Annotated in this window: 38 protein-coding genes, 4 pseudogenes and 1 riboswitch; of the genes and pseudogenes, 27 read left to right on the top strand and 15 right to left on the bottom strand. The window is 72.8% G+C overall.

Annotated features, from left to right (window positions below; translation table 11 throughout):
- A complete protein-coding gene (locus ACH4VX_RS18855; RefSeq protein ID WP_398368521.1) occupies positions 1–741 on the top strand; it encodes a class I SAM-dependent methyltransferase in 741 nt (246 codons plus the stop codon).
- A gap of 73 nt (positions 742–814) precedes the next feature.
- Here ACH4VX_RS18855 and istB read toward each other — a convergent pair whose 3' ends face one another.
- Together istB and istA are read right to left on the bottom strand one after the other, a co-directional pair.
- On the bottom strand, positions 815–1,612 hold the full coding sequence (istB, locus tag ACH4VX_RS18860; RefSeq protein ID WP_398368522.1) for an IS21-like element helper ATPase IstB: 798 nt from the start codon (positions 1,610–1,612) through the stop codon (positions 815–817).
- The gene (istA, locus tag ACH4VX_RS18865; RefSeq protein WP_398368523.1) at positions 1,609–3,246 is read right to left on the bottom strand and encodes an IS21 family transposase; all 1,638 of its coding nucleotides are present in this window, start codon (positions 3,244–3,246) and stop codon (positions 1,609–1,611) included. Before istA ends, istB begins: the two co-directional genes overlap by 4 nt.
- Before the next feature lie 145 nt (positions 3,247–3,391).
- On the opposite strand from istA, the pseudogene ACH4VX_RS18870 reads away from it, so the two are divergent.
- From ACH4VX_RS18870 to ACH4VX_RS18905, 8 genes and pseudogenes are all read left to right on the top strand, one after another.
- A pseudogene (locus tag ACH4VX_RS18870) lies at positions 3,392–3,505 on the top strand (DUF397 domain-containing protein); the annotation flags it as partial.
- Positions 3,506–3,597: 92 nt separating this feature from the next.
- Positions 3,598–4,065 (top strand): hypothetical protein, encoded by a 468-nt coding sequence (locus tag ACH4VX_RS18875; protein ID WP_398368524.1) that lies wholly within the window; start codon positions 3,598–3,600, stop codon positions 4,063–4,065.
- A gap of 130 nt (positions 4,066–4,195) precedes the next feature.
- Positions 4,196–5,191, top strand: a complete 996-nt coding sequence (locus ACH4VX_RS18880; RefSeq protein WP_398368525.1) for a hypothetical protein — start codon at positions 4,196–4,198, stop codon at positions 5,189–5,191.
- A 310-nt stretch (positions 5,192–5,501) separates the two neighbouring features.
- A pseudogene (locus ACH4VX_RS18885) lies at positions 5,502–5,942 on the top strand (ATP-binding protein); the annotation flags it as partial.
- A gap of 453 nt (positions 5,943–6,395) precedes the next feature.
- Entirely contained in the window at positions 6,396–7,661 is a 1,266-nt protein-coding gene (locus tag ACH4VX_RS18890) for an McrC family protein (protein ID WP_398368526.1), read from the top strand.
- Between the two features lie 196 nt (positions 7,662–7,857).
- Positions 7,858–8,106, top strand: a pseudogene (locus tag ACH4VX_RS18895) (DUF475 domain-containing protein); the annotation flags it as partial.
- 136 nt (positions 8,107–8,242) lie between these two features.
- Positions 8,243–10,144 (top strand): SMI1/KNR4 family protein, encoded by a 1,902-nt coding sequence (locus ACH4VX_RS18900; RefSeq protein ID WP_398368527.1) that lies wholly within the window; start codon positions 8,243–8,245, stop codon positions 10,142–10,144.
- 156 nt (positions 10,145–10,300) lie between these two features.
- Positions 10,301–10,696, top strand: coding sequence for a hypothetical protein (locus tag ACH4VX_RS18905; protein WP_398368528.1), 396 nt, complete (start codon positions 10,301–10,303; stop codon positions 10,694–10,696).
- A 182-nt stretch (positions 10,697–10,878) separates the two neighbouring features.
- On the opposite strand, the gene ACH4VX_RS18910 is transcribed toward ACH4VX_RS18905, so the two are convergent.
- On the bottom strand, positions 10,879–11,781 hold the full coding sequence (locus ACH4VX_RS18910) for an SDR family NAD(P)-dependent oxidoreductase (RefSeq protein ID WP_398368529.1): 903 nt from the start codon (positions 11,779–11,781) through the stop codon (positions 10,879–10,881).
- A gap of 100 nt (positions 11,782–11,881) precedes the next feature.
- Between ACH4VX_RS18910 and ACH4VX_RS18915 the strand changes: the two genes are divergently transcribed.
- Together ACH4VX_RS18915 and ACH4VX_RS18920 are read left to right on the top strand one after the other, a co-directional pair.
- A complete protein-coding gene (locus ACH4VX_RS18915; RefSeq protein ID WP_398368530.1) occupies positions 11,882–12,547 on the top strand; it encodes a TetR/AcrR family transcriptional regulator in 666 nt (221 codons plus the stop codon).
- A gap of 318 nt (positions 12,548–12,865) precedes the next feature.
- Positions 12,866–13,243 (top strand): hypothetical protein, encoded by a 378-nt coding sequence (locus ACH4VX_RS18920; protein WP_398368531.1) that lies wholly within the window; start codon positions 12,866–12,868, stop codon positions 13,241–13,243.
- A gap of 113 nt (positions 13,244–13,356) precedes the next feature.
- On the opposite strand, the gene ACH4VX_RS18925 is transcribed toward ACH4VX_RS18920, so the two are convergent.
- From ACH4VX_RS18925 to ACH4VX_RS18935, 3 genes are all read right to left on the bottom strand, one after another.
- The gene (locus ACH4VX_RS18925) at positions 13,357–14,904 is read right to left on the bottom strand and encodes a serine/threonine-protein kinase (RefSeq protein ID WP_398368532.1); all 1,548 of its coding nucleotides are present in this window, start codon (positions 14,902–14,904) and stop codon (positions 13,357–13,359) included.
- The gene (locus tag ACH4VX_RS18930; RefSeq protein ID WP_398368533.1) at positions 14,901–15,698 is read right to left on the bottom strand and encodes a serine/threonine protein kinase; all 798 of its coding nucleotides are present in this window, start codon (positions 15,696–15,698) and stop codon (positions 14,901–14,903) included. The genes ACH4VX_RS18925 and ACH4VX_RS18930 overlap by 4 nt, the downstream gene beginning before the upstream one ends.
- Before the next feature lie 235 nt (positions 15,699–15,933).
- Positions 15,934–16,080 carry a hypothetical protein gene (locus tag ACH4VX_RS18935; protein WP_398368646.1) on the bottom strand — a complete coding sequence of 49 codons (147 nt, stop codon included), beginning with the start codon at positions 16,078–16,080 and terminating at the stop codon, positions 15,934–15,936.
- On the opposite strand from ACH4VX_RS18935, the pseudogene ACH4VX_RS18940 reads away from it, so the two are divergent.
- A pseudogene (locus ACH4VX_RS18940) lies at positions 16,061–16,135 on the top strand (SAM-dependent methyltransferase); the annotation flags it as partial. The gene ACH4VX_RS18935 and the pseudogene ACH4VX_RS18940 sit on opposite strands and share 20 nt — an antisense overlap.
- A 207-nt stretch (positions 16,136–16,342) precedes the next feature.
- Here ACH4VX_RS18940 and ACH4VX_RS18945 read toward each other — a convergent pair.
- On the bottom strand, positions 16,343–17,230 hold the full coding sequence (locus ACH4VX_RS18945; RefSeq protein ID WP_398368534.1) for an SDR family oxidoreductase: 888 nt from the start codon (positions 17,228–17,230) through the stop codon (positions 16,343–16,345).
- 63 nt (positions 17,231–17,293) lie between these two features.
- Here ACH4VX_RS18945 and ACH4VX_RS18950 point away from each other — a divergent pair, with 63 nt between their 5' ends.
- Complete coding sequence (locus ACH4VX_RS18950; protein WP_398368535.1) at positions 17,294–17,890, top strand: TetR/AcrR family transcriptional regulator; 597 nt, start codon at positions 17,294–17,296, stop codon at positions 17,888–17,890.
- Positions 17,891–18,436: 546 nt separating this feature from the next.
- On the opposite strand, the gene ACH4VX_RS18955 is transcribed toward ACH4VX_RS18950, so the two are convergent.
- Complete coding sequence (locus ACH4VX_RS18955; protein WP_398368536.1) at positions 18,437–18,739, bottom strand: trypco2 family protein; 303 nt, start codon at positions 18,737–18,739, stop codon at positions 18,437–18,439.
- 91 nt (positions 18,740–18,830) lie between these two features.
- On the opposite strand from ACH4VX_RS18955, the gene ACH4VX_RS18960 reads away from it, so the two are divergent.
- From ACH4VX_RS18960 to ACH4VX_RS19005, 10 genes are all read left to right on the top strand, one after another.
- Complete coding sequence (locus ACH4VX_RS18960; protein WP_398368537.1) at positions 18,831–20,153, top strand: serine protease; 1,323 nt, start codon at positions 18,831–18,833, stop codon at positions 20,151–20,153.
- Positions 20,154–20,200: 47 nt separating this feature from the next.
- Complete coding sequence (locus tag ACH4VX_RS18965) at positions 20,201–22,510, top strand: tetratricopeptide repeat protein (protein WP_398368538.1); 2,310 nt, start codon at positions 20,201–20,203, stop codon at positions 22,508–22,510.
- Positions 22,511–22,574: 64 nt separating this feature from the next.
- Positions 22,575–23,963 carry a hypothetical protein gene (locus ACH4VX_RS18970; protein ID WP_398368539.1) on the top strand — a complete coding sequence of 463 codons (1,389 nt, stop codon included), beginning with the start codon at positions 22,575–22,577 and terminating at the stop codon, positions 23,961–23,963.
- Positions 23,960–24,979 (top strand): hypothetical protein, encoded by a 1,020-nt coding sequence (locus ACH4VX_RS18975; protein WP_398368540.1) that lies wholly within the window; start codon positions 23,960–23,962, stop codon positions 24,977–24,979. The genes ACH4VX_RS18970 and ACH4VX_RS18975 overlap by 4 nt, the downstream gene beginning before the upstream one ends.
- Positions 24,976–26,247 (top strand): ABC transporter substrate-binding protein, encoded by a 1,272-nt coding sequence (locus ACH4VX_RS18980; protein ID WP_398368541.1) that lies wholly within the window; start codon positions 24,976–24,978, stop codon positions 26,245–26,247. The genes ACH4VX_RS18975 and ACH4VX_RS18980 overlap by 4 nt, the downstream gene beginning before the upstream one ends.
- Before the next feature lie 40 nt (positions 26,248–26,287).
- The gene (locus ACH4VX_RS18985) at positions 26,288–27,415 is read left to right on the top strand and encodes a hypothetical protein (RefSeq protein ID WP_398368542.1); all 1,128 of its coding nucleotides are present in this window, start codon (positions 26,288–26,290) and stop codon (positions 27,413–27,415) included.
- Positions 27,416–27,585: 170 nt separating this feature from the next.
- Complete coding sequence (locus ACH4VX_RS18990; RefSeq protein ID WP_398368543.1) at positions 27,586–29,802, top strand: MMPL family transporter; 2,217 nt, start codon at positions 27,586–27,588, stop codon at positions 29,800–29,802.
- A gap of 104 nt (positions 29,803–29,906) precedes the next feature.
- A complete protein-coding gene (locus ACH4VX_RS18995) occupies positions 29,907–31,106 on the top strand; it encodes a sensor histidine kinase (protein WP_398368544.1) in 1,200 nt (399 codons plus the stop codon).
- The gene (locus tag ACH4VX_RS19000) at positions 31,103–31,786 is read left to right on the top strand and encodes a response regulator (protein ID WP_398368545.1); all 684 of its coding nucleotides are present in this window, start codon (positions 31,103–31,105) and stop codon (positions 31,784–31,786) included. The genes ACH4VX_RS18995 and ACH4VX_RS19000 overlap by 4 nt, the downstream gene beginning before the upstream one ends.
- Before the next feature lie 154 nt (positions 31,787–31,940).
- Positions 31,941–32,672 carry an SAM-dependent methyltransferase gene (locus ACH4VX_RS19005; RefSeq protein ID WP_398368546.1) on the top strand — a complete coding sequence of 244 codons (732 nt, stop codon included), beginning with the start codon at positions 31,941–31,943 and terminating at the stop codon, positions 32,670–32,672.
- Between the two features lie 55 nt (positions 32,673–32,727).
- Here the strand turns inward: ACH4VX_RS19005 and ACH4VX_RS19010 are convergent, their stop codons facing one another.
- The 6 genes from ACH4VX_RS19010 to ACH4VX_RS19035 are packed head-to-tail and all read right to left on the bottom strand — an operon-like array spanning position 32,728 to position 38,213.
- Positions 32,728–33,060: a hypothetical protein gene (locus ACH4VX_RS19010; RefSeq protein ID WP_398368547.1), complete on the bottom strand. Its 333-nt coding sequence runs from the start codon at positions 33,058–33,060 to the stop codon at positions 32,728–32,730.
- Positions 33,061–33,070: 10 nt separating this feature from the next.
- A complete protein-coding gene (locus ACH4VX_RS19015; RefSeq protein WP_398368548.1) occupies positions 33,071–33,778 on the bottom strand; it encodes an ABC transporter ATP-binding protein in 708 nt (235 codons plus the stop codon).
- Entirely contained in the window at positions 33,771–34,748 is a 978-nt protein-coding gene (locus ACH4VX_RS19020; RefSeq protein ID WP_398368549.1) for an ABC transporter ATP-binding protein, read from the bottom strand. Before ACH4VX_RS19020 ends, ACH4VX_RS19015 begins: the two co-directional genes overlap by 8 nt.
- Positions 34,745–35,629 (bottom strand): ABC transporter permease, encoded by an 885-nt coding sequence (locus ACH4VX_RS19025; RefSeq protein ID WP_398368550.1) that lies wholly within the window; start codon positions 35,627–35,629, stop codon positions 34,745–34,747. Before ACH4VX_RS19025 ends, ACH4VX_RS19020 begins: the two co-directional genes overlap by 4 nt.
- Positions 35,630–35,634: 5 nt before the next feature.
- The gene (locus ACH4VX_RS19030; protein WP_398368643.1) at positions 35,635–36,603 is read right to left on the bottom strand and encodes an ABC transporter permease; all 969 of its coding nucleotides are present in this window, start codon (positions 36,601–36,603) and stop codon (positions 35,635–35,637) included.
- A 20-nt stretch (positions 36,604–36,623) separates the two neighbouring features.
- The gene (locus tag ACH4VX_RS19035) at positions 36,624–38,213 is read right to left on the bottom strand and encodes an ABC transporter substrate-binding protein (RefSeq protein ID WP_398368551.1); all 1,590 of its coding nucleotides are present in this window, start codon (positions 38,211–38,213) and stop codon (positions 36,624–36,626) included.
- Positions 38,214–38,421: 208 nt separating this feature from the next.
- Positions 38,422–38,605, top strand: a riboswitch (cobalamin riboswitch).
- Between the two features lie 29 nt (positions 38,606–38,634).
- Here ACH4VX_RS19035 and ACH4VX_RS19040 point away from each other — a divergent pair.
- Genes ACH4VX_RS19040 through ACH4VX_RS19055 form a run of 4 tightly spaced genes read left to right on the top strand, consistent with a single transcriptional unit; the run spans position 38,635 to position 41,326 of the window.
- Entirely contained in the window at positions 38,635–39,345 is a 711-nt protein-coding gene (locus ACH4VX_RS19040; RefSeq protein WP_398368552.1) for an energy-coupling factor ABC transporter permease, read from the top strand.
- Positions 39,342–39,710 (top strand): energy-coupling factor ABC transporter substrate-binding protein, encoded by a 369-nt coding sequence (locus ACH4VX_RS19045; RefSeq protein ID WP_398368553.1) that lies wholly within the window; start codon positions 39,342–39,344, stop codon positions 39,708–39,710. Before ACH4VX_RS19040 ends, ACH4VX_RS19045 begins: the two co-directional genes overlap by 4 nt.
- A 6-nt stretch (positions 39,711–39,716) precedes the next feature.
- Positions 39,717–40,466, top strand: coding sequence for a cobalt ECF transporter T component CbiQ (gene cbiQ, locus ACH4VX_RS19050; protein WP_398368554.1), 750 nt, complete (start codon positions 39,717–39,719; stop codon positions 40,464–40,466).
- Positions 40,463–41,326: an energy-coupling factor ABC transporter ATP-binding protein gene (locus ACH4VX_RS19055; RefSeq protein ID WP_398368555.1), complete on the top strand. Its 864-nt coding sequence runs from the start codon at positions 40,463–40,465 to the stop codon at positions 41,324–41,326. The genes cbiQ and ACH4VX_RS19055 overlap by 4 nt, the downstream gene beginning before the upstream one ends.
- Before the next feature lie 54 nt (positions 41,327–41,380).
- Here ACH4VX_RS19055 and ACH4VX_RS19060 read toward each other — a convergent pair whose 3' ends face one another.
- Positions 41,381–46,354 carry a DNA repair ATPase gene (locus ACH4VX_RS19060; RefSeq protein ID WP_398368556.1) on the bottom strand — a complete coding sequence of 1,658 codons (4,974 nt, stop codon included), beginning with the start codon at positions 46,352–46,354 and terminating at the stop codon, positions 41,381–41,383.
- Positions 46,355–46,502 lie beyond the last annotated feature (148 nt).

Consider the following 46,502-nt stretch of genomic DNA (forward strand, 5'->3'; position numbering starts at 1 on the left):
GTGGCGACTTACAACAGCATCGGTGCGACCTACGCTGACACCCGGCGACCGGACCCCCGAATCGCCGCCAGGATCCATCAAGCCCTCGATGGTGCCACCACTGTGATCAACGTAGGATCCGGCACCGGCTCCTACGAACCGTCACACACGGTGCTGGCTGTTGAACCCAGCTCAGTGATGATCGCCCAGCGCCCAGCCGGATCCGCACCGGCCCTGGAAGCATCCGCGGAGTCGATCCCTCTCGCTGACGACTCGGCCGATGCGGCGATGGCCCTCCTGACCGTGCACCACTGGAGCGACCTGGAAGCCGGCATCGGCGAACTCCTCCGCATCGCCCGGCAGCGGATCGTCGTCCTCACCTTCGACCCCGACATCAACCACAGGTTCTGGCTGCTGGAGGAGTACCTGCCCGAAGCAGCCGCGTTCGACAACACACGAGCCGTCGCGGTCGACCGCTTGGCCAGGCTCCTGGGAGGCGCCCGCATCGAAACCGTCCCCATCCCGCACGACTGCACCGACGGATTCCTCGCCGCCTTCTGGCGCCGGCCCGAGGCATACCTCGACCCGGAAGTGCGGGCCGGTATCTCGCTGTTCGCCCAAACCAGCGACGAAGTCCTCCAGCCGGGCTTGGCCCGGCTGTCAGACGACCTGTCCTCCGGCCGGTGGCACCAACGCCATGCCGACCTGCTCGACCACGAAGCCCTCGATGCCGGCTACCGGCTTCTCGTGGCCGACCTGTAGAACCAGGCGTGCCGTCTGACTGCACACTCAAGCCTGCGAGAAAGGGCCGGTCACGGCGGTGCGCCAGAAGTGATCAGCTCGCGGCGACGTCCTGCCCTCGGGCCGCCCTGGTGCTGGCGAGTCGGTAGGATTCGGTGCCGGTCTCGATGATGTTCCCGCCGAAGGTGAGACGGTCGACGATGGCCGCGCAGAGCCGCGGATCCGTGAACGTCCTGGTCCAGCCGCCGAAAGACTCGTTGGAGGCGATGGCGACGCTGTTCTTTTCCTCGCGTTCGGTGAGCACCTGGAACAGCAGCTCAGCGCCCCTGCGGTCCAGCTCCATGTAGCCGAGTTCGTCTATGCAGAGGAGATCGACGCGTCCGTAGCGGGCGATGGTCTTGGTCAGGACTTTCTCGTCCGCCGCCTCGACCAACTCGTTGACCAGCTTGGTGGCGAGTGTGTAGCGGACCCGGAAGCCGGCCATGGCGGCCTCGGTGCCGAGCGCGATCAACAGGTGGGACTTGCCGGTGCCCGAGTCGCCGATCAGGCAGAGCGGCAGGCCCTTCTTGACCCACTCGCAGGTCGCCAGAGTGTGAATGACGGCTGCGTCGACGTTCCCGTTGGCCTCGAAGTCGAAGGCCCGCAGCGACTTCTCTCGCGGGAACTGCGCCGCCTTGATACGCCGTTCGGAGCGGCGGCGGGCCCGGTCGTCGCACTCGGCCATCAGTAGTTCGGTGAGGAAGCCGCGATAGGACATCTGGTCGCGGGCGGCGGCTTCGGCCAGGTCGGGGAACTGGGCCCGGATAGTGGGCAGCCGGAGCATGCGGCATGCCTGGTCGACGGCGGCGGTCGCGGCCTGTTCGGTCAGCCCACGGTGGCGTTTGAGTGTCACGGCATCTCTTTCTGGATGGCGGGGCGGTCGGCCGGCTGCCGGGCTCGCAGCAGCTGGTCGTAGGCCTCGACCGAGGGCAGCGGCCGGGTGTCGGGCGGCAGCTGGGCCAGCCGCCGTTCGGTCAACGAGGTCATGTTCGTCCGTTCCGGCTCCGCAGGGACAACCGGAGCCGCGACCTCGTCGGCTTCGGCAGCCTTCCGTGCCTCCAGGGCGACGGCGTCCGCGGTCAGGGCGCCGGCCCTGAGCGCGGAGGCAAGCCCGGCGACCAGGTGCTCGTGGGGAACGTGGCGGCCCATCAGCAGGACCTCGATCAGGGCCCGGGTGCCGTCCCGCTCGCCGTGTGAAGCCTTCGCCGCCTCCCACCAGGCGTCATGGACGGGCGTGAACTTCCCTGCGGAACGCGCCTGTTCGAGGGCGGTGGCCCCGGGAAACGCTCCGGGCTTGCGGACCAGGGCTTCCAGGTAGTGGTCCAGATCCAGCCGGGCCTTCCCCTTGGCGATCAGCCGTTCATGACGGGCGACCTCCCGCTGGCCGTCGTAGACCACCAGCTCGGACGCGTGCAGTATCGCTCTCACCGTCCGCCCGATCAGCCGCACCGGCACCGAGTAGCGATTGGTGCGGACACTGACTTGGCTGAAGCGGTCCACCCGCAGGCTGAACAGCCGTCCCGTCTCAAAGGGTTCGTCCGGTAACGGCTGCAGCAGCGGCCGTTCGACGGCGAAGTACTCGCTCACCGGCCGTGGCCGGGAGCCGATCCGGCGCCATTCGTCCTCCTCGTCCCACTGCTCGATCATCGCGTTGAGCTCGGCGAGGGAGGCGACCTCGGGGACGGGGACCATGTGATTGCGGCGGAACCAGCCGATCTGCCCCTCCACCCCACCCTTCTCATGGGCGCCCTCGATGCCGGGCAGGCAATACGCAGCATCGATGCCGAAGTGCGACCGGAACGCGGTCCACCGCTCGTTCTCCACGCGGGAGCGCGAGCTCAGCACCCGGGAGACCGCGGAGCGGAGGTTGTCGTAGCGGACCTTGCCGGTGGGGACGCCGCCCAGCACGCTGAGAGCGTGGACGTGGCCCTCGAGGAACGCCTCCTGGCCGCAGGAGGCGAAGACGCGGTGCACGGCCTTGCCCGAATACGACAGGCGCATCGCGAACACGAAGCAGGTGACCTGCTCACCGGCCAGGCGTACCTTCACGTCGCCGAAGTCCACCTCCGCCTCGGCCCCCGGCCGGTGGGACTGCGGAATGAACGCGTGTACCACCCCGCGGCCGGCCTCAACAGCGATCTGGGGCCGCCGGTCGGCGACATAGGCCCGCACCATCGGATAGGTCACCGCCTCCGCCCCGTGCTCGTCCAGGAGCCGGTCGAAGATCCGCTTGACCGTGTGACGCTGCTTGCGCGGCGCATCCAGATCCGCTCGGAGCATCTCATCGATCAACGGCTTGTAGGCATCCAGGCGGGTCCCGCGCGGCCGCGGCTTCTTCCGCGGCTCCGGCCAGACCGACTCCAACGCGGCCTTCACCGTGCGAAATCCGACTCCGTACTCACGCATCAAGGCCCGGTACGACATCCCTGCCCGAGCGTCACGGCGGATCGCCGCGTACAAGTCGACCTTGGATTTCGGTGGCGCCATCGCAGCCTCATCCCGCAGAGCACGTCAATGCTCCCACCGCAACCCCTCAAGCGTTGCCAGAACTCACAGACATCGCCCTCCGACGAAACACGGCGTTCTCGGCCCTGAGCGACAAGTGGTGTCGGATTCCGTCAACAGAACCAAGGACGCCTGGGCCCTGGGTGACAGCAAGCGGCCGGACGCGCAGCCGCTGCGCTTCACCACGGAGGAGCTGGACGCGGCCGGTATCGACCCGGCGCGCTTCGGCCTCGGCGTCTGACCCTCCCCTTCCCCTCCCGCCGGCCGGGCCGGGCCCACCTCCCGCTGCCCACGTCCGCGCCCGGCCGGCGCTTCTCGAAACGGGAACAGCTCGTGCACCACCACGCCTACCTGTGGACCGGCCCGAAGGCGCGCTTCGACGACGAGGCCCTGCGGCGGCCCCCGCACCCCGATCCGCCCCCGGCCGGAAGCAGGCCGGAACTGGTCGAGCGCTACCGCTTGGTGGCCGCGGAGTTCCGCACGTCGGACCTCCCGCCCCTGGAGACGGCGTACTGGCTCGTCAAGCCCCGCTCACTGGTCCGGGGGACGTGGGACGAGGCGAAGGAGGCGGCGGCCTGGCTCGGTGAGCAACTGGCGCAGTACACCCCCCGGTTCGCGTCGGAGGCCGACCGGGACACCGCGCGCCTGGCCCGGTTGGTGGACGCCGCCGCCGAACGACTGCGCTCGGGCGCCGACGTCTCGTACGGCTGCTACCTGGACCGCCCCTCGTACCTCTCCCTGGCCCTGGTGACGTGCTCCCCGAACCTCGCCCTTCCCGAGCCGGTCTGCCCATGCGCGTAATGCAAGCCCGGCACTCGCCCCCGCCCTGACCGCACACCTCGGCGTCAATCAACCTCGGGAGAATCCCACAAACAGGTGATCACATCCCAAATACCAACGAATGTTCCCGCCTCGCGCATAGTTTCACGTCATGCCCAACGTCAGTCACGACACCCTGCACGGCTTCCTGCCGGGACGTCCGAAAGCGCTGAACCGTGCGCTGGACCTCCTGGATCTCGGAATCCCGCCCGGTGTCACCACCGAGACCCTCCCGACGGACGCGTCCGGCGCTCCGAAGATGTTCACCCGGCAGATGGGCTCCGTACTGCGGGTGGTCCGTCCCGACGGGCGCGATCCGTTCATCCTGCTGGTCGAGGCGCAGACCCGCATCGAGACCAAGAAGGAGACCTCGTGGCCGTACTACATCGCCTACTTGCGTGACCGGTACAGACTCGAGGTCGTCCTGCTGGTCCTGTGCGTGGACACGGCGACGGCGGCATGGGCGGCCAGACCTCTGCGCACCGGCGTGGGACGCCCCACCCAGGTGACAGTGCCTCACGTACTGGGGCCCTCCAACGTTCCGCGTATGAACCGGGTTCAGGACGCCTCGGCCGACCTGGACTTCGCCGCGTTCTGTCTGTGGATCCACAGCAACGACCCGGACATCGAGGGCATACTGACGGTAGTGGGCGAGGCATTGGCCCAGGACACGGACCGCGACGCGCAGGACGACCTGGCGGGACTGATCGAGGACGGCTTGGGCAGCGAACACGCCCGGAAAATCTGGAGGAATCTGATGGAAACCCTCTTCACCCCCAGGCGAGGCACCATCGTGGGCGACGCCCGCCTCGCAGGACGGGAGGAAGGACGGGAGGAAGGACGCGTGACCGGAACGGCCGAGCTACTACTGCGCTTGGTGGAGCGTCGCGGCTTCTCGATGACGGAAGAGACCCGACAGCGCGTCACCACCTGCACGGACATGCCGCTCCTGGATCTCTGGTTCGACCGCGCCATCGACGCCACCACCCTCGACGAGATCTTCGCCACGCCCTCCGCCACGGACCGCGTCCCCGCCCCCGCCCAGAGCCCGGAGCACAACGCAGTCCCGGGCCAAGGCCTGCGGACCCCCGGCTCCTCGACCAACTGACCACAAGGGCGCACACGCGGACGGCCGGGTGATACCGCACCGGCCGATGGGCCGCCCCCGTACAACGCCCGTCACGGAACGCCGGCCCGACGCCCACGCGCACACCGCGCGCAGCGCCGGGCCGGTTTCGGCAGGGGCCAGGCGGTGCCGCACGGGTGACGTCACGGGCGGCAGACCCATCAACACGCCACGGTGCCGCGAGACCCTTTTCACCGGCCACCGTACCGCGCACATTTCGCGCTCGTACGCTCACTATCCGTACGTCGCGCCGCACTCGCCCTCACCCGCATGCGACCGCCACTCTGGCGTCATGAACCACGCGACACCGCACCACGTCACCTCCCCCACCGGCACCTTCACCCAGCTGCTGTCGTCCACGCGGCGCGGCGCCCGGCTCGCCCGGCTCCTCGCGGTGGCCGAACTGCACGCGCGGGGCGCCTCGCACGAGCTGACGGAGCGTGCCGAACTCGTCGTCGCGGAGCTGGCGGCCAACGCCGTCCTGCACGGCCTCGTGCCCGGCCGCTGCTTCCGGCTGACCCTCGTCCTCGACCCGTCCGCCGGCCGCCTCCGCGTCGAGGTCAGCGACGCCCGCGGAGACCTGCGCCCGCAACCTCTCCCCACGGGGACCGCGCCCGATCCGCTCTCCCCCGGCGGACGCGGCCTGGCCCTCGTCACCGCCCTCGCCGACCACTGGGACTGCGTCCCCTACCCGCCCAGCGGCAAAACCGTCCGGGCAGTGCTCTCGTGCCCGCAGGCCAAGTCACCCCGAACGCCGCAACCACCTCTCCGCGGCGGGAGTGAAGTACCGCTTCGGGCACCGGCCACCTCTGGACTGCCGCTGCGCAGAGATCTGCGAGGACAGCATCGATCACCTTTATGACGGGCAGGCCGTCGCCGGCCCACTGAATCGGCAGGGGCCGCGACGCGCGGAGTTCCACAACGAGGGAGCACCTGCCACCGGCCTGGCTCGAACGCCCGGACTGGGCAAGGCGCTGAGTTCGTACGGGTATTGGACAGACGCCCCCCACGTAGCCGGCTTCGCCATCGGCCCCTCATACCTGATGAAGCCGGGCGTGTACCGCGACGGCGGTCTCGGACGGACCTGACGCACGAAGATCCTGCCGTTGCTGGAGGAACACCACTACGGCGAGGAAATCGACGTCGCCGCCCGCTACGGCCTCGACGCGCTGCGCGGACGGCAGCCGTGACCGTGCCCCCGCCCGTGTCCGAGGTGGTGCTGCACGAGTACGGGCCCGCCGTCTCCGCCCCGCTGGACACCGCGGTCGGGCGGGCGCTGGCCGCCTCCGGCATCCTACGGAGCGCGACTCCCGATCCCGGCCGGGACGGGCACTGGCTGCTGCGGGCGGGCAGCCGGGTCGGCGCCGTCCGCACGCCCGGCGGTACGGTCGTGCGGATCATGCCCACGACCCCGATGAGCCGGCTGTTCTTCCTGCTCGGGTTCAGCCTCGACCCGGCCCGCGCCTGGCGCGACGGCCGGGAAGGCACCGTCGACACCGGCGCGTACGACGACGGCGTGCCCGCGCTCGCGCACGCCGTGGAGCGGCAGATCGACGCGGCGCTGCGGCAGGGAGTTCTCCAGGGCTACCGGGAGGTGGAGGAGTCCGCGCTGGTGGTACGCCGGCGGCTGCGCGAGGCCGAGCAGATCCGGCGGCACTTCGGCCGCACCCCGCCCGTGGAGATCGCCTACGACGCGTACACCGCGGACACCGCCGAGAACCGCATCCTGCGCGCCGCCGCCGAGCGGCTGCTACGGCTGCCGGGCGTCCCCGGTCCCGTCCGGCGGCGCCTGGCCCACCAGCGGGTCCGGCTCGCCGACGCCCTGCCGCTGGTGCGGGGGCAGGAGCTGCCACGCTGGGGGCCCTCGCGGCTCAACTCCCGCTACCAGCCCGCGCTGCGGCTCGCCGAGGCCGTCCTGCGCGGTTCCTCGCCGGAGCACCGGCCGCCACCGCCAGGAAGCGAACCGCTCGCCGTGGACGGTTTCCTGTTCGACATGAACAGGCTGTTCGAGGACTTCGTCACCGTCGCCCTGCGCGAGGCCCTGAAGGAGCACGGCCTGACCGCGCGCCTCCAGGACCCCCACCACCTCGGCACCTCGGGTCTCGTGCGGATCCGCCCCGACCTCGTCGTCCGCACCGGCGACAGCCGGGGCCCGCTCGCCGTCGTCGACGCCAAGTACAAGGTCGAGAAGGCCGACGGACTCCTCAACGCCGACCTGCACCAGGCGCTCGCGTACGCCACCGTGCTCGGCCTGCGCGAGGCGCACCTGGTGTACGCGGCCGGACGGCGGCCCGAGCGCTTCCACGAGGTGCGCGGGACGGCGGCGGGGCCGGACGGACGGGACGTGCGGCTGTACCGGCACAGCCTCGTCCTCTCCCGCGCACCGGAACAGCTCCTGTCGTCCCTCCGGGACGTCGCCGGACGGCTGGCCGGAACCACCGCGCCCCCGTGACCACGCAACGCCTCCAGGCACGGCACGCCCGGACTGCCGCCGCCCAGGTGCCTACGACGTGATCGACCCATCATCGCGCGGCCGAGCCGCCCGGCCGACCGGGTCCTGATCATGTAGTGCTCGTTCACTGTCCGCGCGGCTCCGGATGGGGCGCGGGAACAGATCTGCGCCCGGGGTGGGCGGGTGCGCGCGTGTGTCTGACACGGTCCACCTGGTCCGCCAGGGCACCCTGGACGACTACGTCTACCTGGAGCACGGCGCGCACTACGCGATCGGCGCCCTGGCGATGATCCTGCTCGTCACCACCCAGTACGAGATCGTCACCGGCCTCGTCGGCGTCGTCCTGATCGGCGCCTCCTTCTGGTCCTCCGTACGCCGCAACAAGCGGCTGGCGGCGGCCGGGGGAAACGCCGGCGACAAGACTGAGGTCCCCTCCGCGGTCTGACCGATCCGGACAGCCGGCGCCGTCCGTACGTGCAGTGCGGGCGGTGCTCCCGGCGCCGGTCGTCCGGTGACCGGGCCACGGCCACCGGGACCTGGGCACCGGCGTCGTTGTCAGTGGCGGCTGCCACAATCGGCCCGTGATCGAGGAGACCGAGAACGGCTTCGACTGGCAGCAGTTCCTCCGTCGTTGGCAGGAGGAATGGGTCCCGGACGAGGACGACATGGAGGACCTGGCGGAGGGTGGCATGACCCTCGCCGACCTGGCGCTCGCCGCCCCGCCCGCGGCCGAGGCGGAGACAGCCGCGGCCGAGGAGCGCCTGGGGGTCCGGCTCCCTCCGTCCTACCGGCGGTTCCTCGGTGCCAGCAACGGCTGGCGGCTCGACGGGGGATCCGTCCACCGGCTGGGCGCGGCCCACGAGATCGGCTGGTTCGGGGATCCGTTCGACATGACCCCGGCCTACCAGCAGGGACTGACCGAGCGCTCGACCGAGCAGGAGGTGCTGCTGGCCGGGATGTGGCAGCGGGCACTGCAGCTGGAGACCGAATCGGACATGTCCTACGCCCTGCTGGACCCGGGGGACACCGACGAGGACGGCGAGTGGGCCCTGTACGTCTACAAGGGGTGGAGCGGCGAATTCCCGGACCGGTATCCGTCGTTCCGCGCCTACATGCAGCGGATGTACCAGGACTTCCACTCCGGCCGGGCGCGCGTTCCCGGCTTCGTCAACGACACCACCCGGGCCCTGGACGCCGACGTGGAGCGTGCGCGGGAGGAGGCCCTGAGCGGGAGGTGGGAGGCCGCCCGGGAACTGCTCACCGAGGCGGAGCGCTACGGACGGCCCCGCGCCCGGGGCATGCTGCAACAGCTGGCGGCGTTGTCGCACGGCGGCGGGCACTACGGATTCGGTGAACTCGTCGCCGATCCGCGCTGCACGGGCGAGCTGGTGCCCGTGATGGCCGCCGCGCACCTGCGGGACCGTCGCCCCGGCTCCGTTCCCCACCGCTTCGTGCTGGGCACCGAGACCGACGACGGCGTCACCGCTGCCGCGGACGTGATCCTCGCCCAAGTACGCGACCGCACCTACCGCTACGCGCCGGGCGGTGCCTTCGGTCGGGCGGTGGCCGAGGCGTGGGAGTCGGCGAGGTGGGGGGACACGGACGCGGCGTGGCGGGTGATCCGTGCCGCGCTGCCGTCGTGGTCACCGCCGGGGCCGGACCTGCTGGCACCGCTCGGTCTGTTGGGGGACCCCGTCCTGGGTCCGGTGGTGACGCGGGAGCGCGGACTGGAGCTGCTGGCCACGCCTCGGGCCGGCCGGCCGGGCCCGGTGCCCGATCCGGTGCCGGACCTGGATCCGCCGGGACTGTGCTGGCTGACGGAGACCCTGCGGTGGAACGCCCCGTACGACTCCTACCGTTGCCTGTGGGTGGAGGGCGCGGGACCGGAGGCGCTGCCCGGTCTGATCGGGGAGGACGGGGGCGCGGGCCTGACCGCGCCGCCCATCCGCCCTGCCGGATGGTTCCCCTACGACTCCAGGCAGCAGGACGACTCGGCGCCGTGGGAGGACCGGGCCGTGGTGGCGGTGGGCCGGACGGGCACCGGGTGGGCGTTCGGCTACGACGCGGCCCCGCGGACGTCGGGGCCCGGGAACTTCTTCGTCTCCCCGGCCACCGCCGCCTCGCGCGACGGACGCGCGGTGGTGCTGTGGGTGCGCCGCACCCGCGACGGCGGCCTCGCGGTGTTCCACCTGTCGGTCGCCGGGCGGGGCGGGGAGCCGTACGCGTACACGCTGCGCGGCACGGACGTCGAACGCTCGGGGCCGGTGCCCGAGGCCCTCGATCCGGAACGGGTCCTGCGCGGCGTCGGTGAGGCGGACCGCGAGCGGTGTCTGCTGGCCGCCGTACAGGACGAGTTCGGTCTGTCCCTGCCCCGGCACGCCCTGGCCGAGGGCGTGCTGCCGCAACTGACCACACGGTCCTGGAACCGCGCGCCGCGGGAGGGCGAGTCCTACGCGTACGTCACGGTCCGCTCCGGGCGGTGACGCAGCCGCATGCCACCGGTCCCATCCCCGGAAACCCCGTCCTTCGAGGGCGAGTCCGGTACCTGCCGCTCAACCAAGGAACCAACGCACGTGGTACGTCGAAGCCGGAGCAGCAATCCCCTCGCCCCGTAGACCAGTTGGGAAAGGCCGACCACGATGAGGACACGGATCAAGCTGACCAGGGCCGGTGAGGCGTTCCGGGGACGGCTCACGGCGACGCAGACGGACCTGATGTGCGAGGCGCTGCGGACGCTCGACGGCTGGGCCTCCACGGACGAGGCCCTGGTCGTGCAGCTCGGCGCAGGCCGTGAAGAGGTCCGCCGGCTGTGCGACAGGCTCCAGGGCGACCACAGAACCTCCCGGGAGTTCACCCTGACCACCCGCGAACTGCACGTCGTCCATGCGGCGATCACGGCCACAGCCCCGATGTTCCTGTCGAACAGGGGGTTCTCGGAGGAAGGGTTCTACAACAGGACCGGCTTCTTCCGGGAGAACTTCGACGCCATGGCGTCGAACATCGTCAACGCCGTGTCCGAGGCCACCGCGCCGTAGGCGACCCGGCCGTCCCACCCGGCGTCACGCCCGTGAGAGCACCCGCCCGCCGGCGCTGCTCGGCGTCACCTGACGACTCGGCCCTGCCGGGCCCTGCGTCCCCACCGGTCTCATACGCAGGGGATCGCGGGTTCGCATCCGGTCGCGGCCTCGGGAGACCCCTCCGCTGTGGGGTCACCGCTTCACCGCACGGGAAACGTCACCCCGGTGAGCTCCTCGGAGACGGTCCACAGGCGCTGCTGAGTGGCCTGGTCATGGGAGTCGGGGCTGGAAGTGACCAGCTTGGGGTGGCCCCGGGTCTCGCTCCGGTTGCCGGGGCCGTAGTACTGCCCGCCGACGACCGCGGGATCGGTGGCGGCGCGCAGCGTGGGCAGGGCGCCCATCTCCGCCTTCTGGGTGAGCAGCGGCGCGAGCCAGGTGACGGGCGCACGAAGCGGGGCGGGCATGTTGCGGGCGAGCTCGGTGTTGGACACGCCGGGATGGGCGGCCACCGCGACCGTGGTTCCGTGTGGTGCGAGCCGGCGCTGCAGTTCGTACGTGAACATCAGGTTGGCGAGTTTGGCCTGGCCGTAGGCGGCGACACGGCTGTAGGAACGCTCCCACTGCAGGTCGTCGAAGTGGATGGCGGCCTTGATCCGGTGGCCGGTGCTGCTGACCGTCACGACGCGGGATCCGGGGACGGGCAGCAGCCGGTCCAGCAGCAGGCCGGTCAGGGCGAAGTGGCCGAGATGGTTGGTGCCGAACTGCAGCTCGAAGCCGTCGGCGGTGGTCTGCCTCGGGGTGTACATCACACCCGCGTTGTTGATCAGAAGGTCGATACGCGGGTGTGCCGCGCGCAGGTCGGCCGCCGCGGACCGGATCGACTCCAGGGAGGTCAGGTCGAGGGCCTGGACGGTGACGTCGCCGGCGATGCGGGCGGCTGCCTGCTTGCCCTTCTCGACGTTGCGGACGGCCAGCACCACCGCCGCCCCGCGCGCGGCGAGCAGCCGGGCGGTCTCGAAGCCCAGCCCGGTGTTGGCGCCGGTCACGACCGCCACCCGGCCGTGCTGATCGGGGATGTGCTGTTCGGTCCAGTCACTGCTCATGACGCCCTCCTAAAGAACCACTGGTCTGTTACAAGGGCCAACGTAAGAGACCGCCGGTCCCTTGTCAAGGAACCGGCGGTCTTTAAGCTAGGCTGAGGGGGTGACATTTCAGCGGGCGCGAAGCGAGGAGCAGCGGGAGATCCGCCGCCGGGCGATCCTGGACACCGCGGCGGCGATGCTCGACGAGATGCCCGTGGCCGAGGTGAGCCTCAACGAGCTCAGCCGGCGGGTGGGCCTGGCCAAGTCGAACGTCCTGCGGTACTTCGAGTCACGCGAGGCGGTCCTGCTCGAACTGCTGGACGTCTTCCTGGGGAACTGGCTCGACGAGCTGGCGGAGGAACTGGCCGCGGGCATCGAGGCGGATGCCGCACCGGACGTGCGGGCGGGCCAACTGGCCGAGATCCTCAGCCGCTCGCTGGCGAGCCGGGTGGTGCTGTGCGACCTCTTCGGCGCGCAGGGCGGCGTCCTCGAGCACAACGTCTCGGTCGAGGTGGTCAAGCGGCACAAGCGTTCCTCCCTCACGCGGCTCGCGGACATGGTCGAGCTCGTACGCCGCCACGTGCCCGAGCTCGGCGACGACGCGCAGCTGTTCTGCCTGATGTGCCTCGTCTCGGCGGGCGCCCTGTCGTCCTACGTCCCGCCGCCGCCCAGCCTCCTCGCCGCCTATGCGGAGGAGCCCGCCCTCGGCGTGCTCCACATGGAGCTGCGTGACGCCCTGCGGGTCTCCTTCACCTCGATGCTCCTGGGCATACTGCCGCGCGCCTGAACATCTCCATGACCGGCACTTCCGTGCCCGTCCGTCCGGAACGGACGTCACCACGCCTTTGCCGTCGCCCTGGGCCGCACCCGACTCCGGGTGCGGCCCGTTCGGTTCACGTCCCTGTCCCCGGCGCCTCGGGAATCCCCTTCCCGGCGCGGCCCGCTGTCGGAGCGGCCGGGACGAGCCGGTCTCCACGGGTGCGGCGAGGCGGACCCCGGCGCCGCCCGCCCCTGACATCCGTCAGGACCGCTCCCGCCGCTCGCCCTCCTACTGTGTCGGCGCAGCCACCGGGCTGCCGCAACGACAGGGCGACTCTCGAAAGGCATGACCGTGCGCAAACTCCTCCGCGGGGCCGCCGCGCTGGCTCTCGCGACCGCCGCCATGACGGCGGGCGGTACGACCCAGGCCCATGCCGCCGCCGCCTCGTGGGCCAACTGCCCGTACGGCGCGGTGTGCATCTACCCGCAGAACCAGAACCCCGCCGTCAGCCCCAGCCATGTGTTCTGGGCGTACGGGCCGCACCGCATCTACAACCAGTTCGGCTACCACTGGGTGCTCAACAACCAGTCCGACTACGCGCTCGCCCACCTGTGCAAGAGCGTCGGCACGGACTGCCACGACAGCATCAACTCCCAGGAAGGCCTGTACTTCAACCTCGACCCCATCAACTCGGTCACGCTCTCCGAGTGGCGCCCGACCTGAGAAGACCCCGCACGGCGGCCGTAGCCGCCGTGCCGCCGGTCCGAACCGGGCCGGGGCCTCCGGCGAGAGGCGCCGGCGAGGACGACGGCGGGTGAGCCGGCACGGGGGCCGGCTCACCCGCCGTACGCGGCGAGGTGGCGCAGCACCTCGTCGACATGCGGCCGGACCTGCTCGGGCACGCCGCCCTGTTCGATGACGGCGCGGTCGCTCGTGCGGTAGCCGGCCGCGACCAGTGCGGGCAGGTCCTTCTTCGGCATCCCCGCCTCCTTGAACCGCTGGTCGAGCCAGCACACGTACCCGCTCATGGTGGCGATCGCGTCCGGCGGCGACATGTGGTCCTTGTCCCCGTCGCCGTCCCCGTCCACCGCCCAGGCCCGGAACACCGACGGCGTCCACATGGCGATGCCGTACTCGTCGGTGGCCGGGCGGGCGGCGTCCTCGTCGAAGCCGCTCTCGGCCTTGAGCATGGCGGCGAGCAGGGCGGGCGTGATCTCCTCGTCGGTGCAGCGGTGGGCGGCCTTGGTGATGACCGTGCGCAGTGCCTCGGGCACGTCGGAGTCCGCGGGGATCCCACCGGGCACCTCGACGTGCGCGTCGGTGACGACGGCGGGGGCGCCGCGGCCGTCGTCGTCCTCGGAGTCACCGCCGCCGAGCACGACCGTCCCGGTGACCGCCGCGGCGGCCAGGGCCGCCAGCGTGGCGGCGACGGCCGGGGCCAGGCGTCCGCGCCGGCGGCGCGTCCCGCCCGCCAGCTGCTCGGCCCGCGTCGCGAGAGCTTCCGCCGTGTGCGGGAGGCGGGAGGCGTGGTCCGGGGCCAGGCAGTCGGCGACGAGCCGGCGCCAGCCCTCGCCGAGGCCGGCGTCCAGACGCAGTGGCGCGGTGCCGCGCGCGTAGGCCTGAGCGGCCAGCGAGCGCGCCCGGGCGTTGGCACCGGGGAACGGGTGGAGGCCGCCGGTGAGCACCTGGTGGGCGAGGACGCCGAAGGCCCAGACGTCGGCGGTCGGCCGGATGACGGAGCCGCGGGTGCCGGTGCGCTGGGACCACCACTCGGGCGGCAGGTGGTCGAGGGTGCCGAGGGGCGGCAGGTGGGCGTGACTGCCGTCGAGTTCCGCGGCCAGCCCGAAGTCCGCGAGCCACACCTGCCCGTCCGCACCCAGCAGGACGTTGGCGGGCTTGAGGTCGCCGTGCACCCAGCCGGCGCCGTGCATGTGGGCGAGCCCGGCGGCGACCCCGCGCAGGACACGGCCCGCGCCGACGATCGGACGACCGGTCCCGGCGGCGTCCAGGACGTCCTTCAGGCTGGCCTCTGCCCGGTCCATGACCAGCGCGACGGCTCCGTCCAGGGCGGGCAGGTCCGGGGCGTCGACGGTGCACACGGCACGGGTACGGACCAGGTGGGGGTGGTCGGCCTCGGAACTGAACCGCACCTCCCGGTCGATGAGTTCGCCCAGCGCGGTGCTCTGGCCGGGTGCCAGGGCGCCGGTCGACAGCACCTTCACCGCCGCCCGGGTGCCGTCGGCGACCGCACGGGCCTCGTACACGGTGCCCCAGCCACCGGAGCCGATGACCGCCCCGATCTCCCAGCCGTCGATGCGGAAGCCTTCCGGCAGGCGGGGCGACCGCGGTGTTCCCAGGGGTTCCCGGGCGTCGGACCTCGTCATGCGCGGGCCTCCCGCTGGGTGGGGCGCCCGGCGCCGCGGGGCGGCAGCAGGGCGAGGTGTTCCTCGCGGACCAGACCGAAGCGGAGCGCCACGGAGGCCAGTCGGGCACGTTTGGCTCCGGTGCGGGCGCCGTCGGCCGTGACCTCGTCGCCGAGGTCCAGGCGCAGCTTGACGGAGGCCAGGTAGTCGATGTGGTAATTGACCGCCGAGCGCGTCAGATCGCGGCAGGACTCCAGCGGACGCAGTCGCTCCACGATGTCCCCGACGCCGGGCAGGGCGGTCTCCGAGGCGTCACGCAGCCGTTGTTCGCACAAGGCGACCAGGACGAGGAAGTACTTGGACGTGGAGTCCAGGGCGAAGGGGTGGACGGTCTGTTCCCCGGCGCCGTCGGCGGCCTCGTGGCCGAGGTAGGCGTGTTGCGGGGCGAACACCTTGAAGGCGGCGGTCCCCGACAGCGCGGGCAGCACCACCCTGGAGAACTCGAACGGCACGGGCGCGCCGAGGCGCCCCGGGGCCACGGTGATGTACTCGCCGGCGCCCTCCAGGTTCTCCACCACGTAGGAGACGCTCCGGCTGAAGTTGGACAGCCGCCAGTAGTCCCCGGCCGCCTCCAACCGCCCCGCCCGGCGTGAGATGCCGGGATCGGTCAGGGGGATGGCCACTCCCCCTCCGCCGGGCAGACCGCGTCCGAAGTCGACGACGTCCCCCGGCCCCAGGTGCAGCAGCTCGGGCCTGCCGGCCCCGTTTCCGGCCGGCTGCGTGGAGCCCGGTAACTGGACGATGATCGTTTCCATGTCTGCCCCCGATGTGGTCGCGTGGATTTTACGCACGGATTCCGCATGCCGCCGCCCCACGGACACCGCACCCGACCCCCTCCCGCCGGCGGACGTGGCCCGACCCTCGTCACCGCCCTCGCCGACCACGGGGGCTGCGTCCCCCACCCGCCCGGCGGCAAGGCCGTCCGGGCGGTGCTGTCGGCACCGGCCGATGTGTGACGGCGTCGGCCGAGGAGAGCCGGAGCTCACGCGCCTACGCCTCCGCGGGCAGCGCGGGGAACACGACCACCGGGCCGTCCCCGTCGCGGGCGATCCCGATCGCCACGTCTGTCGGGCGGCCGTTGACCGTGACGCCGTCGCCCAACCGGTGGAGCCGGTGTGCCGGGGCCGGGCTCGTCACGTTCGCCCGGCTGCTCCACGGCCCGGCCTCCGAGCGAGGCTTCCTCGACGCCCACTCGCCGGTCCACCGCCCCGAGGACACCTGCGGGCGACGTGCACACCTTCCGCGTGTGATTCCCCACCGGCATCGCGCACTCGGACCGTGGGCTGCGCGTCCTGTCGGTACGCACGATGCCCCTGGCCACCGAGCCTCCCGGAGGCGGGGGCCGGGACGACGGCGGACCGAGGGCTGCGGCCAGGGGCGCAGATCGCGGTCGACGAGGTCACGGCCCCTCTGAACCCTCCGTGAACGCGGTGGCGTTGTCGGCGGCCCACTGGCGGAACGTTCGCGGCGCCGTCCCGAGAATGTCGGCCACCGCAGTGGTGATGTACGCGGGCTGTCCGACTGCCGCGCTCCACGCGGCGAGCAGCATGTCGACGACCGAGCCGGGCGCCGTGCCCTCCGACAGGCTCCGGAACTCGTCCGGCGTCATCTCCTCGAATGCGATCCGGTGCCCCAGGGCGTCACCGATGACGCCCACCTGCGCGGCCTGGGTCAGCGACTCGGGGCCCGTGAGCACGTAGTCGCCTCCGACGTATCCGTCCGGATGGAGCGTCCGCGCCGCGACGGCTGCGACGTCGCGGTCGTCGACCGGTGCCGTCTCGGCAGCGCCGTAGGGCCACCGGACGGCCTCGCCGGCCCGGATCGCGGGCGCCCACCAGGCCAGCGAGTTCGACGCGAGCATCCCCGGCCGGATGATCGTCGACTCGAGTCCGGTGGTTGCGATGAGCCGCTCGATGTCGGCGTGCAGCACCGCCATGGGATTGGGCTGCTGGAAGAAGGGGTGCGGCGTCCGGTGCGGGGAGGAGAGGAAGACGACCCGCCGCACGTGGGCCGCCAGCCGCTCGACGACTGCCGCGGCGGTCCGAGGCGGGGCGGTCCAGACGAGGAAGACCGCACCGGCGCCGTTCAACGCCGGGTCGAGCGACTCGGGCACGGTGAGGTCGCCGGTGAAGACCTCGACCTTCGCCGGCAGTGTCGCCACTGCCTCGGAGCGATGGGTGAGGGCACGGACCGGCACGCCCGCGTCGAGGAGCCGGTCGATGACGACGCGGCCGACCCGGCCCGTCGCTCCGGTCACGAGCACGGGAGGAATGTCCGTCTGATTCATGCCGCCCATGGAAACGTTACTCGGTTAAAAAAGCAACTCGGTAATGACTGTTACAGTGGTCGGATGAGCGAGCCGACGGGGCTGCGGGCCCGCAAGAAGGAGCGGACGCGCGACGCCATCGGCGACGCGGCCGTCTCGCTGTTCCTGGAGCGCGGCTTCGACCGCGTCTCGGTCAACGACGTCGCCGCGGCGGCCGAGGTCTCCAAGCCGACCCTCTTCCGGTACTTCCCCACCAAGGAGGACCTGGTGCTGCACCGGTTTGCGGACCACCAGGGCGAGGCGGCACGCGTCGTACGTGACCGCAGGCCCGGTATCAAGCCGGTGACGGCGCTGCACCGGCACTTCCGGTCCTGCCTCGATCGGTACGACCCCGTCACCGGCCTCAACGATCATCCCGAGGTGGTGGCGTTCCACCGGCTGGTGTTCACCACACCGAGCCTGGCGGCACGGCTCACGCGGTACCGACTCGAGGACGAGGAGGCGCTGGCGGACGCCCTCGGCGAAGACATCCGGGCGCGCCTGCGAGCCGCCCAGGTACTCGCGGTCCAACGGGTGCTCGCCCGGACCAACTGGCAGAAGATCGCCGACGGTCGAGCCGCCCACGACGTGCACCCCGAGGCCGTGGCCGATGCCGACCAGGCGTTCAACCAGCTGCGGTGACAGACGACGCTTCGAGACGCAGGTTCAGCCCTTCATGGAGCAAGAACGGGCGAGCGATCGATGGCGCGCGCACGGCAAATGCTCCATGGGTTGCCCGCCTGCCTCGTGGGGCGACACAGCGGACGAGGTACGGCCGATTCTCCGTGTGCCGTGAAGCGTCAATGCCGGCACCTCGTCGTCCACTTCGGTGGCGCAGTTCCTGACCACGTCGTCAGGCGCCCCCCGACTCGTCGACCGCACCCCTCCGCCATCGCAACGTCGTACGCCTCCTGCTCCCCGGCAGCCGGGTGGTACCCGCGCTCAGCCGCGAGTTCGGCGCCGTGAATGCCATAGCGCCGGTCGGGCGGCGTCCTGCCGCCGATCCCGGGCAAGTCGGGGGCGGGCTCCCAGGCGGGGCAGCCGGCTTCGGCCGGCAGCAGTTCCTCCGTCGCCGGCAGGAGGAACGGGTCCCGGACGAGGACGACGCAGAGGACCTGGCGGAGGACGGCGTGCCCCTCACCGACCTGGCGCTCGCCACCTCGCGCCCCGTGTGAACAGCACTGGGGGTCAGTACACCTCGCGGCCGACCTCGTGGTGGCGGCCGTCGGGGCGGGGAAGGGGTTTGAGGGCGACCTCGATGCGGTGCGTGGAGTCGTGGCTCACCGAGCCGCCCAGGCGGGCCTCCACCACGCCCAGGCGCAGGCCCGCCCCGCCCTCGCCGGCCCGGTGGAACTGGACCGAGAACTCCAGGCTGACCTGCTCCACGTGGAACCGCCAGTCGCTCTCCGCTCCCTCGGCCTGGGCCCGCGCCAGTTCCGCGCGCACCGTGCCGATGGCCTCCGCCAGACCGATCGGTTCCGCACTCGTCATATCAACACACCGCCACTTTCGACTGATTGAGCGGTCCACCCTCCTCACAAGTCTAGGGACGCCCCACGCTTTGCACGTAATGTGAGACGGCATGGGGGAACTGCGTGCGGACTGGAGACTCAGGCTGCGGCGCGAGGACGCGCACGGCCCCATTTGCGGCGCCGGCGTGCTCGTCGACCAGTCCACGGCACTGACCTGCGCGCACGTGGTGCGCCGGCCGGACGCCGTGATGTGGCTGGAGTTCGCCGAGAACGGCGGGCTGGAACCGGTCGCCGCGCGGGTCGCGCCCGGCGGCTGGCTAGCGGAGGGCGCCGACGGTGAGGACGTCGCCGTGCTGCGGCTGGACAGCCCCCGCCCGCAGGCGCGCCGCGCTCCGCTGGACAGCGGGCTGCGGGGCGGCATGGAGGTGTACGCGACCGGTTACGCGGAGGGCTTTGACGACGGCATGAGCCTGTGGGGGCGGATCGGCGGCGCCAGCGGTGAGCGGGTGCAGCTCGACGCCGTCACCCGGTCGGAGGTGGTGCGCGCGGGCTTCAGCGGCGCCGCCGTGTGCACCCGGCCCGAGGAGGGCCGGCCCACCCGGGTGGTGGGCCTCGTCGTCAGCTGGCGCGGGGACCTGGGCGCGAGTCTGCCCGAGGACAACCGGCTCTCCTTCTCGTACCTGATCCCTGTCGACCGCATCGCCGAACTCTCGCCGGTCGTCAAGGAGCTGAGCGGTCCCGGTGCCTGGGACCATGGCTTCGAGGAGCGGCTCGGCCGGTGGTTCGACGACCCGGACGAGGACCCGGTGAAGATCACCGTGGTGGCCCCGGGCAGCGGCAAGGACCGCTCCCTGCGCCATCTGCTGCACCGCGCCCATGTCGTCCACCGCGGCGGCGCCAGCAGACCCGATCTCATCGACCACGCGCTGGACCAGGTGACCTTCCCGGCCGGTGAGTACCTGGCGTACTGGGACTGGCTGCGCGGCGCCAAGGCCCGGCCCGTACGGGCCGCCGACCGTGCGCCGGTACGGCCGGTCACGGTCCTCGTCGACGGGCTCGATGAGGAGACCCGGCCGGGCCCCCTCATCGAAATCCTCGCCAGGTTACGGACGTTCGGATTCCGGCTGCTGCTCGTCTTCCGCCACGAGGGCGGGCCCGGCTGGACCGCGTCCCGCGACCTCCTCCTGCGGCCCGCGCTCCTGCACCACGCGGACACCCTGCTCGACCGTCTGCAGCGCGCGGAGTTCAGCCGGGCGATACGCCGCGACATCGTCGACAGCGCCTCCCTCGGCTCCGTGACCGAGACCGCCGACCGGCACCGCGCCACACGCCGCCTGCTCGACGACGTACGGGACCCGCAGCAACAACTCAACCGGCTGCGCGCCCTGATCAGGACCCTGCGCGCCGACCTGGGCCGCTGCGGGGACCGGTGACGCCGCGCACCGTCCGGAGCGGGCGGGGAAAGGGGGAGCACGAGAGGATGACGACCTGCCCGCACCGTCGCTTCACCGGGGCCCCCTGCGGCGGCACCGTACTGCCCACCGGCCACTGCGCCACCTGCGGCCGCGCGGCGGACGGCCCCGGGCTGCCCGAACTGCCCCGGGACCCACGAGCACTCGGCCCCCGCGAACTCCTCGCCCTCCCCGCGCGCGAACCGCGCCCCGCCGAGGAACGCCTCATCCGCCCCGAGGCACCGCTGCGCATCCGCATGAGCTGCTCGTCCGCCGACTGCGGCATCACCTTCGCCCCGCCCTACACCGAGGGCCCGGTACCGGTCGAGGGATTCTGCCCGGCGTGCGGCGAGCGCTACTCCTACCGGCCCGAACTCGTCGAGGGCGACCTGCTGCGCGACCAGTACCGGGTCATGGGACCCATCGCGCACGGCGGCCAGGGCTGGGTCTACCTCGCCGAGGACACCCATCTCGGTGACATCGTCGCCGTCAAGGGACTGCTCAACCGGTACGAGCACGACGGCGCCCGCCTCGCCGACGTCGAACGCCGCAACCTCGTCGCCATCCGCCACCCCCGCATCGTCCAGATCCGCGACTTCGTCGCCCGGCGGAACGACAACGGCCGGATCACCGGCGGCTACATCGTCATGGACGACGTCGGTGACGGCACCCTCGCGAAGGTCGCCGAGGAGGTCCGGCGCGGGGAGTCCGTCCTCGACATCGAGCACGTCGCGGCGTACGGCTGCCAGATCCTCGAAGCCTTCGTCCATCTGCACGCCGACGGCGAACGGGTCTTCGTGTACGGGGACATGAAGCCCTCCAACGTGGTGCACCACCGGGACGGCGTCAAGGTCATCGATCTCGGCGGCATGCGCGAACAGGGCCAGAGCCTGCCGCCCGCCCACGTCACGACCGACTACATGGCGCCCGAGACCGGCACGTCGGCCGTGCCCACCGTCGCCCACGACCTGCACACCGTCGGCGCCACCCTGCGCGAACTCGCCCGCTGGGCCGTCACCGAGGTGCCCGGCCTCGGCACCGCCTCCTTCGACCGCGTCGTCGACCGTGCCGTACGGACCGACCCGGGCCGCCGCTTCGCCGACGCCCGTGAGATGGTCGGCCAACTGCGCGGCGCCCTGCGGGAGATCCGCGCGCTGCGCGGCAAGAGCGACCCGCCGGAGCCCTCCGACCACTTCCGGCCGTCCACCCGGCTGCCCGGCGCCCGGCTCGGCACGGTGCCGGACATCGGGCACTGGCTGGACCGGCCCCACCGCGACCGGTACCAGCCACCCGTGGCACCGGTCCTCGACCTCGGCACGCCCACCCCCACCGAGATCGCCGCCTGTCTGCCGGTGCCCAGGCCCTATCCGGGCGATCCGCAGGCCACGCGGTTCGAGGTGAGCAGCGGCTACGACCCGGGCCGGCTCCTCGACCAGGAGGACGAGAAACCGCGCTCGGTGGAGATCAGTCTGCACAACGTGCGCGTCCTGCTGGGCCGGAACACCCGCGGCGACCTGCGGCGGGCCCAGGAGGAGCTCGACACGGCCGACTCCATCCCCGGGCCGTCCGCCGTGCGCCGGTGGCGGCTGGAGTGGCACCGCGCCCTGCTCGCGCTGCGCAGCGCCGACCTCGACGACGACCCCCGGCAGGTCGCCGAGGCCCGGCACCACTTCACCCAGGTCCACCTCGAACTGCCCGGCGAGTACGCGCCCAAACTGGCCCTCGCGCACTGCGCGGAACGGCTCGGCGACGACACCGCCGAGCCCACGGCCAAGGAACTGTACGAGGCCGTGTTCGCCCGCAACCCCGCACACGGCGGCGCCGCCCTCGGCCTGGCCAGGCTCGCGCTGCGGGCGCGCGACCGGCGGACGGCGATCGACGCGCTCGGCCGGGTCCGGCAGGGCACGCTGGACCACACCGTCGCCCGGATCGCCGCCCTGCGCATCCGCGCGGCCCGGCTGCCCGGGGACGGTGATCCGCTGCCCCTGCCCACCGAGGTCGACGCGGCACTGGCCGAACTGCACGGCCTGGTGGGCCGGCGTCCGGGCGACGGGGAGCCGGGTCTGTCCGAGGACGAGGCGCTGCGGCTGAGCACCGAACTCCACGAGTGGAAGCTGGACGCGGTGCACAGCCTCAGCGACCGTCCCGGCTCCCCGGGGAGCGGTGCCGGACGGCTCACCGCCCGCGCCCTGCGCCGTCTGAGCGCGCCGGAGCGCGCGCTGCGCGAGCGGCTGGAGTCGCACTACCGGCGGCTGGCGGCACACCACCAGGAACCGGCCGCCGCCCACGAGCACCTCGTGGACCTCATGCACGCGGTACGGCCGCAGACCGTGTTCTGAGCGCACGGGACGACAGCACGGAACAGCACCCGGCGACGAAGGGGAAGGAGCGGTGACGTACGACATGAGCAGCCCCACCCGGCCGCCGCAGCCGGGCATCCGACTGCACGTCGACCTCGGCGGCGATCCGCGCCCGCACCGCAGCGCGAAGATCGAGGCGCATCTGCGGGTCGACGTGGCCGCCGACGGCGCCCCCACCGACCTGCCCGCCGTCCAGCTCGCGGTGATCATCGCGGTGGACGTCGCCGAATCCCACCGGGCGGCCGTCCGGCACGCCCTGCCGGCGGCGCTGCGCGCCCTGCCCGACCGCATCTCCTTCGCCGTGCTCGGCAGCGGCCCCGAACCGGTCCGGTGCTATCCGCGGGGCGACGACGAGTGGGCCGTCGCCGACCAGGACGTAAGACGCCGGGCCGCCTTCGTCGCGGGCTCGCTCCCGCTGCACCGGGAGGGGCCGCGGCCCGCCGGGTACGCCGCCTGGGTGGCCGGGGCGCGCGCCCTGCTCGCCGGCCGGCCGGTGTCCGTACGCCATCTGGTGCTGATCACCGACGGCAGCAGCGCCGCCGCCGACAACCGCCTGGAGGAGGAACTGGACGCCTGTGCCGGGCAGTTCACCTGCGATGTGTTCGCCGTGGGCGCGGACTGGGCGCCCGACCCCCTGCTGACCCTCGCCGAACGGCTGCACGGCACGGCCGAGTTCGTGGACGACGGGCTCGGCCGTGCTATCACCGGCGCCATCCAGCGGCTGCGCCGGGTGCACACCCCCCAGCTGCCGATCGAGGTGACCGTACGGCCCTCCGTGCGGCAGGTCTCGCTCAGCGAGAAGGCGCCCCGGCCGCACCGGCTCGGCGGGCTCCCCCAGCCCGGCCGGCCGCACTGCTGGAGCTTCCCCACCTACCAGTGGGAGCAGGGCCGGCGCGACTACCTGCTCACCCTGGTCGCCGACTCCGACGCCGACCCGCTGGAGACCGACCTGCAGTTCGCCATGGTCTCCATCGGCGACGTCCACGCGCCCGTCGTCGCCCGCTGGCACCATCCCGAGCAGTCCCCGCCGCACGCCCCGGCGGGCGCCGACAGCGTGCGGACCCTCAACGCCACCGCCCGGATGCGCAGCGCCCTGCGCCAGGGGCTCGTCGCCCTGCGGGAACACCGGCGCGACACCGCGGAGGACCGCTTGGGGCAGGCCGCCCGGCTGGCGGTGCGCTTCGGCACCGACTGGGTGCTGGACGAGATCCGCGCGGTCGCCCACATCGAGGACGCGGCCGAGGGGCGGGTCCGGCTGCGCACCGTCGACGCCGGCACCCTCGGCCCGATGATCCTGCGCGCCGGCTCCCGTCCCGGCGGACCCCTGGCCGACCCCGTCGCCGTCCGGCCGGGTCCGCGCTGCGCCGGCTGCGGCACCCCGGCGGGGAGCGAGGCCCGTTACTGCATCGCCTGCGGGGAGAAGCTGCTGTGACGGCCGGACGCACCGCCTTCCGGCGCCGGTACTCCCCCGCCGCGTTCTGGCGCGGGCGCCTGGGCTCCTGGCGGACCCGTCGGCTGCTGGAGGTGCACCTGGTGGTGCTGTTGCTGCTCACCGCCGTCGCGTCGACCGCCCTGTTCCTCTCCAGCCGCCAGGTCCAGCACGGCTCCGAAGCCCTCGCGTCCCGTGAGGCGCCGGCCGTGCAGGGGCTCGCCGCCGCCCGGCTCGCGGCCCTGCGCGCCCAGGAGGAGGCCGACAACCTGGTGGAGCGGAACCTCATCGGCGTCGCGGGCTCGGGCGAGGCCTACCGGTCCCAGCTCTCGGCCGCCGACCAGGGCCTGTCCCGGATCGCCGACCGTACGGACCAGGACCTCGGCACGGTCAAGGGGCTGCTCGCCACCTACAGCGACTCACTCGCCCTGGGCACGTCCCTCTACCGTGACCAGCCCCTCATGCCGAAGCAGAAGCTCCAGGAGGCCCGTTCGCTGCTCACCCGCGAGAAGGTGGGGATCGCACCGCGCCTGCAGGCCCTGCAGCGAACCCAGTTGGAGCACGCCGAGGCCACGGCCACCATGGGACGGTGGCAGCACGCCGGGTGGTGGGTCGCCGAACTCGCCCTGGTCGCGGTGGCGCTGCTCCTGGTCTCGGCGCTGTTCGTGCTGCGCGACCGCTGCGGCCGGGACTGGAATCCGTACCTGCTCGCGGCGTTCGTCCTCACCGTGCTGCTCGCGGTGGTCCCGGTGATGACGGCGTACTCCACCCAGGGCGAGCTCGACGGGGCGCTCGGGGAGCTGCGGCGGATCACCGTCACGTCCTGGCAGGGCGGCCCGCCGGCCGTGGTGCAACAGGAGGTCACGGAGATGTCGGAGCACGTCCGGCAGCAGTCGGCCGACGGCGCGTGGACCGAATCGGTGTACCGGGGCGCCCTCGTCGGCAGCCTGCTCGCCGTCGTCCTGCCCGCGCTGGGGCTCGGCCTGCGGCTCGACCACGACTACTGGAGGCGACGGTGACCCGGCGGTTCAGGATGCTGGTGTTCGGCGTGGTCATGCTGCTGATCGCGGCCGGCGGCATGGTGGTGGTCTGGGCGCAGCACGACGACGAGGAGCCGGTGACCATCCTCGGGACGTGGACGGCCGAGCAGGCGGAGCAGTTCGAGACCGTGCTGCGGGGTTTCGGCATCCCCTTCCGCTACCAGGGCACCGCGGCCCAGCGGGAGGTGCTGCTCTCCAAGGTGCAGGCGGGTGATCCCCCGGACATCGTGATCATGCCGGGCCTCGGTGAACTCGCCGAGTACGCCGAGAGCGACCTCCTGGAGCCGCTGGAAGAGCTCTACGATCCCCGGGAGTACGGCGCCCCCTGGATGCCGGCCGGCCCGTCCTCGGGGCACGTGTACTGGGTCCCGGTCAAGGCGGACCTGAAGAGCATCGTCTGGTACCGCGAGGGTGAGGAGCCGGGCACTTCACCGGCACCGCTGGGGCGTTGGTGCGTCGGCATGGGGGACGACGGCGCCTCCGGCTGGCCCGGCACCGACTGGATCGAGGACCTGGTGCTGCAACGGGCGGGCCCGGAGGACTACGGGAAGTGGGCGCTGGGCACGGACGACGAGGTGGAGTGGTGGCGAAGTGATCCGGTGCGCACCGCCTGGGAGGCCTGGGACGGTCTGCTCCGGCAGGACGAGGAGGCGGCCGAGTGGGCGCTGCTCACCGACCACCGCGGCGAACCGGACGGCAACGGGCTGCTGTTCGACGGCCCGCACAGGTGCGCCCTGGAACACCAGGGTTCCTTCGCGCTCTCCTTCTACCGGGACCACGCGGAGCACGCGCGCCTGACGGACTCCGCCCCGCTCCTGCCCGACGGCGGCGGCCGGGTCCGGGCCCACGAGGTGGCCGGCGACTTCGCGGCGCTGTTCAGCGACCGCCCGGAGGCCCGGGAGCTGATCGAACGGCTGGCCTCGAAGGAGGGCCAGCAGAAGTGGGCCGACCTGGCGGACGTCTTCTCCGCGAATCGTCAGGTGGAGCCGCCCGACGACGCGGTGAAGGACGAGATCGCCCGACGGCTTCGCGAAGGGCCCCGCTGCCTGGACGCCTCGGACGTGATGGCACCCGCCGTGCGGGACGCCTTCTACGAGGCCGTACTGCTGACCATCGCCAGGGCCGCCGCCGGACAGGCCCCCGGCATCCCGGACCTCCTCCATGACGTGCAGCGGGTGCAGGACGCGCAGTCCGCGCCGGGTACGGACAGCAGGGCGGCTCCGAAGACGGTGTGCAGTAAGGGGTGAACTCGAACAATCGGCAAGAGGCGTACAACCGTTCGGGGCGTTGATTCGTCTTCACATCGACCACACCGGTCGCATTTACGAGGAGACAGCCATTCCCGCCATACGCAAGACCCTCACCGCCACCGCCGTCGCCACCGCGGTCCTGGCCGGGTCCGCCGCCTGCGGCACCGTGGAGAACCTCTCCGCGGGGCAGAAGCTCGACCAGGCCTTCGAGCAGCTCGGCAAGGAGCGTTCGCTCTCCTTCGAGCTGGACCTGGACACCGACGCCGCGTCGCTGAAGGCGCTGGACGCCGACGCGGCGCCCGGTGAGGAGATGCCCGAAGAGGTCGCCGAACTGCTCAGCAGCGCGCGGATCTCCCTGTCGGTGCAGTCCAAGAAGCCGTTCGACGAGTCCGGTGAGAAGGACTTCGCCGCCATGGCGCTGAAGCTCAGCGGCCCGGACGGCGGCCTGTTCGAGTACCGCATGGTCGGCGACTACACCTACCTGCGTGCCGATCTGGACGCGATCGGTCGGATGAGCGGCAGCCCCATGCCGTCGGCCGACGAACTGCCCGACAGCGCGGGCGCGTTCAAGAAGCTCCTCGCCGGTGAGTGGCTCAAGGTCTCGACGAAGGACCTGGAGGAGACCAGCGAGCAGATGTCGGGGGCGGAGGGCGCCGAGGTCGAGGAGCCCTCGGCGGAGCCCACGCTCGACGCCAAGACGCAGAAGAAGCTCACCAAGGCACTGCGGCAGGTCATCGCCAAGGAGGTCGACTTCAAGACCTCCGACGGGTCGGACGGCACCGAGCACATCACGGCCACGGCGCCCTTCCGCACGTTGATGACCGAGCTGTTCGACGAGCTCGGCCCGCTGACGGAGCAGCTGCCGGTGGGCACCGAGATGCCGACGGCCAAGGACTTCAAGGACGCGCCGAACGAGAAGGTCACGGCCGACTTCACGCTGAAGAACGGCGAGCTGACCGAGGTCTCCATCGACCTGGCCAAGCTGGCGGAGAAGGCGAAGGTCAAGAAGTTCGCGCTGGTGCTGCGCCTGGGCGGGGGCGAGAAGGCCACGGCCCCGGCGAACGCCACCGAGGTGAACATCGACGAGATCATGGAGGGCTTCTTCGGCGGCTTCGCGGCGGGCGCGCTCGACGAGGAGGACTTCATGGAGGGCACCGAGGGCTGACCCGTGAGGGAGGCCCGCGTGGCGGGGCGCCGTCCTCCTCAAGGAGGAGACGGCGCCTCGTCTCATGCGATCGCACCAGGGGAAAGTGACGGCAGCCGCACGACGCCGTGACGGGCTCCGCCCGCGAGTCTTGGTACGAACCCGAGACCGAACGCGGAGATCCCTGACCTGTGGCTACCTTCCTGTATCGCATCGGCCGCGGCGCCTTCCGGCGTCGATGGCTCGTGGCACTGCTGTGGGCGGTGATCCTCGGCGCCGCCGGGGCCGGCGCCGCCACGGCACCCGCCGCCGGTGACGACGGCACGTCCTTCATGCCCGGCATCGAGGCGCAGCGGGCCTTCGACCTCATCGGGGAGCGCTTCCCGGGGGCGGACGCCGACGGCGCCGACGCGCGGATCGTGTTCATCGCCCCCGACGGGGAGAAGGTGACCGCCGCCGGCCACCGCGCCGCCATCGACGCGTTCGTGGCCACGGCCGGCGACGGGCCGCAGGCCGCGAGCGCCGTGAGCCCCTTCACGGCGAACGCGGTGAGCGAGGACGCCTCCACCGCCTACGCCACCGTGACCTACGAGGTCTCCTCCGGCGACCTCACCGACGCCGGGCGGACCGCGCTGGAGACGGCCGTCGACAAGGCCCGTGACTCCGGTCTCACGGTGGAGGCCGGCGGCAGCGCGCTCTCCTCGCAGCCCGCCGCCGGGGGCGCGGCCGAGGCCGTCGGCATCGGTCTCGCCGCCGTCGTCCTGCTGATCACGTTCGGCTCCCTCGCGGCGGCCGGGCTGCCCCTGCTCACCGCCGTCGTCGGGGTGGGGATCAGCATAGGGACGATCCTGGCCCTCGGCAGCGCCCTGGGACTGTCCATGACCACCGGGACGCTCGCCTCGATGCTCGGCCTCGCGGTCGGCATCGACTACGCCCTGTTCGTGGTCTCCCGCTACCGGGAGGAGCGGGAGACCGGGCACGAACCGCGGGAGGCGGCGGGTCTCGCGGTCGGTACGGCGGGCTCCGCGGTGGTCTTCGCCGGCCTCACGGTCGTCATCGCGCTGGCCGGACTGTCCGTGGTCGGCGTGCCGATGCTGACGAAGATGGGCCTGAGCGCCGCGGGCGCGGTCGTCGTCGGCGTGCTGGTCGCGCTGACCCTGGTGCCCGCCCTGCTGGGGATGTGGCCGAACGCGGTGCTGTCCCGCACGGCGCGCAGGCGCGGCGTCGCCGCCGCCCGGCGCACCGGCCCCGCGGGCAACGGTGGCTCCCGCTGGGCCCGGTTCGTGCTGCGCCGCCCGGTGGCGGTGCTGCTGGCCTGCGTGGCCGGCCTTGGCGTACTCGCCCTGCCGGTCGCCGACCTGCAACTGGGCATGCCGGGCGCCGAGGCGAAGCCGGTCTCGACGACGGAGCGGCGTGCCTACGACGCGCTCGCCGAGGGTTTCGGGCCGGGCTTCAACGGTCCGCTGACGATCGTCGCCGACGTCAAGGGGGCGTCCGACCCCGAGAAGGCCGCGACCACGGTCGCCGACGCGATCCGGGACACGGACGGTGTCGTGTCCGTCTCCCCGCCCCGGTTCAACGCCGAGGGCGACACCGCCCTGTTCTCGGCGGTCCCGGCCACCGCGCCGAACGACGAGCGCACCAAGGACCTCGTGCAGACCATCCGGGCGGAGCGTGGCGGACTGGAGAGCGACACGGGCGCGACCTTCGAGGTCACCGGCAGCACGGCGATGAACATCGACGTCGCCCAGGCACTGCAGGATGCCCTGGTGCCGTACCTGTCCGTCATCGTGGTGCTCTCCCTCCTGCTGCTGACGCTGGTGTTCCGTTCCGTGCTGGTGCCGGTCAAGGCCGCCGTCGGGTTCCTGCTGTCGGTGCTGGCGTCGCTGGGCGCGGTCGTGGCGGTGTTCCAGTGGGGCTGGGGCGCCGGACTGCTGGGCGTCGAGCAGACCGGGCCGATCATGAGCCTGATGCCGATCTTCCTGGTGGGCATCGTCTTCGGCCTGGCCATGGACTACGAGGTCTTCCTGGTCTCCCGTATGCGGGAGGCGTACGTCCACGGCGAGCGGCCGGCGCAGGCGGTCGTCAGCGGATTCCGGCACAGCGCCCGGGTGGTCGCCGCCGCCGCGGTGATCATGATCGCGGTGTTCTCCGGGTTCGTCGGATCCGGCGAGTCGATGATCAAGACGATCGGTTTCGGTCTCGCGGTCGCCGTGCTGTTCGACGCGTTCGTCGTCCGCATGGCGTTCGTGCCCGCCGTCCTGGCCCTGCTCGGGGACAAGGCGTGGTGGCTGCCCCGCCTCCTCGACAGGCTGCTGCCACGCGTGGACGTCGAGGGCACGGGGCTCACCGGGCGGTCCGCGCCGGCGGGAGGGGGCCGTCCCGCCCGGGAACCGGTCCGCACCTGATCCGGGCCCGCTCCCGGCGGGCCGCGCGGTCGTGTCCCACGGCTGCGCGGCCCCGTCCGTCACGTGTCACGATGTCCCCGCAGGCCCGACCCGGAGAACGCACGATGAGCACACCCTGGCGAAGCCGGGCGACGAGCCGACCCCGGACCACCGAGGCAGTCCTCCTCGTGTCGCTGTTCGCGGTCGCCGTCTCCGGCTGTCTCCTGTCCTCGTCGGTGATGCCGGGACCTCCCCCGCTGTGGCCCGCCCTCGCGCTGTCCGCGCTCGCCTGCGCGGCACTGCCCCGACGCCGCGGCCATCCCCTCCCGGTGCTGGCGGTGACCGCGCTGAGCATGGTGTCCCAGGCCGCCCTGGGACACCTCGTGACGGCCATGACCATGGGCCCGCTCATGGCCGCGCAGTACTCGGTCAGCCTGCGCACCGAGCGCCGGACGGCCTGGTACAGCGCGCTGGCGGTCACCGCGCTGATGGTCGTCTCCGGTCTGTTCCACGGCTCGCTGCGGGACCAGTGGCTCGTCGGCCTGGTCAATCCGGCGGCCTGGGTGCCGCTGTCCGCGGCGCTCGGCGGCTACGTGCGGGTCCGCCGCGAGTACGCCGCCGCCAGGACCGAGCATCTGGCCCGCGAGCGCGAGGAGGAGGCCCGCCACCGCGTCGTCCAGGAACGCATGCGCATCGCCCGCGAACTCCACGACGTCGTCGCCCACCACCTCGCCCTGGCCAACGCCCAGGCGGGCACCGCCGCCCACCTCGCACGGGCCGATCCGGAGCAGGCGTACGAGATCCTGGGCAAGCTCTCCGGGACCACCGCGGCGGCCCTGCGCGAACTCAAGGCCACCGTCGGACTGCTGCGCCAGGACACCGACACCGACGACGGACTGGCGCCCGCGCCCGGCCTGGCGCAGCTGCCCGGCCTGGTGGCCGCCTGCGCGACGGCCGGCCTGGAGGTCACCGTCACCGAGGAGGGGCGGCCGCGGCCGCTCGCGCCGGGGCTGGACCTGACGGCGTACCGGATCGTCCAGGAGGCCCTCACCAACGTCACCAAGCACGCGGGCACCCGCACCGCGCGGGTGCGGCTCGCCCACACCCCCCACTTCCTGACCCTGACGATCACCAACGACACCGCCGGTCCCGCGCCCCGGCCCGGAACCGGCCACGCCTCCGGGCACGGCTTCGGGCTTCTCGGCATGCGCGAACGGGCCCTCGCCGCGGGCGGCACCTTCCGCGCGGGGCCCCGGCCCGAGGGCGGCTTCGAGGTCGCCTGCACCCTTCCCCTGCACGGCCACGACGAAGGCACAGCCCCATGACCATCCGCGTCCTGCTCGCCGACGACCAGGCCCTGCTGCGGGCCACCTTCCGCATCCTCGTCGACTCCGACCCCGGCCTGACCGTCGTCGCGGAGGCCACCGACGGACGGGAGGCGATCGACCTCACCCGCGTCCACACACCCGACGTCGTCCTCATGGACATCCGGATGCCCGGCACCGACGGTCTCGCCGCCACCGCCGACATCTGCGCCCGGCCGGAACTGGCCGCCACCCGCGTCCTGATCCTCACCACCTTCGAGAACGACCAGAACGTCGCCAGGGCCCTGCGGGCCGGTGCCAGCGGCTTCCTCGGCAAGGACGTCGGCCCGGACGTCCTGCTGGCCGGCATCCGCACCGTCGCCGCCGGTGACTCCCTGCTCTCCCCCACCGCGACCCGCACCCTCATCACCCGCTTCCTGGCCACCCCCGACGACGACACCCCGCTCGCCCCGCCCGAACGCCTCACCGCCCTCACCGAACGCGAGCGCGAGGTCATGACCCTGGCCGCGCACGGCAGGTCCAACGCCGAGATCGCCGGCCACCTCGTCGTCAGCCCGCTGACGGTGCGCAGCCACGTCCAGCGCGCCATGACCAAGCTGCACGCCCGTGACCGGGCCCAGCTCGTCGTGATCGCCTACCAGAGCGGCCTGGTGCGGCCCCCCGCACAGGGAGGCGACTGACCCGCCCGGCTCATCACCGGGCGGTACGGGGCGTTCACCGCTCCACGCACCCTGCCGGACTCCGAACGCCGGATGACGGGCGGTACGCCCCGTGCGCCGCCGCTCCGGCGGAAAAGCGGGTGCGTGCCGGCTCCGCCCGTGTCAGGCTCCGGCGATGCGTCGTGAACAGATCTCCCGGCTCGCCCACGCGGATCACCCGATCGCGGCCCCGCTCGACGACGACTCGGTACGGCGGCTGCTGGAACATGCCGTCCCGCACGACGGGGCGCGGGTGCTCGACCTCGGCTGCGGCGGCGGGGAGTGGCTGCTGCGCGCCCTGGCCGCGCATCCGGGGCTGCGGGCCGAGGGCGTCGACATCTCCGAGGGCTCGCTGAAGCATGCCCGGGAGGCGGCGCGCGTGCGCGGGGTTCAGGAACGCCTCGTGCTCCATCACGAGGACGCCGCCGGCTTCCCCGCCTCCCACGCGTTCGACCTGGTGATCAGTGTCGGGGCCACGCATGCCTTCGGCGGTCTGCCCGCCACCCTCGCGGCGGCCCGCAAGCACCTGGCTCCCGGCGGACGCGTCCTGGTCGGTGACGGGTTCTGGGCACAGGAGCCTTCTCCCGACGCCGTCGAGATGCTCGGCGAACTCAATGACCTGCCGGCCACGATGGACCGGGTCGTCGCCGACGGATGGACACCCGTCCACGGTCACATCAGCACACGCCAGGAGCTCGACGCCTACGAATGGGCGTGGACGGGGTCCCTGGCCTCCTGGGCCCTGGACCACCCCGACGACCCGGGCAGCTCACAGGCGCTGACGACAGCCACCACCCATCGCGACGACTGGCTGCGCGTCTACCGGGACGTCTTCGGCTTCGTCTGCCTGGTGCTGCGCCCGTCCTGAGCGAGGGACGACAGCACGGACCACCCGGACACCCGGCCAGGAGGCCGGGTGTCCGTCAGTGTCCGAAGATGCGCCGGTGGCCGTGAGCGGGGGGTTGCGCCCGCCGTGTCTCCCGCTCCTCCCCCGTGGCCGCCACGGGCTCGGACACACGGGCCGGGTGTTTGTGGTGCCGCCGCCGTTTCAGTCCGCCGGCGAGCGCGGCGAGTCCCAGACAGAAGATCAGCGCCAGAGCCACACCGGAGAGGAAGAGCCCCGGCGCGCCGAGCGTCGCGATCTGGTTGCCGAACACTTCCACCGTGTACTCGGGTCCCCCGGAGAAGTTCTCCACGACGACGACGGCTGTGAAGGCGGCGGTGGCCAGCACCAGCAGGAGCAGCAACACGAGCATCGCTCTCACCTCATGATTCGGCCTTTCCTGCCAGGTACCCGGCGCCAGGCCCCCCACACGAGTGCCCGGCGACCGTGTCCCAGTGGGCGGTGCGGTCGCACCAGCGGTTCAGGAGGGTCCGGTCGTGGCCCACGGCCAGCAGGCCCGCGCCTGTCGAGGTGCGGTAGGCCTCGACGACCCCGACCAGTGCGGCCGTGGTCGACGCGTCCAGCATGGCCGTCATCTCGTCGCAGATCAGCCAGCGGGGGCGCAGGACCAGCGCGCGGGCGAGGCAGGCACGCTGGAGCTGGCCGTCGCTGACCTCGTGGGGGCGGCGGGTGAGCAGGTCGGGAGTCAGGCCGACGGTTTCGGCGAGTTCGGCCACCCGGTCGGGGACGGACGAGCGGCGGCCCGTGGCGCGCAGGGGTTCCGCGATCAGGTCGGTGAGGCGCAGGCGGGGGTCGGCGGCGAGGCGGGGCTGCTGGAAGACGACGCCGACGGCGGTGCGCAGTTCGCGCGGGGCACGGTGGCGCCAGCGGTGTACGGGGGTGCCGTCGAGGACGACTTCCCCGGCGTCCGGGCGGTGCAGCAGGGCGGCGACCCTCGCCAGGGTGGACTTGCCGCAGCCGCTGGGGCCGAGCAGGCCGACGGACTCGCCGGGGGAGACCCTGAGGGTCGCGTTCCGTACGACGGGGGCGCGGCGGTCGTAGCCCGCGCTGATGGCGCGCAGTTCAAGCACGGATGTCCTCCGGGGCGGGTGCCGGGGCCGGGTGGTGGCAGGCGATCGACCCGGTGAAGGGCGGGAGGGCCGTGCAGGTGTCCGTGGCGCGGTCGCAGCGGGCGGCGAAGGCGCAGCCGCCGGGGAGGTCGCCGAGTTCGGGGGGCATGCCGGGGATCGGGGTGAAGGCCCGCTCGGGGAGGGCGTCCAGGAGGCCCCGGCTGTAGGGGTGGCGGGGTCCGGGGGCGCCGAAGAAGGCGGTCGCGTCGATGAGTTCGACGATGCGGCCCGCGTACATGACCGCCACCCGGTCGGCGATGCGTTCCGCCGCCGCCAGGTCGTGGGTGATCATCAGCAGGGCCCGGTCGCCGTCGGCGTCGACGTGGCGGCGCAGTTCGTCGGCGGTGCGCTCCACGAGGTCGCGGTCCAGTCCTGTGGTGGGTTCGTCGGCCAGCAGCAGGGGTGCGTCACCGATCAGGGCGAGGGCGGTGGCGGCGCGCTGGGCGAGGCCGCCGGAGAGTTCGTGGGGGTACCGGTCGAGGTGGTCCGGCGGGAACTCGGCACGCTTGGCCGCCTGTTCGGCGGCGGCACGCAGGGCCGCGCGGCCCCGGACGCCGGTGAGCTGGGCGACCGTCTCCTCCATCTGGGAGCGGATGGTGCGTACGGGGGTGAGGTGGGCGGCGGGACTCTGCGGGATGAGGCCGATCCTGCGGCCCCGTACCGTGCGGGCGAGGGTGCGTTCGTCGGCGGTGAGCAGGTCCAGTTCGCCGAGCAGCGCGCCGCCGGCGGTCTGGGCGTTGGCGGGGAGCAGGCCGAGGAGGGCGGAGGCGAGGACGGACTTGCCGCAGCCGCTCTCGCCGATCAGGGCGAGGCATTCGCCGGGCGCCACGTCGAAGTGGGCGTCGGTGACGGCGGCGATCCGACGGCCGCCCGGCAGCAGGAAGCGTACGGAGAGGCCGCGCACCGACAGCACGGGGGATCGCTCGGTCACAGCGTCAGCTCCGATCGGCGGCGGGGGTTGATCCGCTCCCGCCAGACACCGGCGAGGCCGGCGATGGCGAGCGTGGGGATGATCAGGAACAGGCCGGGGAAGAGGGTCGGCCACCACTGTCCGGCGAGCAGGGAGCCGCGGGCGCCCTGGATGAGGGTGCCGAGGCTGGCCGTGTGGGCGGGCAGGCCGAGTCCGAGGAAGGACAGGGCCGACTCGTGCCACATGGCGTGCGGCACCATCAGGACGGCGGCGAGGCCGGCCTGGGGCAGTACGCCGGGCAGCAGGTGCCGCACGACGACCCGCCACCGGGAGGCGCCACCGGAGACGGCCGCGTCGATGTAGGGACGGGAGCGCAGCGAGAGGACCTCGGCGCGGACGATACGGGCGGTGGACAGCCAGTGGGTGAGGCCGACGGAGATCACCACCGGCCAGACGCCCGGCCGGAACATGGCGACGATGAAGACGCCGAGCAGCAGGTGCGGTACGGAGGAGAAGGTGTCGACCAGGCGCATGACCGCGCGGTCGACCCAGCCGCCGAGCGCGCCGGCGGTGGCGCCGACGGCGGTGCCGATCACCGTGGCGGTGAAGGCGGCCACCAGACCCACCAGCAACGACACCCGCAGGCCGTAGACGCAGCGCAGCAGCAGGTCACGGCCCACGTCGTCGGTGCCGAAGGGGTGGGACCAAGAGGGCGGCAGGAGTTTGGCGGCGAGGTCGACGGCCTGCTGGTCGAGCTGGACCAGCGGCGGTACGAGGAGCACCGCGAGGGCCGTCACGGCGACCAGGGTCGCGGAGACGCGCAGGCGCAGGGTGTGGGTGGAGCGGCGGGCGGTGCCGTGCGCGCGCCACACCGTCTCCTTCACAGCGGTGGTGTCAGCCATGGGGGTCACATCTCATTCAGCTTCACCCTCGGGTCGATCAGCCCGTAGAGCAGGTCGGCGAGGAGGTTTCCGGCGAGAACGGCGGCGGTGGCGAGGGTGGTCAGCGCGGCCAGCAGCGGGAAGTCGACGGAGGTGGCCGCCTCCACGGTGGCCGCGGCGATGCCCGGCCAGCTGAACACGGTCTCCACCAGCAGGGCACCGGTGATGAGTTCGGGGACGCGGGAGCCGATCAGGGTGAGCACGGGCAGCAGTCCGGAGCGCAGGGCGTGGCCGAGCAGGACGGTGCGTTCGCTCAGACCGCGGGCCCTGGCGCCGCGCACGGGGTCCTCCGCGAGGGCGTCGCCGACGCCCTGACGGACGTAGAGCGTGAACCAGGGCAGCTGGGAGACGGCGAGGACACCGGCGGGCAGGATCAGGTGGCTGGTGACCTGGCCGAAGGTGACCCGGTCGCTGCCGGTGTCGGTGAGGCCGCCGGCCGGGAGGACGTCCAGGTCGAGGGCGAACAGCCAGACGGCGAGCAGGGCGATCCAGAAGACCGGGGCGGCCTCCAGGGTGTACGCGAGGGAGGTGACCGTACGGTCGAGGAGGGAGCCGGGGCGGCGGGCGGCGAGGACGCCGAGGACGGTGCCGAGCAGGACGGCGACGGCGAACGCGACGGCGCACAACAGGGCCGACCAGACGAGGCGTTCGCCGATCACCTCGGCCACGGGCTGGCGCATGACGGTGGACTGGCCGAAGTCGCCGCCGAGGGCGGAGGTCAGCCAGTCCCACCAGCGGGCGGTGAACGGCCGGTCCACGCCGAGGTTCTCCCGCAGCCGGTCCAGGGTCTCCTGGTCGGCGCCGAGCGCGGCGGTGCCGGCGTACGCCTTGACGGGGTCGAAGGGGGAGGCGGCGGCGACGGCGAACACGCCGAAGGTGACGACCAGCAGCACGGGCACGGCGAACAGGGCCCGCCGTGCCGTGAGCCGGGTCATCTCTCCCCAGGGGAGGGTGGTCATGCGTCGGGCTGCCATTCCTCGACGTTCCACCAGGGACCGCTGGCGAAGCCGTGCTCGTGGGGTTCGACCTGGGTGGTGAGGTCCTTCCAGCGGTCGGCGAGGACGTACATGTGGTCGATGTGGGTGAGGAAGGTGTAGCCGGGGTTCTTCACCAGTTCGCGCTGGAGGGTGTCGTAGGCGGCCTTGCGGTCCTCGGGGTCCTGACTGCGGCGGCCGGTGTCGAGGGCCTCGTCGACGGCCGGGTTGTCGTACAGGGCCATGTTGTTGAAGCCGTCGCCGGCGAGGGAGGAGTGCAGGAGCGTGTAGAGGCCGAAGTCGGGGTCGCCGGTGCTGCCGAAGCCTGCGAGGACGGCGTCGTGCTTCATCCGGGGCTCGATGACCTCCCAGGTGGCGCTCTCGACCCTGACGTCGATGCCGGCCTTCTTGGCGTCGGAGGCGTAGGCGAGGGCGTGGTCCTGGCGGACCTTGTCGCCGGAGGGGTAGTAGAGGGTGAAGCGGGCGGCGCGGCCGTCCTTGGCGCGGGTGCCGTCCTCGCCGGTCCTCCAGCCGGCCTCGTCGAGGATGTCCTTGGCCTCGTCGAGGTCCTGGGGGCGGTCGATGCCCTTGGCGTACCAGGGGTCGTCGAGGGGCAGCGGACCGTAGGCGGGGCGGCCGGCGCCGTCGAGGATCTTGTCGACCATGGCCTCGCGGTCCACGGCGAGGTCCAGGGCGAGGCGGATCGCGGTGTCGCCGGTGACCGGGTCGCCGGTGGGGAGGGTGACGGCACGGAAGTCGTACGACGTCGCCCGGTACGTCCTCCTGCCGTCGTCGTTCTTGAACGTGGCGGCGAGGTTGGGCGGGAGGGTCGCGCCGTCGAGGTCGCCGGAGCGCAGCCGGGTGGCGCGGACGTCGTCGTCGGCGATGATCGCCATGGTGAGCTTTTTCACCTTCGGGGTGCCGCCCCAGTAGTCCGGATTGGCCTCGAAGGTGAGCTTTTCACCCTTGCTCCAGCCGGTGAGGACGTACGGTCCGGTGCCGACCGGCTTCGTGTTGAAGGAACCGGTGTTGGGGTCCTGTCCGCCCGCGATGTGCTCGGGGACGATGGGCAGCACCGTGCGGGCGGCGAAGGCCGCGTAGGGGTAGTCGAGGGTGAAGACGACCTTGTCGTCGCCGTCGGCCCTGACCTCCTTGACGGCGTCCAGTTCGCTCTTGGCGGTGTTGTTGGTCCTGTCGTCCAGCACGGTTTCGTACGTGAAGACCACGTCGTCGGCGGTCAGCGGCTCGCCGTCGCTGAACTTCACGCCGTCGCGCAGGGTGTACGTGTAGGTGCGGCCGTCGTCAGTGACCTCGGGAAGGGCCTTCGCCAGCGCGGGCTTCAGTTCGAGGCCGGCGTCCCGGGCGAGGAGCCCGTCGAAGATCTTGGAGTTGCCGTCCTTGCCGTAGCCGAGCAGGGGGCTGAGGGTGTCCGGTTCGGAGGGGACCCCGATCACGACGGAGTCGGCGGACGCCCCGCCGTCCGCGGCACCGTCGCCCGGCGCCGAGCAGGCGGCGACCGCACCGGCCATCGCGACCGCGGCGGCGGCCCCTCGTATTCGTCGGGTCGTCATCGAGCCTCACTCCATGGTGCCATGTTGCCTGAAAATGGTTGTTGCATATTAATTGCAGGAAGACACTGCCCAGGACGGCGGTCCCCCACTCCCCCGCCCCCTGGGCAGGGCCGCTCGTGTCAAGTGCGCAGGTGTGCGCCGGGGTACGAGCCGCCGGGCGCCGTCCGCGCGCCCCCGGCGGCCGCTTGTCAGCGGGCCGGAACGGGCACTACTGTCGCCACGCCTTGGTGACGGGAAATCGGTGCGATACCGGTGCGGCCCTCGCCACTGTGATCGGGAAGTCCGGCTCCAGTCCTCGCGGACGGCCACTGGGTCCTTCGGGGCCCGGGAAGGCGGAGCACGGGCGGTGGTACCCGTCAGCCAGGAGACCGGCCAAGGCGCGTCAACCATCCACGAGGTGCTGGAGAGGGTCTGCTGAGCCATGCACATTGCCGAGGGTTTTCTTCCTCCGGCGCACGCGGTCGCCTGGGGCGTCGCGTCGGCGCCGTTCGTCGTCCACGGAGCCCGGTCGCTCATCCGTGAAGTCAGGGAACATCCCGAGAGCACACTGCTGATGGGCGCGTCGGGAGCGTTCACGTTCGTCCTGTCCGCGCTGAAACTGCCGTCGGTCACGGGGAGTTGCTCCCACCCCACCGGCACGGGGCTCGGCGCGATCCTGTTCCGGCCGCCGGTCATGGCGGTGCTGGGCACCATCACCCTGCTGTTCCAGGCGCTGCTGCTGGCCCACGGCGGGCTGACCACACTGGGCGCCAACGTCTTCTCGATGGCCGTCGTCGGGCCGTGGGCCGGGTACGGGATCTACAAGCTGCTGCGCCGCTACGACGTGCCGCTGATGGTGGCGGTGTTCTTCGGCGCGTTCGTCGCCGACCTGTCGACGTACTGCGTGACGAGCGTGCAGCTGGCGCTCGCCTTCCCCGACCCGGGCAGCGGGTTCCTGGGCGCGCTGGGCAAGTTCGGCTCCATCTTCGCCGTGACGCAGATCCCGCTCGCGGTGAGCGAGGGACTGCTGACGGTGCTGGTGATGCGCATGCTGGTGCAGTCGAGCAAGGGCGAGCTGACGCGGCTCGGGGTGCTGGTGACGTCGGCGGCCGGGCGCAAGCCGGCGGACTCGACGGAGGCGGTGGCCCGATGAGCCGTAACGCGAAGATCAACACGCTGTTGCTGGTGCTCGTGGCCGCGCTCGCCGTGATCCCGCTGGTGTTCGGGCTCGGCGACCACAAGGAGGAGCCGTTCGCGGGCGCGGACGCCGAGGCGGAGACCGCGATCACCGAGATCGACCCGGACTACGAGCCGTGGTTCTCGCCGCTGTACGAACCGCCGTCCGGCGAGATCGAGTCGGCTCTGTTCGCCCTCCAGGCGGCACTCGGCGCGGGCGTCCTCGCGTACTACTTCGGGGTGCGGCGCGGGCGACGGCAGGGGGAGGCGCGGGCGCTGGAACGGCTGCGGGCCGAGGTGGACGCGGAGACCGAAGCCGTTTCCGAACGACGACGGGTCTGACGGCACGTGCTGCCGATCGACGCGGCGGCGCACAGCAGCCGCTGGCGCCGCCGTCACCCCGTGGACAAGGCCGTGCTGGGGCTGGGGCTCACCGTGCTGGCGATCTCGCTGCCGCCCTGGCCGGGCGCTGCCCTGGTGCTGGTGACGGCGCTCGCGGTGCTGCTCGGTCCGGCGGGGGTGCCGGGCCGGCGGCTGTGGCGGGCCTACCGGGTGCCGCTGGGCTTCTGCGTCACCGGGGCGCTGACGCTGCTGGTGCAGGTGGGCGGGCCGGGCGGGTTCGTGTCCTGGGCCGGGGACGGGCCGCTGCGCGCCGGGGAGTTGATGCTGCGCACGTCGGCGGCCTCGCTGGGCGTGCTGCTGTTCGCCTTCACCACCCCGATGTCCGATCTGCTGCCGCGCCTGGTGCGGGCCGGCGTGCCGGCCCCGCTCGTGGACGTGGCGCTGGTGACGTACCGGATGAGCTTCCTGCTGCTGGACTCGGTGCGCCGCATCCGGGAGGCGCAGGCGGCCCGGCTCGGGCACACCACCCGCGCGGCGACCTGGCGGTCCCTCGGCGGGCTCGGCGCGACCGCGTTCGTCCGGTCCTTCGACCGGGCGGCGCGGCTGCAGACCGGGCTCGCCGGACGCGGCTACGACGGCACCCTGCGCGTGCTGGTGCCCGAGGCCCGTGTCTCCGTCCCCTTCACGGTCGCGAGCGTGGCACTCCTGGTGGCGCTGGCCGCCCTCACCCTCGTACTGGAAAGGTCCCTGTCGTGAGCGAGTCCGTCCTGGTGGCCCTGCGGGGCGCGTCGTTCGCGTACGAGGACGGCCCGCCCGTGCTCAGCGGTCTGGACTTCGAGGTGCGCGAGGGGCGCGCGCTGGCGCTGCTGGGGCGCAACGGCAGCGGGAAGACGACGCTGATGCGGCTGCTGAGCGGTGGACTGCGGCCGGGCGGAGGTGAGTTGATCGTCGAGGGGCGGGCGGTGCGGTATGACCGGAAAGGGCTGACGGCGCTGCGGACCACCGTGCAACTGGTGGTGCAGGACCCCGACGACCAGTTGTTCGCCGCGTCCGTCGGCCAGGACGTGTCGTTCGGGCCGCTGAACCTCGGCCTGCCCGACGCGGAGGTGCGCGCCCGGGTGGCGGAGGCGCTGGCCGCGCTGGACATCACCGCCCTCGCCGACCGTCCGACGCATCTGCTGTCCTACGGGCAGCGCAAGCGGACGGCGATCGCGGGCGCGGTCGCCATGCGGCCCCGCGTGCTGATCCTGGACGAGCCGACGGCGGGCCTGGACCCCGACGGCCAGGAACGCCTGCTCGCCACCCTCGACGGGCTGCGCGCGGGCGGCACGACGGTCGTCATGGCGACCCACGACGTGGACCTGGCCCTGCGCTGGGCCGACGACGCGGCCCTGCTCACCCCGTCCGGCGTCCACACCGGCCCGGCGGCCGAGATGCTGGCCCGCACGGACCTCCTCGCGGGGGCGGGGCTGCGGCTGCCGTGGGGGGTGGCGGTCGGGCGACTGCTCCGGGCCCAGGGTCTGCTGACCGGTCCGGCCGCCGGCCCGCGTTCCCCGGAGGAACTGGCGGCCCTGGTGGCCACGTCCGTCACCGGCGGCGACACGCACGTCCCGTGAGGGGTGATCGGGCCGCCCCCCCACCGGCCCGATCACCCGGGCACGGGCGGCATCTCAGGTGCCCTCCGGGGGCTGGAGCGCCGCGTGCCGGGACCCCGGGCCGGCCATCGGCCGGCGCGGGTCCGCCGCGCGGGTGATGGCCGACTCGACGGCGGCGATGCGGTCGCCGAGGAGGGCCAGGGCGGCGACCGCGCGGGCCAGGGCGTCCTCGTCGGGGCCACCCGGGGCGAGGGTGCGGACGTGGGCGGACTTCACCTCGGCCCAGCGGGCCGACCGGGCGGGGGTGAGCGTGCCGCGCAGTTCGGCGAGCTTGAGGAGGTTCGCCTCGGCGCCGGTGGTGAGGGTCTGGGCCTCGGCCGTGTAGTGGTCGTCGACGACGGCGGCCAGCTCGGCGGCGTCCATGACGGGCTGGATCCGCTGGGCGATCTTGTTCATGTTGCGGTAGGAGCCCTGGAGGCGGAACGGCGGCTCGGTGCGGGCGTCGTCGGACTGGGCGGCGGAGGCGATGTAGGCCGCGTTGACGGCGAGGACGGTGCGGCGGGCGGTGAGCAGGTGGCGCAACACCGCCAGGACGCGCTCCAGTTCGGTGGGGGCGTAGGGGTGGGTGAGGCGGTCGGCGCGGGCGGTGGGGTCGTTCTCGGCGAGGCGGATCAGGAGGGCCAGGTCGGCGCGGTCGCGGGCCGCGAGCGGGGCGAGCACCGGGTTGGCGGTGAGCGCGTTCTCCACGAAGCTGAGCGCGAAGACGTCCTCCTTGCCCGTGAGGACGTCGCCGAGGTTCCACACGTCGGCGCGGTTGGCCAGCATGTCCGGGACCCGGAAGGCCTCGCCGGACTCGGTGTAGGGGTTGCCGGCCATGCAGACGGCGAACCGCTTCCCGCGCAGGTCGTAGGTGCGCGGCTCGCCCTCCCACACGCCCTCCATCCGGCGTGTGGCGTCGCACAACGGGATGAACTTCTGCAGCAGTTCCGGCGAGGTGTGCTGGATGTCGTCGAGGTACAGGAGGGTGTTGTTGCCGGCGGCCAGCGCGAAGTTGATCTTCTCGATCTCCTGGCGGGCGGTGGCGTTCGGTGCCTCGGCCGGGTCGAGCGAGGTGACCGCGTGGCCGAGCGCGGGGCCGCTGATCCTCACCAGCACCAGGCCGAGGCGGTCGGCGACGTACTCCATGAGGGTCGTCTTGCCGTAGCCGGGCGGGGAGACGAGCAGCAGCAGACCGCCGGTGCCGGTGCGGCCGGACTCGCCCGTGGTGCCGAGCTGTTTGGCGAGGCTGTCGCCGACCAGCGGGAGGTAGACCTCGTCGACCAGGCGGTTGCGGACGAACGACGACATCACGCGCGGCCGGTGGTCGTCCAGGCGCAGCCGGGTGCGCTCGGCGGTCACCAGGGCGGTGCGGCGGCGCTGGAAGGCACGGAAGGCGGGTACGTCACGCTCCCTGAACTCCTCGGTGCGGGCGAGGAATTCGTCCAGGCGGAGGGTGAGGCGGCGGTCGGTGATCCGGGGGTGGGTGCCGAGCAGGCCGTCCACGGTGACGGTCAGGGGTGCGTCCGAGGTGTGGCGGGGCGTGTCCGGGCAGAGTTCGGCGGCCACGGCCTCGGCGAGGTCGCCGGGGGTCAGCTGCTCGCCGGTGGTCGCGGCGTACGCGGTCAGCCAGGCCTCGACCAGCTGGCGGCGGGCGGTGAGATCGGCGAGGGCGGGGAGGTCGTCGTCATAGGCCTCGGTCGCGACCTCGCGGCGGAACGTGTCGAGGAGCGTGCGGGTGCGGGAGCTGATGACGAAGCCCTCGGGCCCTGTGGTCAGTTCGTCGAAGAGGTACGCGGCGCAGGCCTCCGGGCGGACGGGGACGGCGTCGTCCCGGTTCCGTACGGCCCCGGCGAGTTCCGTCCGTAGCGCGTCGAGGGCGGGTGGCGGGCCGAAGGCGTCGCGGACCCGGGCCAGGGAGCGGGCGCGGCGGGTGAGGTCGGTGCGCTCCTGGGCCGTGGTGCCGTGCGCCCAGTACAGCAGGGTGTGGGCCCGGGCGGCGGGCTCGTGGCGCAGCAGGCCCGCGCCGTCGTACAGGGGCAGGACGGCGGTGAGGATCGCGGTGGCGTCGTGGTCGTGGACGCCCCGCTCGTACCCCTCGTCGTACGCCTCCTCGGCGGCCCGGCGGACCAGGGCGGCGAGGTCGCCGGCGCCGGTCAGGGCGTCCGGCCCGTGCTCGTGCAGCAGACGGGCGGCGAGGTGTTCGGCGCGGTAGACCCCGGGCGACTCGGAGGGCAGGTGCCGGTTCCACAGCGGGCGGTCGGCGAGGAGGGCGGGGTCGGTGACGGGGACGCGGTAGTCGGTGCCGGTGAGGGCGAGCGCGAGACCGTCGCCGTGCGGGACGACGGTGAGGTCGAGGGGCTGGGTGGAGACGGCGAACCGGTGGCCGCCCAGGCGGATGGCGCGTCCGCCGTCCGCGTAGAGGTCGGTGCGGTCGCGCAGGGCGCGGGCGGCCTCCTGCCGGGCGGAGCGCAGTCGGCCGTCGAGTTCCTCGGCCCGGACGCGGTCGCCCAGTTCGCGCAGCTCGTCGGCGGTGCGGCGGACCTTGGTGACGAGCGGGTCGGAGGCGAAGTAGGTGCTCACCGCGTCGGCGTCGGGGAGCGCGGCGGAGCGCCGGGTGACCGTCTCCAGTATGCGCTCGGCGGCGGACGCGAGCTGTTCGGTGCGGCGGGCACGGGCGTCGGAGAGGCTCTGCTTGCGGGCGGAGAACGCCTCGTAGAGTTCGGCGCGCCGGTCGGCGAGCTCGCCGAGGACGTCGTCGAACTCGGCGAAACGCGATTCCAGGGTCTCCAACTGAGCGAGTACTCGCGTCAGTTGTTCGTCACAGGTCTCCGGGGTGTCCGCCGCCGCGAGGGCGCCGGTGACCGTCTGGCCGAGCAGGGCGAGTTCGGCGGCGAAACCGGCGCGCACCTCACGGTCGAGGAGGGACCGGCGGCGGGCGTCGAGGGTGGCGCGGGCGCGGTTGACGCCGCCCATCGCCTCGGCGACCCGCTCCAGGACGGCCGTGCGGACGGTGGCGTCGGTGATGTCGAGCCCGGCGACCACCTCGGTCACCGTGCCCAGCCCGTCGGCGAGTTCGTCCAGGCGGCCGGCGACCGGGGCGGCCTCGGCGGTGGTGGTGACCGACTCGGCTTCGGCGACCAGGCGTTCGACGTCCGCGTGATGGGCGGCGAAGGCGTCCTCACGGGCCAGGAAGGCGATCGCGCGCTGCCCGAAGGAGGCGAGGTCGGTCTCGGCGTCGGCGGCCAGTGCGTCGATGCGGGCGTGGTCCGCGTACCGCATGTCCTTCAGGGTCAGCAGATGGCCCTGGGCGTGGCGGAGTCCGGTCAGTCCGGTGACCCAGGCGGCGGCCTCGCGGGGCTGCTCGCCGCGCAGCCGGCGCACCACCGAGGCGATCCGGTCCGCCGCCTCGTCGAGCGCGACGGCGGCCCGGCGCGTGAGGTCGCGTACGGTCTCGAACTCGGCCAGCACCTGGTCGGAGGTGGCGCGCATCTGCTCCAACGGCGTGCGCAGATCGCCCAGTTCGCCGTCGCCCAGCCAGTGGTGGGTGTCCAGGACGCGCACACAGGCGGCCACCAGGGCCGTGTACACCTCGGTGGTGGGGGTGGTCTCGGCGACGGAGCGGGCCAGGGACAGGCAGTCGGAGATGCCGCGTACGAGGTCGGCGTTGCCGACCCGGGCCAGCGGGCCCTCGCCGACGGGCCGGCCGGCGGCGTGGGTGTCGGAGACGTAGGGCGAGTGCCACAGCTGCACGGGATGGACGCGGGCGGGTTCGTCGCCGTCGGGGCGCAGCACGGCGAGGAGTCCGTCGTCGAACAGCGCCCAGCCGTGGCAGGCCATCGGGGTGGCGACCGCCTCACGGATGAGGTTGTACGACAGCAGCAGCGCGCGTCCGCGTCCGGGCGCGTGGAAGACGTACAGCACGTCCTCGCCGTGCGGCGAGCGCACCTCGTGGGCGAACTCCATGCCGTCCGTGTCGAGTTCGTACGTCTTGTGGGGGCCGGCGGCGAGGCAGTAGCCGCCGGGGAAGACGATGCCCTGGTCGTCGGGGAGCCGGCGGGGGCCCTGTCCGATGCCGTCGAGGCGGACGACGGACCGGGTGAGGGTGTTGAAGACCAGGTGGCGGTGCGCGGTCTCCTTGTAGGGGAGGATCCGCAGCAGGATCAGGGGGCCGACGCGGGCGTGGGCGATCTCGGCGTCGGCGAGGGACTGCAGGGGCTCGTCGACCGGTTCGCTGTGGATGCCGTCCGGGGTGGCGGTGTCGTTCTCGGTCTTGACGGTGAGGGTGCCGCCGAGGGTGTCGACGAAGACCTCGCCCCGGACGGAGACGTGCGGGTGACGGCCGAGGACGTGGTCCTCGCGGGTGGTGGGCGTCCAGTCGATGTCGGCGGGCGGGACGAGGGCGTGGTCGCGGTCGCCGCGCGCGTCCAGGAAGACCGCCGACCGGCCGTCGTCCGGGATCGTCCAGCGCAGGACGCGGATGTCACCGGCCTTCTCACCGGTCTGGAACACGGCGAGCAGCCTGCCGTCGAGGCGGCGCAGCCGCAGCAGGCGCGCCTGGCGGTAGTAGCGGTGCAGGGCGGCGAACTCGCGGACGAAATCGGGGTCGTCGAGGAGTCCGGGGACGGCGTCGTCGGGGAGGCGGTTCAGGTCGCGGTCGTGCGGGGCGAGGACGTCGCCGACCGTGGCGTCGGCCTCCGGACGGGGCCGGGTGTCGTAGCCGAAGAGCAGGACGTCGCCGACGGCGACGATGTCGCGGGGCACGGCGGTGCGGTCGGTACGCAGCCGCTCGGTGCCGGTGAGGCGCAGTTCGGGGGCGCCGAACTCCTCGGCGCGGCGGTGGTTCAGCGCCTCGGCGCGGCGGGCGAGTTCTCCGGCCCGGTCGGCGAGGCGGTCGCGCAGCACCTGGTAGGCGCCGCCGTCGACCGCCGGGGGAGCCGCGGTGCGGCGGTCGTCCCCGTCGGGGGTCTCGTTCCGGGGCGGGGCGGTGGGCTCGTGGGTGCCGGTGGTCATGGCTGCCTCTCGAAAGGTGCGGTCGGGGGCCCCCCGCCCCCGGGGGGGGGCGCCCCCCCCGGGGGGGGGGGGGCCCGGGGGGGGCCGGTGGGAGTGGCCCGCGGTGGGTGCGAGAGGCCCCCCACACCCGCGTTGTCGATCACTTACC

This window comes from Streptomyces sp. NPDC020731 (assembly GCF_044334705.1).
Classification (GTDB): Bacteria; Actinomycetota; Actinomycetes; order Streptomycetales; family Streptomycetaceae; genus Streptomyces.

Coding starts and splice junctions, on each gene's coding strand:
- ACH4VX_RS19060 (WP_398368556.1), bottom strand. CDS start 46,354: ATGACCACCGGCACCCACGAGCCCACCGCCCCGCCCCGGAACGAGACC.
- ACH4VX_RS18965 (WP_398368538.1), top strand. CDS start 20,201: ATGACGACCTGCCCGCACCGTCGCTTCACCGGGGCCCCCTGCGGCGGC.
- ACH4VX_RS18930 (WP_398368533.1), bottom strand. CDS start 15,698: ATGGAAACGATCATCGTCCAGTTACCGGGCTCCACGCAGCCGGCCGGA.
- ACH4VX_RS18925 (WP_398368532.1), bottom strand. CDS start 14,904: ATGACGAGGTCCGACGCCCGGGAACCCCTGGGAACACCGCGGTCGCCC.
- ACH4VX_RS19030 (WP_398368643.1), bottom strand. CDS start 36,603: ATGACCCGGCTCACGGCACGGCGGGCCCTGTTCGCCGTGCCCGTGCTG.
- ACH4VX_RS18880 (WP_398368525.1), top strand. CDS start 4,196: ATGCCCAACGTCAGTCACGACACCCTGCACGGCTTCCTGCCGGGACGT.
- istA (WP_398368523.1), bottom strand. CDS start 3,246: ATGGCGCCACCGAAATCCAAGGTCGACTTGTACGCGGCGATCCGCCGT.
- ACH4VX_RS18955 (WP_398368536.1), bottom strand. CDS start 18,739: ATGACGAGTGCGGAACCGATCGGTCTGGCGGAGGCCATCGGCACGGTG.
- ACH4VX_RS18945 (WP_398368534.1), bottom strand. CDS start 17,230: ATGAATCAGACGGACATTCCTCCCGTGCTCGTGACCGGAGCGACGGGC.
- ACH4VX_RS18905 (WP_398368528.1), top strand. CDS start 10,301: ATGAGGACACGGATCAAGCTGACCAGGGCCGGTGAGGCGTTCCGGGGA.
- ACH4VX_RS19035 (WP_398368551.1), bottom strand. CDS start 38,213: ATGACGACCCGACGAATACGAGGGGCCGCCGCCGCGGTCGCGATGGCC.
- ACH4VX_RS19000 (WP_398368545.1), top strand. CDS start 31,103: ATGACCATCCGCGTCCTGCTCGCCGACGACCAGGCCCTGCTGCGGGCC.
- ACH4VX_RS18920 (WP_398368531.1), top strand. CDS start 12,866: ATGACCGTGCGCAAACTCCTCCGCGGGGCCGCCGCGCTGGCTCTCGCG.
- ACH4VX_RS18995 (WP_398368544.1), top strand. CDS start 29,907: ATGAGCACACCCTGGCGAAGCCGGGCGACGAGCCGACCCCGGACCACC.
- ACH4VX_RS18950 (WP_398368535.1), top strand. CDS start 17,294: ATGAGCGAGCCGACGGGGCTGCGGGCCCGCAAGAAGGAGCGGACGCGC.
- ACH4VX_RS19025 (WP_398368550.1), bottom strand. CDS start 35,629: ATGGCTGACACCACCGCTGTGAAGGAGACGGTGTGGCGCGCGCACGGC.
- ACH4VX_RS19040 (WP_398368552.1), top strand. CDS start 38,635: ATGCACATTGCCGAGGGTTTTCTTCCTCCGGCGCACGCGGTCGCCTGG.
- ACH4VX_RS18960 (WP_398368537.1), top strand. CDS start 18,831: ATGGGGGAACTGCGTGCGGACTGGAGACTCAGGCTGCGGCGCGAGGAC.
- ACH4VX_RS19010 (WP_398368547.1), bottom strand. CDS start 33,060: ATGCTCGTGTTGCTGCTCCTGCTGGTGCTGGCCACCGCCGCCTTCACA.
- ACH4VX_RS18970 (WP_398368539.1), top strand. CDS start 22,575: ATGAGCAGCCCCACCCGGCCGCCGCAGCCGGGCATCCGACTGCACGTC.
- ACH4VX_RS19045 (WP_398368553.1), top strand. CDS start 39,342: ATGAGCCGTAACGCGAAGATCAACACGCTGTTGCTGGTGCTCGTGGCC.
- ACH4VX_RS19005 (WP_398368546.1), top strand. CDS start 31,941: ATGCGTCGTGAACAGATCTCCCGGCTCGCCCACGCGGATCACCCGATC.
- ACH4VX_RS18910 (WP_398368529.1), bottom strand. CDS start 11,781: ATGAGCAGTGACTGGACCGAACAGCACATCCCCGATCAGCACGGCCGG.